The organism is Camelimonas sp. FR25 (assembly GCF_059740505.1).
In genome coordinates this window covers 1-56,763 of sequence record NZ_JCAWFG010000101.1, presented here as the reverse complement: position 1 = coordinate 56,763, position 56,763 = coordinate 1, and the positions used below count along the sequence as shown (strand labels likewise).

The following is a 56,763-nucleotide window of genomic DNA, read 5'->3' as shown; positions in this document are numbered from 1 at the left end:
CTGACGATGGCACCCGCATGACGCTCAGGGCAGGGCGGTCGAGGTTCACCTTGTCCCTGCTTCCGGCCAGCGACTTCCCGCTTTTCGACGCCGACGAAGGCCAGCGGTTCGATCTCATGGCCGTTGAAGTCGATATTATGCTCAAGGGCATCGATGTTGCGATTTCAACGGAAGAGACGCGCTACTACCTCAATGGCGTGTACCTGCACACGCCGACGGGCAGCCCTGACACCCTCCGGGGCGTGGCGACCGACGGTCACCGTATGGCGCTACTCGACATTGGCCCAGTTGAAGGCCTGTCCGGCATGCCAGGCGTCATCGTGCCGCGCAAGGCCTGTGCGGAGCTGCGCAAGCTTGCCTCCAGCCGCCCGGCCTCGCAGATGAACGTGATCCTGTCGAAGCGCAGGCTGTCGATCACCTGTGGCGATATCAGCCTCACCACCAAGCTCATCGAGGGCACATATCCGGATTACATGAGGGTAGTCCCGCAAGGGAACCCGAACGTGGCCACGCTGTTCCGGGAGGCCTTGCTGAAGGCCGTGGAGCGCGTGGCGACGGTGATCGAAGGGCGCGGCAAGGCGGTCAAGTTCAGTTTTGCGGGCGGTGGCCTCACCCTATCGGTCGCCAATCCTGACGCCGGCGCGGCGGAAGAGATCGTCGACTGCGAACTGGTGGGCGACCCGGTCGAGATCGGATTCAACGCCGCCTATGTCCGAGACCTCCTGAACGTCGTCGACGCAGACCGCATCGCGATCGAACTCAACGATGGCGGGTCGCCCGCGCTTATCCGTGGCCTGAGCACCGAAGCCGAGGGGCATACCCTTGTGCTGATGCCGATGAGGGTTTGAAATGTCGGTCACCACCCCGGAAGAGATCGTTGAACGCCGCCGCTCGGCCGCTCGCCGGTATACCCAATCCGAAAAGGGCAAGTTGAGCCGAGCGCGGGCTGCAAAACGAGAGTGCCCGGAAGCTCGACGAAAGCGCGATAAGCGCCGCCGCGAAGCCATTGCTGAGAGGCGAAAGGCTGATCCGGAGTTTGACGCCGCATATCGCGCGAAAGAGCGCGAGCGCGACCGCCGCTACAGGGCGACGGAAAACGGCAAAGAGCGAGATCGTCGCTATGCAGAGGCGCATCGCGATCAGATAAACGAGCGGAATAGGCTCTATCATGCCGGGCACGGTCGGGACGTGTCCACCCGCGCGAAGGCGGCGTACAGCAAGACGCCCAATGGCATGCGGATCACACGAGAAGCTGTGAGGCGGCGATACTTGCGCAATCACATGACGCGCGCCAAGGCGGACGAGCTATGGCGTGTCGCCAGTAAAGCCGCGCCGGCATATCTGCCGCCTGACACCCGGGACGACATTATTGGCGACCTGATCACTGAGGTGATGTCTGGCAAAATCCTGATCACCGAGATCGCAAAGAAGGCGGCCGCAATAATCTCTGCCAACCGCAAACACAACAGCAAGTGGGGTCCACAGTCACTCGACGCCGAACGATGGGACGGCAGCGGACAAACCCTGCATGACACGATCAGCGAGGGGCTTTGGCAATGACCAGAAGCGCGGCTTCCGAGAAAACTGTGCCATCGCGCCATCTTGCCCTGCCTCCTACACTGGCCCCACGTGGCCTCGCTCGCGAGGAGGCGGCCGCATACATCGGCGTCTCGCCCCGGATGTTCGACGAAATGGTGCGCGACGGCCGCATGCCGAAGGCCAAGCGGATCAACGCCCGGTCCGTTTGGGACCGGCGATCAATAGACGCGGCGTTTGACGATCTGCCGGGCGCCGGTGAGACTGCCCCAGTGGATGGCTGGGATAACGTCGACTGATATTGGAGCGACACCATGGTGCGCCGCCTTCCAAAATACTGCGTCGAGGACACTGATCGCCACGGCAACATCCGGGTCTATTTCCGGAAGGCTGGTCAGCCCAAGGTGCGCTTGTCCGGAATGCCATGGACTGAAGAGTTCATGGAGCAGTACCGCGAGGCTCTGGCGCTTGGCGGGCCCAAGCCGGAAGTCACAGATCCGTCGAAGGGTGCGCCTCAGCCGGGCACGTGGCGCTGGCTGTGTGTCGAGTATTTCCGCCGGTGCTCAACTTATCTACGGATGGACGAAACGACCCGCGACGCCTACCGCCGCATTCTGGAGGGAACCTTCGAGGAGCCCATCAGCACCCAAGGCAATGCGGGCGGGCTCAACTTCGCAGGGCTGCCCATCGCGCGCATGACCGTGAAGCATGTCCGTGCCCTGCGTGACCGCAAGATCGCTACGCCGGAGGCCGCGAACAGCCGCGTCAAAACGGCGAGGGCGGTGTTCAAATGGGCGATGGAGGATGAGCTCGTGCCGACGAATCCGGCCGCCGGCGTGACATACTTCAAGACGCGCAGCAGCGGCCATCACACATGGACAGTGGAAGAGGTGCGCCAGTTCGAGGCCACACACCCGATCGGCACGAATGCGCGCCTCGCAATGGCGCTGATGCTCTACGCGGGTGTGCGGAGATCGGACGCGGTGAAGCTTGGTCGCCAGCACATGGCCGATGGCTGGCTGCGATTCACCGCGCACAAGAACCGCAACCGGTCGCCCGTAGCCATTGAGTTGCCAATCCTGCCGGAGCTCCAGCGTGTGATTGATGGCAGCAAGACTGGTAACCTGACATTCCTCATCACGCACCAGCACAGGCCCTATACGGCGAAGGGCTTCTCAGGGCAGTTTCGAAAGTGGTGTGACGATGCGGGGTTGAAGCACTGCTCAGCCCATGGCGTCCGGAAGGCGGGGGCGACGATCGCAGCCGAGAACGGCGCGACCGAAAAACAGCTGATGGCGATCTTCGGATGGACTGAAGCCAAGATGGCGGCACTTTACACCCAGAAAGCGCAGCGCCGAAAACTTGCCGGCGCTGCAATAGGTCTCATTCAGGTGAGGTAATGAGGCTTACGCCGCCTTGTAGGCCACGTTTGCGCAGCGACGGGACCTGCCGTTGCGCCATGTCGCGGGCTCCACGACAGGTCCCGCCTCAACCGCCCGTGAAATGGAAAATCACAACCGTCAGGTCGAACGCAGGGCGGGATAAATGATGGGGGCAACGTCACTGCACTTGGCCGACGGGCCGCGAAACGGATTTCCATCACACGGGAGTGCGCTAGCCCCCTTTGGCGGGGGCAACATCGCGATGCCATGGGTGGTTTCAGCTGCTGAACATCTCCTGCGCCACAGCGCACCCCCGTGCCTCGCGGCACGGCTCACGCGTTCCCGGGCCGATGTTGATCCGTTGTCTCATCCGGTGTTTGCCGCTGCAGGATTCCAGCGACCGCTTCGTCTATTACGGCCAATACCATTGGGTCAGCGTGTCCGCCTCCGAGCAGGAGATCCTTCGCGCCAAGCAAGATGCCAACCCAGACCTGGTCATTGAGAGGTTGCTGGGCCTCGCGCTCTTGCCGGAAACGCTCCAGTGCGGCCCATATGTCGCTGACCCGCTCTTCGGGGCGTCGATGCTGTTCCGCTGCCAAGCGTTGAGCTTCGGCAATAAGGTGCTGCGCGGTGAGCTTTGGCAAGGCGACTCTTCCGTTCGAAAACCACATCCGTCTATGCGTCTATCACCCTTTATTATCCATTCTCCAGTTGCATAACGCATTTGTGGGAAACATTCCGGTGGCCTAAACACTTGCTCACTAAGAGGGCAATGGGTAACTGCATGGCTAGACGGATCATCACGGCAACGGGCTTGGCGGCTGCACTCGCGGTTGTCGCGGGAATGTGCGGATATTTCCTTGTTGCTGTGGACGCGGCTGAACAAACCATAGTCCCCTTTGCGTCGCTGGTTGGATTTGGCGTCGGCTTGATCATTGGCGCGGTCGCCAAGCAAGTGCGTCAAGGCGTAGCGTTAGGGCTGGGTATTAGCGGGCTGGCCTTCCTACTCTTGCCGATTTCGACCAAGGCCCCTTTCAGCGCCTTGCTGCCGGCCCCTCTCCTCGAGGCTGGTACAAGTCCGAGACTGGCGCAGGCGGTGGAGGCCGTGATTGACGGCCCAATAGGCTACGTGGGCGGCGCCATCCTTCTGCTAATGGGATGGGTGTTGTGGGGTCTGCCAGACAAGGTTGCGACACAAGATGGGCAACGATGGTCGGATCGGGACGATGATCCGCTGACGAGCTGATCGGCGAACGGCTTCTCCATCCAGTTCTGGGAGTAGGGCGACTACGCGGTCCCGACAGCGCTCTCGGTGTGCGCCACGTGGGGATAACGATCCCGCAGATAGCGGTTTAACAGCGAAGCGGCAAATGGCGATCTTCGGGCGTTCGGCGGCCGACAGGGCAGCGCACTGCACGAAGAAGGCGATGCGTCGCACTCTAGCTAGGGCGGCCACAGGTTCCATATCGTTCGGCGAATGCGCCCCTTGGAACCGACAGTGCATAAGGGCGTGCAGTTGGCCGCGCCCTGATTTGGACTTTGCCTGTCTCGGCGCCAAGCACTCGAGATAATTCTGGCGACGTGCTATTGACAGGGCGGAGGTGCCTATGAGTCGCTTGAAAGTTTGCAGTCTGTTCTCGGGTATCGGCGGATTCGAGCTTGCCGCAAGCGACGGCTATCAGTTGGTGCATCTGTGTGATGTGGATCCTGCGGCTCAGTCAGTGCTTACAGCTCATTTCCCCGGCGTTCCGCTGTCAGAGGATGTAAAACATCTCCGCAATCTGCCCACGTGTGACGTTTTGGTGGCCGGTTGGCCGTGTCAGGATTTGAGCCAGGCCGGACGTATGGCGGGGCTTGCAGGCGAGCGTTCAGGGCTGATCAGTGAGGTCTTCAGGCTGCTTGAGACAGCCAAGGACCGGCCAAATTTTGTCATTTTGGAGAATGTAGCGTTTGCCCTCCATTTGGACCGAGGTCGCGCGGTCCAGTATGTAACGTCAGAGCTTGAGAGGCTAGGCTACAAATGGGCTTATCGAATCTTAAATACACGGCTGTTCGGCCTCCCTCAGCGCAGGCGGCGGTTATACTTTGTTGCCTGTATCGAAGGCGATCCGGCCTCAATATTGTTGGATCAAGGTCTCATCGATCTGAAGCCGCTCCCAGAGCGTCTCTTCGGCTTTTATTGGACGGAAGGAAACACGGGCATCGGGTGGTCCGGGGAGGCCACTCCTCCGCTAAAGGGCGGCTCAAGTCTCTCTATCCCTTCTCCGCCCGCGATTTGGAATCGTGAGACCGGCCTCTTCTTCTGCCCAAGCATAGAGGATGCAGAGAGGCTGCAGGGCTTCCCTGCAGGATGGACGCTCCCTGTTTTACAAGCTGGATGCTCGAATCGTGTGCGCTGGCGACTAATCGGCAACGCCGTTAGTGTCCCCGTGGCGGGTTGGCTTCTGTCGCGCGTCGCGGCTTCACGTCACTTTCCCTTCCAGGGCGAGCCTGAATTGCCCTCCGCTCAAGGGCAAACTCATAATTTTGCAGTTGGTGGTCAAGGCCGCACCACCAAGTACAATGTCCAGCACGAGGGGCCAAGCCAGCCGCGTCTGGCTCAGCTATCACATTTCGAGTTGATCGGTCAGCCACTGTCACTTCGGGCTGCAAGAGGGTTCCGAAAGCGGCTGCTGAAGAGTTCTCTACGCGTCGAACGCAAGTTCCTGCTTGATCTTGCTATTTATTGCGATGACCCTGTTGAGTTAGAAAAAGTTGCTTAGTTCTATACCTCGAAAAGAATCGAATTAATGCAATCATGAACTTGCGAACGCGATCAAGTTTTTCGATCAAGTCGTTAGTGGTATATTCAGCGCCCACGTTCTCAAATGTCTCGTCCCCATGCGCCAAGTCGTTGCGCAACCGTCTTATTAAGTCGATATCAGAACCACCAAGGGTGGCATTCGGGGCTTTCCAAGTGTGACCTAGCGACTCTGTCAGCCGAAATATTTCCTTATTGCTAACATTTCCGGCGAATGGGAGGCGGTGTGTGTTCTCCTTAGAAACCCAATCAATGCGCCCAGGGATGAAAGACAGAAAATCATCCAGTATTTTGTCATGGCTAGTGCCAGACCGCAGTCGGTCGGCGAAATGTGTTCGGATTAGTTCTCGTCGCCAATGGTTAGATATATCAGTGAAGCCGAAGCTGCCGGATTGAATGTCAAGCCGGATCGAAGCTACCGCCTCTCTGATTGCAAACTCGATACAATTGTAGATCATAATGAATGCACAAGCCCGAGAGGCAGTGATAGCTGCGTTGGCCCGGTAAAATCGGCGTCCCGGCAGGCTGCTACGCTCCTCAAGGTCTTCTAGCGAGCGGAGGTAGGCACGCACTTCCTTCGCTCGCCGTCGAAATTCAACTTCGATCTCCATGTCAGCCGCCTGAGAGCAGGTGATCACGGACGAACTCAATGCGATCTCTCAACTTGGGTGCGCTGTTGCTCGCATCTGTTCTGACGTGACGGTCAAAGTCTTTTGACCGGAGCCAGCCGAGATCGGAAGGAGGACTGTCTAGGCCATCCCGAAGAGCCAAGGCTGTGCCAACGGCAACGGCCTCGAAACGGACGCGGGGAACCAACTTCCCTGTGTCCGTTCGATAAAACCCCCTCGGGTAGTGGCGCTGGATGAAGCGCATTGTTGCGTCAAAATGGCTCCGCAAATCATCCAGGTGGGCTATGTCTAAGCTCGCATTCAGGGCCGCCATTTTCGTATCGAGAAATCGACGAACATCGTGTTTGAATTCCTTATAGTAATCCATATAAATATAGAAGCGCGTGACAAGTTCCTGGCGTTCGCTATCAGCATCTGTCCCTTTCCCCATATCTGGCGTCACTGCCACAAATTGTGGGGAACTGGCTGAGCTAATTACCAGATCAAGGAATGGTCCCTTAAATACACCTTTTCGGATCTCTGCATCTTGGAGTTTCTTGCCCGTGGTATTCAAGCGCCGAAACAAATCGATGCGGGTCACTTCATCTGTGCCGTGGTCCAGCACAAATGATCGCAGTGGAGTATTATGTAAGCGGCGCTGAACAGACGGGGGCAAATCGTCGAAAGTTAGCTTGTTGAGAATGGAAAGTCGTTCCAGGTCCTCAAGGCGCAGCCTTCCACCCAAGAAGTCAACAATGCTTCGCAGGCGTTGGGATCCGTCCACAATTTCCAGTCTGCCATCTACGTCATAGAAAAATACCGGGGGTACTGGTATTCTAATTAACAGGCTTTCGATGAAGTATGACTGCTGTTTCTTGGTCCAAGCGAGGTTCCGCTGATACTCTGGGATGTATATGTCCCCTTCCTTCGGGTTGTCCTCTTTGAATTTGCTGGCCATAAGCTCAACAGAGAAATCGGTTACAACGTAACGTACTTCTCGGCGGGTTATTTCGATTGCCTGCTCAATCTCGGCCATCGTGGCATGCTTATGCGCCATGTCGATTCTTTCGCCCACCGTATGGTTATGGTACCGTTGGTAACCTTGGCCATCTGCTTATCATTTATCAAGGGCCTAGCGCGAGGATGCCTCACGACGCCGCCGCTAAAGACACTCTAGATGGCGACCTGAGGCGGTAAATCAAAAATTTGACTAGCGGCCTCAATAGCGTCGGGGAAAACCCGCTGTCTCACTTGATATCGCTTCATGAAATGCACTAGAAAGGGTCCCACTCACCATCGGATTACCCTCCGGTGGGACAATTCGGGCGAAAAGGTAATCCTTTTCAATGCCGAATTTCGCGGGCGTAGTTCAGTGGTAGAACGACAGCTTCCCAAGCTGTATGTCGAGGGTTCGATTCCCTTCGCCCGCTCCAAAAAAATCCGGTTAAATCAAATGGTTATAGCAATTTGACCAGCTTGGCCTGGGCAGGGTCAGACTATGCAACGCAAGCGGCGATTCATGAGACGCGTGTCCCGTTCAAGCGGCGCATATTTGCTTCACGCTGCAGGGGGAACTGGGGGGCAAAATGTCCCGTTTGGCGGCTTGTGCGCGACCCTGGGGCTGCGGCGATAGACAGATCGGGGCGCTCGCGCGCCCGTGGGTGGCGAGCGGTCATCGCTCGTGGTGCGTTTAGGTGCGGCTAAAGGGCCTGGCGGGCGAGGGCTGCTTCTGGCTGGCAGGACGTGCTGTTAAACCAACGGAGAAGGGCCGCGGCATCCGCGCTCTCGAGCCGGTCGCGGCCCAATCCTGCGTCACATATGATCCACTGGAGATGTTTCACGCCGTGCGCCGGGTCCAGCGCCCTGCTGAGCAGGCGGCCCAGAGTGTCGTAGTGGGCCACGGATTTTCCTGCCTTGTATACAAAGTCAGCCTCAACCATGGCGCCAGCGTGCGCCTCGTAGAATATTTTCGGATCGAAATTTCCAGCCATAAAAAGTCTTTCAGCGTGAGTTCAATTGGGACGCCACCGAGCTCGCTGGCGAAGGGAGTAGCGCCGCCCGTCGCCGGTTGCTTCTCTGCAATCTGGATCTGATCGAAACGCTCGTGGGCACAGGGGCGGCGACAAGATGCAGGCGAATTTCGCAGATCGTCGCGTGTGCCGCGGTAACGTGGGCTTTGATCAGCCCTTGCCCGGCTTGCCGTTGAAGAAATGCGTCGTCGGGCTGAAATAGCTGCTTCCGTGCACATCGTGCGGGGCTCGCGCCACCTTCTTGTCGCTGTGATGCGGAAGGGGGGGGACCGACTGCCGATCGCTTTGCTGATCAGCCTGTTTGCGAAATTCCTGATAATTGTCGTTGGCGTGGGCCATGTTTCCCTCCTGGGAACAGGCTGCCGGACCGCAGCAAAAGGATAGGGCTGCACGGCCTGGGTGGCGGCGACGCGTCACCCCCTATCCCTAGTCCACCATTGTGGCTCAACTAAGCTGGCGCTGCGTCAGTCAGCGCGAGGCTGCCGTGCCGGTACTGGGCGTAAGCAGACCGAGCCCGGAGCGTCTTCGCACTGCTTCTGGGTGTGACCGTGAGATGCGCGTGGGGCCGCGGAAACCGGTGCAGTTAGCCGGGCCAACGTTGCGCGATGTTAAATTTCGAGCCACAAAAATTGACGGTATGAAAATATTTCTTGATAAAATTCGGAATGGCTGTATATTGCAACAATCGATATTGCTTATGAACTTTGTTTTTGCGCACTGCGTAGCGGCGACTTTCCTTTTCAATTCGAACTAAAGCGCGCTTGGCATTTTATGCTTGGCGGGAAAATCTATGTGAATTCTGAAGGGATTCGTCATGAATATCGGCACGGTTAAGTTCTTCAATGCGGTTAAGGGCTTTGGTTTCATTACGCCGGAAAACGGTGGCGCTGACATTTTTGTCCACATTTCGGCAGTCGAGCGTTCGGGTATGTCCTCCCTCTTTGAGGGTCAGACGATTTCGTTTGATGAAGTGATGGATCAGCGCAAGGGCAAGTCAGCCGCAGAGAACCTCAAGGCTGCCTGATTTATTGGTAGTTTGAGTATGTAAAGTAGGGTCCCGTTCGGGGCCCTATTGTTTTTGATTAGGATGCATTTTGATTACTGGTACAGTTCAGTTTTTTAACCCGCTCAAGGGGTGCGGTTATATTCTACCTGACGATGGGACAAGCGCTGTTTTCTTGAGTGCTTCGGATATATCGCAGTCCGGCCTCAGCGCCGTGTACGTGGGGATGCGCGTCAGGTTTAAACTCCATCCCGCCGGGCAAGCATCGCACTAGGCGGTTTATGCCAGGGTCAGGTAAGCGGATCCAGCGCTGAAACGGACGCGGTATGAACCGCAATGGTTCTGCCACGGCTGACGCCTGCCTGTCCTCGGCAGCCTGGCCGGTCGCGCCTGAGCCCCCCATCATCGCTTCGGTTCGCGTCCGGCTAACCAAACCCACTACGGGTGGGGCGATGGCGACCGTGAGTGTTCGGGCCCATCGGGTGGCGGCATGCGTCGCACCCGCATTGGCGGCCGACGCCATTGCATCGCGGCGCTTCCCAGCCGCCCGACGAAATCGCGCCCGGACCGTGGGTTGAGGGCGCCAAATTCGACCAGCGTTTGCAATTGTTTATCAGAGATTCCCAAGCTGTATGTCGAGGGTTCGATTCCCTTCGCCCGCTCCAGTTTTCTTCAAACCGGCAACGCTAGCCAATTCGTCCACTGATCGCAGGCGCCCCGAGGTCGCGGGCTGTGGTCAGGCTGGCTGGCGGCTGTGGCGGGTGGGTTCGCCGGCCTGGCGGGAGGCGGCGGTGGGGATGTCGTTGGCCTGGGCGTCGGTGGGGGCGGCGCGCCATCGGGTGGCGGCGTCGCGGGCCGCGGCGAGCGCGGCGCTGGACAGGCTGGCGGCTACTTCGTCGCGGCGGGCGGCGGCTTCGGCATCGCCAGCGCGGGCCGCGATGTCGAACCAGCGCCATGCTTCAGCTGGATTGGCCGCGCCGCCCAGCCCGCGCGCCAGCAGCACGCCCAGATTGTACTGGCTGTCGCCCAGGCCGCGGTCAGCGGCCGCACGGAACCAGCGGAGGGCAGAGGCGTAGTCGGGCTGGCCCATCGCGCCATCGGCGAACATCACCGCCAGATTGTGCATGGCGCGCACATTGCCGCGCTCGGCAGCGCGGGCGTACCATTGTTGGGCCTTCTGCGCGTCCTGCTCAACGCCGGCGCCCTTTTCATACAGGCGGGCGAGGCGATATTGCGCCGGGGCCTGGCCACGCTCGGCCGCCTTTTCCAGCAGGCTCGACACCAGCCTGGGTGAGCCGATATTGGCGCCTTCCGCCAGCCGGTCCGCAAGGGCATGCAGCGCCGCCGGATCATTGATGATCGAGCCGGGACGACCCGGCTCGTTGGCGAGCTGGCTGCCAATTTTGGCCGGCGCCGCCTGGGCTGGACTGACGCCCATATCGGCGGATGGCAGCATGGCGTCCGGCACCGCGCGCAGCACCGGCGCCAGCAGCGGGGCCGCGCCGCCGGCGACCACAGCTGCCGCGATCCACAGCAGGCCCTTGCCGCGAAGCCAGCCGGTCACCGCCGCACGGGGCGAGCGGCCGCCAGCCGCAGGGCGGCGTGCGCCTGATGCAGGCGTGCGGGGATTGTCGACACGATTGCCGCCAGCGCGCCTGGCGGAGGCGATGAAACGTGACCGGACCTCGGCGGTCGAGGGCGCCGCGCCCGCTGGCCTGTCGCCAAGCTGGGCGGCGCGCGGCATGGCCAACCCTGCAGAGGCTGCGGCCTGCCTCGCTGTCCCGTCGTCTTGCGTCGATGTCTCCGCCACAGGCGTGGCGACCACGGACATGGCGCGGGCATGGGCAAGGCGATCCGCTTCCTCTGCGGCCTCCCGGTCGGCGCGCAATTGTTCGGTGAGGGCGGCGACGCTGTCTTGCAGGGCGCTCAGACGGGTTTCGACCCGTGCGATATTGCGGCTTTGGCCGGCGGCGGCATCAGCGAGTTCGCTGCGTAACGCCTCAGCGGCCCGGGCCTGGGCCTGGGCTTGCTCATTGACCTGCATTTGGGCCTGCATCTGGGCCTGAGTTTGCGCTTCGCTGGCGTCCGGCGTTGGCCCCGTGGTGGGCGCGGTGGCCAGGCTGACGAGGCCGGCGATGCGCTCGGCCGCATCGTTGATCGCATCCAGCACCGGGCGGGTCACAAGCGCGCCGACATCAGGCTGGGGCTGCGCAGTGGGCTGCGGCATGGCCGCCATGGCTTCCTGCAGCAGGGCGCGGATATGGTCGCTGCTGATGCGATCGCTGGCCACGTTATTCAGCGTTTCGGTGAGCGCGCCAAGGCGGGCGTCCATGCGGCCAAAGCCATCGTCCAAATTCCAGGCCGGGTGGGAGGCAAGGGTGCGCGTCAGATCGCTGAGGTGATCGTCTACGGCGTCGAGCCGCGCGTCGATCTGCTCCTTCAACTCCGTCGCGACCGCAGCAGGCATCCCCTCAAGGGCGGCGACCAGGTCCGGGCGCTCGCGCAAGCGCGCGCCTGCGCTCTCGCCAGCCAGCGCCTGGTGAACGGCTGCGGCGACCAGGCCACCGATGTGCGTCCGCAGTTCATGCGTTAAGGCGCCGTCGGCAGGGGGCGTTGCAATACGCCGGGGCAGGGCCTGTTCGGTGTGCGCTGATTCTGCACTGCGGCGCGCTGCGCTATCAGGCGTCCGGGATGGGGCCGACGTCCCCGAGGGGGAAGATGCCCTGGAAGGGGCAGCCGCCCTGGCGTGTCCTCGCGGCTGCGATATCCGCGTTGGTCCAATCTGGGACAGGTCTGCGCTCTGGCCTGCGCCGTGGGCTGCGTATCGGGCGATCCGGGCCGCAATGCGCGGGTCAGTTGGCGCAACGGCGCCATCAACGGCTTGCGACCGCCCATGCAACGGCTCCACCGCCGCAATGACAGCGCGGTCGTCAGGCATGGCGTCGAGGGCTGCGACATCTGGCCGCATTCCGACGTCGAGGGCGGCGGTAAACCGGGCGTTCTGGGTCATCTGGTCGCCATCTGGCTGTCCCCCGCCATGCCGAACCGAAACAGTTGTAACTATAGGCAGCGCCTTAAAGTCGCGTCGCAATGCCGGGCCAGGCGAGGGCGGTTTGTACGCCCGGGGACTATCGTCGCAACATGGTAAAGGACTGGTTAACGGGGTGTCGCGGCGGCCGGGCCTGCAGGCCTTACGGTAATGTTGGCGCCTAAGTTGTTGCGGGTCACAAAAATTTGAGTAACGTAAACATCCGCATCCATTCCTTGGGGGGGGGGGATATGACTGTTCAGAACATCGCGAAGGTTCGCGACAATACCACTCACGGCATCGCTGGCCTGGATCTCAAATCTGGCCACGATCACGATCAACAGCCGGAGCACTATCTCATCGGCGATCTTGCGCGGGACTTCGGCGTGACGCTGCGCGCCCTGCGCTTCTACGAAGACAAGGGGCTGCTGAAGCCAACGCGTCGGGGCGCCGTGCGTCGTTACACTGCTCGCGATCGCGAACGGCTGGCCATCATTCTCAAGGGCAAGCAACTCGGCTTCACCCTCGGCGAGATCGCAGGGATGATCGAGCGTAACGACGGCGACTTTGCGTCATCGGCGGAAGGGCTGACCCTGCGTCTGTCGGTCGACCAGATCAGCGAGCAGATTCGCCACCTTGAAGCGCAGAAGCGCGATATCGAGGCGGCGATTGCGGAACTGGAAGAGAGCCGCGACCAGGCTGCGCGTCGCGCTGGCTGAGCCTTCCGGGTCACCAGGCCCGTGACATGACAATCCCGTGCACGGCCGATCAAGCGGACCAGGTCCGCCAGGCTGTGCACGGGTTTTTGCATTTTGCGACAGATGATGCGCGTGGCGCGCCACGCATTTGCCGGTCATTGCACCAACTGTGTCGCACGTGTCCGCCAATAGACCGGCCCCAATGCTTCCGTGCTCCGGTCTCTGGAAGGTTTTTCCAATCGGCGCGCCTGGTATGCGGCAGCCTTGTGCTCAGCAGCCACGCGGCCGCCTGGCGGCATCGCGCACCTTCCTCGGCGATGTCACGGGCTGACGATGCGGCGTGCGACCTGGCTTTGTGATCATCGCCACTACTTTCCGGGTGTGTGTCGGCGCAAGCCATGACGAGAGCGTCGTTATCTGGGTCGGGCGTCGGCGCCTGTCGGTATAAGTTTGGGTTTCTACGACGAAAGTCAGGGGCGCGTCCGGTGGGTGGGCGGACCAGGATTTATGGCGGTGTTTCAACGCGTTATCGCGATGGCGTCCCGGAGACGCTGTCTGCTCGGGCCGTGATTGCGCCGCAGCGCCCTTTAAGCAGGCGCACAATTGGTTTATATGTAAACTATCTGGCGTCGCCGTGAGGGCGTATGCCGCATTTTGCCTTGCGTGGGCAGGGGAGCCCGCTGGCTCACGTGCTGCCGCAAGTGGCTGGCCAGTCGCGAACATCGCGCCTTGCGCCGTATCTCATGTCTCCCGTCCGGGAGCTTCGACACACTGCCTGGCGACGAAGGTTCGCCGTGAGGAGTAGCCCATGCCGACCTATAAGGCGCCCGTTGAAGACGTCATGTTCCTGCTGCGCGACGTCCTCAATATTGAGCAATACGCTGATCTGCCCGGCTTTGCTGACGCGACGCCCGACATGATTGAGGCGATTCTTGGCGAGGGCGCCAAGGTTTGCGAGCAGGTGCTGCATCCGCTCAACGCCAGCGGCGATCTCGAGGGCTGTACGCGCTCCGATGATGGCGCGGTGACCACGCCGAAGGGTTTCCGCGAGGCCTATGACGCCTTCGCTGAGGGCGGCTGGATGGGGCTGGCGTCGAGCCCGGAATTCGGTGGCCAGGGTCTGCCCTATACGGTCGCCGCAGCGATGAACGAGTTCTCATCTTCGGCCAATATGGCGTTCTCCATGTATCCGGGGCTGACCATGGGCGCCGCTGCGGCGATCCATGTGCATGGCTCCGAGGCCATCAAGCAGACCTATCTGCCCAACATGCTGTCGGGCAAATGGTCGGGCACCATGAACCTGACCGAGCCGCATTGCGGCACAGACCTTGGTCTGCTCAAGACCAAAGCGGTGCGCAACGCCGATGGTTCGTTCGCCATTTCAGGCACGAAGATCTTCATCTCGGCGGGCGAGCACGACCTCACCGAGAACATCATTCATCTGGTGCTGGCCCGCATTGAAGGCGCGCCTGAGGGCGTCAAGGGCATCTCGCTGTTCGTCGTGCCAAAGTATATGGTCAATGCCGACGGCTCGAACGGCGCCCGCAACGCTGTCAGCTGCGGCTCCATCGAACACAAGATGGGCATCCACGCCAACGCCACCTGCGTCATGAATTATGATGGGGCGACCGGCTGGCTGGTCGGCGAGGAGAACCGCGGCCTCAACGCCATGTTCGTGATGATGAATGAGGCCCGGCTCGGCGTCGCCATCCAGGGGCTCGCCCAGTCCGAGATCGCCTATCAGAACGCCGCTTTGTACGCGAAGGAGCGTCTGCAGGGCCGGGCGCTCACCGGCGTCGCCGAGGCGGACAAGCCGGCCGACCCGATCATCGTCCACCCGGACGTACGCCGCACCCTGATGACCATTCGCGCCTTCAACGAAGGCGCTCGCGCCTTCGTGTTGTGGAACGCGCTGAAGAGCGACATCGCCCATCGCTCGCCTGACAAGGCCGCCGCCGAGGCTGCTGATGAGGTGCTCGGGCTGATGACGCCGGTGCTCAAGGGCGTGCTCACGGACGTTGGCTTCGACAACGCCGTACGCGCCCAGCAAATGTTCGGCGGCCATGGCTTTATTGTCGAGACCGGCGTCGAGCAGTTCGTCCGCGATGCGCGCATCGCCATGATCTATGAGGGCGCCAACGGCATTCAGGCGCTTGACCTGGTCGGGCGCAAGCTGCCGCGCAACGGCGGTCGCGCCGCCATGACGTTCTTCGGCGAGCTTCAGGGCTTCATCAGCGAGAATGAGGGCGACGCGGCGCTGGCGCCTTATCTGCAGGCGCTGGGCAAGGCGGCGGGCCGGCTGCAACAGGCGACCATGTGGTTCATGCAGAACGGGCTGAAGAACCCCAACAACGCCGGCGCTGGCAGCTACGATTTCATGCACATGGTGGGTCTGGTGGCCATTGGCTACATGTGGGCGAAGATCCTCAAGGCGCTGCACGCCAAAAAGGCAGCGGGCGAGACGCTGTCGCCGGCGCTTGAGGCCAAATTCGCCCTCGCCGATTTCTACGCCCAGCGCATGCTGCCGGAAACCTCGGCCCAGCTGGCGCGCATCTCCGCCGGCGCCGACGCCGTGATGGCCATGCCCGCCGACGCGTTCTGAGACAAAGCAAGGCGCCGCCCCGCTGGCGGCGCCTTTTTCATGGGGCACCGCGCCGATTCACGACGCGTCCCTGATACCAGGATGCGAAGATGCGAACGCATCCGCATCCTGAAATGCTCAGGCGCCGCACGGGCTTGACCAAAGTGCGATGAGTCGTGCTCACCGCACTTTGGTATGACGCACCCAGGCCGCGCCGCCGCCGCCTGCTCGCCATTTCTGGAGGCCAATCATGGCTGAAGCCTTTATTTATGACGCTGTCCGTACGCCGCGTGGTCGCGGCAAGAAGGATGGCGCGCTGCATGAATGTTCGACGCTGAAGCTGGCCAGCACGGTGCTCAGCGCCATTCGCGATCGCAATGGCCTCGACACCCGGCAGATCGATGACGTGGTGCTCGGCTGTGTCGATCCGGTGGGGGAGGCGGGCAGCGACATTGCCCGCGCCGCCGCGCTGGCCTCGGGCTTCAGCCACGAGGTCCCCGGCGTGCAGATCAACCGTTTCTGCGCCTCTGGCCTTGATTCCGTGAATTTCGCCGCCGCACACGTGATGAGCGGCCAGCATGACATGGCGATCGGCGGCGGCGTTGAATCCATGAGCCGCGTCGGCATGGGCGCGTCGGGCGGCGCCTGGCCGATGGATCCGGCGGTGGCCATTCCGGCCTATTTCATGCCCCAGGGCGTCTCGGCTGATCTGATCGCCACCAAATATGGCTTCAGCCGCGACGACGTCGACGCTTATGCGGTGCAGAGCCAGCACCGCGCCGCCATGGCGTGGAGCGAGGGGCGCTTCGCCCGCTCGATCGTGCCGGTGCGCGACATCAATGGCGTCACCATCCTCGACCGCGACGAGCACATGCGGCCCAACGCCGACATGCAGTCGCTGGGCCAATTGCAGCCATCCTTCGCCCAGGTGGCGGGCATGGCCGGCTTCGACCAGGTGGCGATCCAGGCTTACCCCGAGGTCGAGAAGCTTACTTATGTGCATCATGCCGGTAATTCCTCCGGCATCGTCGACGGCGCCGCCGCCGTGCTGGTGGGTAACCGCGAGGCCGGGGAACGCGCTGGCCTCAAGCCGCGCGCCCGCATCCGCGCCTTCGCCAATATCGGCTCCGAGCCCGCCATCATGCTGACGGGCCCGGTTGATGTGACGAAGAAATTGCTGGCCCGCGCCGGCATGCAAATCAGCGATATCGACCTGTTCGAGCTCAATGAGGCCTTCGCCTCGGTGGTGCTGCGCTATCTGCAGGCCTTCGACATCGACCCCGCGATCATGAACCCGAATGGCGGCGCCATCGCCATGGGCCACCCGCTGGGCGCAACTGGCGCCATGATCCTCGGCACGGCGCTGGATGAGCTGGAGCGCAGCGGCAAGCAGACCGCGCTCATCACTCTGTGCATCGGCGCCGGCATGGGCACCGCCACCATCATCGAGCGGGTCTGAGCCGCTGACGTTGCATCCGCTCCCGTCGCAGCCAGCCGCAAGGCCGTGGCTCCGGGGGCAGGAACGGGAGAACACCCCATGAGCTTCACGCAGTTTCATATCGATGTGGACGTCGACGGCGTCGCTGTCGTCAGCTGGGATCAGCCTGGCGCGCCGATGAATGTCATCAATGTCGCCATGATGGATGAGCTTGGCGCGGTCATCGATCGCATCGCGTCGGACGACGCCATCAAGGGCGCGGTCATCACCTCGGGCAAGGACAATTTCTCGGCCGGCGCCGATCTCAACATGTTGCAGGGCGCGCGCATTGAATATGAGCAGCGCGCCGCCCAAGGCGATACTGGCGAGGCCGCCGCCTTCTTCCTCGCCGAAACCCGCCGGCTGTCGCAGCTGTACCGGCGGCTGGAGACCTGCGGCAAGCCGGTGGCGGCGGCCATTCGCGGCCTGGCGCTCGGCGGCGGCTTTGAGCTGGCGCTGGCCTGCCACTATCGCGTGATCGCCAATGACAGCGCCAGCAAGGTGGGCCTGCCGGAGATCCAGGTCGGCCTGTTCCCCGGCGGCGGCGGCACCCAGCGCATCGCCCGCCTGCTGGCGACGCCTGATGCGCTGCAATTCCTGTTCAAGGGGCAGCAGATCAAGCCAGCGATGGCCCGGACCATGGGGCTGGTGCATGATGTGGTCGCCCCGGACGAGGTGGTGAACGCCGCCAAGGCCTGGATCACTGGCGGCGGCAAGGGCGTCGCGCCATGGGACGTCAAGGGCTTCAAGGCGCCGTCGGGCAAGGTGTTCTCGCCCATCGGCATGCAGGTGTTCCCGGCGGCCAACGCCATCCTGCGCAAGGAGACCTACGACAATTACCCGGCGGCCAAGGCGATCCTCGCCTCGGTGTATGAGGGGCTGCAGCTGCCGTTCGATCTGGCCTTGCAGGTCGAGAGCCGTTACTTCGCCCACATCCTGCGCACGCCGGAAGCGGCGGCGATGATCCGCTCGCTGTTCATCTCAATGGGCGAACTGAACAAGGGCGCCCGCCGGCCGCAGGGCGCGCCCAGGTCGAAGCTGCGCAAGCTCGGCGTTGTCGGCGCAGGGTTCATGGGGGCGGGTATCGCTTATGTCAGCGCCTTGGCCGGCATGGAGGTGGCGTTGCTCGACCGTGACCAGGCCGCCGCCGACAAGGGCAAGGCCTATTCGGAAAAGCTGATGGATGGCCAGGTGCGCAAGGGCCGCGCTACCCCGGACGCGCGCGACGCCCTGCTGGCCCGCATTACGCCGACCGCCGATTACGCCGCGCTGAGGGACTGCGATCTGGTGATTGAGGCGGTGTTCGAGGACCCGAAGATCAAGGCTGAGGTCATTGCCCAGGTTGAGGCGGTGATCGGCGCCGACGTGATCTTCGCCTCCAACACCTCGACGCTGCCGATCACTGGCCTCGCCGCAGCCTCAGCGCGCCCGGCCAATTTCATCGGCATCCATTTCTTCTCGCCGGTGGAGAAAATGCTGCTGGTCGAGCTGATCGTCGGCAAGCAGACTGGCGAGCAGGCGCTGGCGGTGGCCATGGATTATGTCCGCGCCATTCGCAAGACGCCGATCGTCGTCAATGATGCACGCGGCTTCTTCGCCAATCGCTGCGTCGGCGCCTATGTCCAGGAAGGCCATCTGATGCTGCTGGAGGGCGTGCCGCCAGCGATGATCGAGAATGTCGGTCGCATGGCGGGCATGCCGGTGGGGCCGCTGTCGCTGAATGATGAGGTGGCGATCGATCTGGCGCTGCGCATCGCCCGCGCCACGCGGGCGGAGGCTGGCGAGGCCGCCGTCAATCCGGATCAGCTGGCGTTGCTGGAGACCATGGTCGAGACCGAAGGCCGCCATGGCCGCAAGAACGGCAAGGGCTTCTACGACTATCTGGACGGCGGCGACAAGCAGCTGTGGCCGGGGCTGGCGAAGCTGCAGAAGGTGAAGCTCGACCCCGATACGCTCGATGTCACCGAACTGAAGCAGCGCATGCTCGTGGTGCAGGCGCTGGAGGCGGCGCGCAGCTTCGAGGAGGGCATCGTCACCGATCCGCGTGAGGCCGACGTCGGCTCGATCATCGGCTTCGGCTTCGCCCCGTTCACCGGCGGGGTGCTCAGCTATATCGACGGCATGGGCGCGGCGCGCTTCGTGGCGCTGTGCGAGAAGCTGGAAGCCAAATATGGCCCGCGCTTCCGGCCGAACGCGCAATTGTTGCAGATGGCCAAGGATGGCGGCAGCTATTATCCCCGGCCATCGCTCACGCAAGCGGCCTGAGCCGATACGGATCCATCACAAGGCCTGTGGTGGATCCGTCGTCCGCCCTGGCAGGGGCTGCTCCGGCTTGATGTGGGACCGTGGACTGCGATCCCCTTGCATGCACCCGCGCAAGGGGCCAGTCACGGAGCGCCGCGCGTCAGCTCAGGGCGCGGCCTGTAACAACTCGATGGCGATATAAGCGCCGTCGCGCTCGCCGCAGCGCACATTGATCTCCTGCCATTCCTGTCCTGGCGCGCTGGCGGCGCGCAGCCGCGCAGTCGCCGGTATGACGGTGACAGCGGCCACCGTGCGGGGATCGCTGGCGCTGAACGGCGCCATGGCGCGGCTGGTGCGCGCCGCCGCCAGATTGGCTCTGGTGAAACCGATGCGATCCCATTTGCTGGTTTTGGCGAATACATGGGCGTAAGCGGCGCATGTCGCGATGGTGCGCGGCGCCTTGCTGTCATGCATCAGCGTCTTGAGGTTGCCTGAAAATGCGCGCCCGGCTTCGGGTAGTGGCTCCGCCCGTGCGGCGCCGCCGAGTACTGCAGCGCCAAGCATGATGGCGACCAGAGCTGTGCGCATGGCTTTGACCTTTCCGGTTATGGCGCGCGCTGACAAGGGCGACGCCTGGCTATGGCATTGTCGGCCGGACGCAGCCGGGGCGCCAGCGCATGTTCGGGTCAATCAGAACGGGAGCAGGCACGCAGAACGCGGGTCTTGCGTGATAGGGCTCGCCGCTTGGCCATAGGGGGCGCCGCGCGCCGCGTCCGGACGCGACTTGCCTGCAGGCGGGAGGTTCTGCGCCTCCCGGTCTGGTCTCCGGTGAACTTTCTCCGACGCCGCGAACCACGCACGCCCCGGACAGCGCCGGGGTGAGGCGCCTTGCGGCAGTCCCGGCGGCGGCAAAACCGGCTACATAGCAGTGGCGGACGCCCGTCCTGCCAGCTCTGCGCGCCGCGCCAGCGGACGTGTGCAGGCGGTTGCGACCCCGTCGGGCGGCATCTGGTGGTCAATGTGCCAGCGCAGGCGAACGGGCGCTGTCGCCAGATGGCGACCTGGGGGGCAGGGCGCCTGTGGGAATCAGTCTGGCGGCGCTTCGCCCCGGCAGGCGGCGGGTGCTAAGCATGGTGCGGTCAATCAATGCCGGCTCATGCTCTGACGCTGATGGTTGCGGAAGATCCGACAGGCGCTGCCGTCTGACGGAACGGCGCGCCAGCACGTGGGCCGGAAGGGAAACGGATGAAGGTCAATATCGACATGGGCGCTGCGGCTCGCGGCGTCGTGGCGGCCCTGGATCTGGAAGAACTGCTGGCGACCCGCCTGCTGGTGCAGGGCAATTCCGGGTCCGGCAAGTCGCATCTGTTGCGCCGCCTGCTGGAGCAGAGCGCCCCCTGGGTGCAGCAATGCATCATTGATCCCGAAGGCGACTTCGTCACGCTCGCCGACAAATTCGGTCATCAGGTCGTCGACGCCGCCCGCACCGAGACCGAGCTCACCCGCATCGCTGGCCGGGTGCGCCAGCATCGCGTCTCGGTGGTGCTCAATCTCGAGGGGCTCGACGTCGAGCAGCAGATGCGCGCCGCAGCGGCATTCCTTGGCGGCATGTTCGACGCCGACCGCGACCATTGGTATCCGGTGCTGGTGGTGGTGGATGAGGCGCAATTGTTCGCCCCGGCCGTTGGCGGCGAGGTCTCGGATGAGGCGCGCAAGCTGTCGCTGGGCGCCATGACCAATCTGATGTGCCGTGGCCGCAAGCGCGGCCTCGCCGGCGTCATCGCCACCCAGCGCCTCGCCAAGCTGGCCAAGAATGTGGCGGCGGAAGCCTCGAACTTCCTGATGGGCCGCACCTTCCTCGACATCGACATGGCCCGCGCCGCCGATCTGCTCGGGATGGAACGGCGCCAGGCCGAGATGTTCCGCGATCTGCAGCGCGGCAATTTCATCGCGCTGGGTCCGGCGCTGTCACGGCGGCCGCTGCCGATCACCATTGGCAAGGTCGAGACCTCGGCGCGTTCCTCCAGCCCGAAACTGATGCCGCTGCCTGAAGCGAGCGAGGACACGCGGGATCTGATCTTCACGCCAGGTCCGGAGGAGGCGACGCAGATCATGCGCCGGCCGCCGCCGCCGCGGCCGGTGCCCACCGCCGACATTCTGGCGCAGCTGTCACAGCCCAAACCCGCGCCGGAGCCGCCGGTCCAGCCAGTGTTCGCCATTATCGATGAGGCGGAGCGAGCGGCAGGCATCGAGCTGGTGCTGCGCGAAATTCTGGAAGACCCCGACGCGGCCTTCCGCTCCGACGCCGTGCTGTATCAGGACTTCCTGGTGCGCTCGCGCATCCGCCGCGTGCCCGGCGAGCCGCTTACCCTGCCGGCCTTCCGCCGCCAGTTGGCGGTGGCGCGGGCGGGCGTCGATGAGAAGGCTGGCGGCGAGGGCTGGGATGTGGCGCTCAGCCTGTCGGCCAGCCTGCCGGATGATTTGCAGGGCATGTTCCTGCTGTTGGCCCGCGCCGCGCTCAATCGCGCTCCGTGCCCATCCGACGCCACGCTCGCGCGCGCCTATGGCAGCCATTCGCCACGCCGGGTGCGCCGCCTGCTGACATATTTCGAAGAGCGCGGCCTTTTGGTGACGCGCATCGACTTTCACGGCAAGCGGGTGCTGGCCTTCCCGGACATGGGCTGCGAGACCGCGCCCGGTGACCCGGATGGGCCCGAAGAGGTGCAGCGCGACGCAGCGGAATAATCAGAGGGCGGCGGGCGCGCATGCCCGGCGCTCCGCGTGTCGCGCCGCGTGATTGATACCAGAACCCGATGAGTATAACTCATCGGGTTCTGGTTAAGCCCCTGCGGCGCCTGAGTATTTCAGGATGCGGATGCGTCAGCATCTTCGCATCCTGGTATGACGGCGCCGATAGAAAGCGCCGCCGCTGCGCCCCGCTTGCAGCGACCGCCAAGCGCCGCGCGATGTGAAAACGCACCCCGGCGATCGCTTGCGGTAGTGGGCGAACGGGCGCCTTTTTTCCCAAATTTTTGCGCACTATGAACGTATTAATTCGCTAGCAACGAGGCACTATACGTATTGATCGGCGTAAAGCGTCCAGAAATAGTGCGCTTTTCCGCATTCGTATTCATGAATTGTCATTTATATTCAGTATTTCTGCAACGATATTCATCGACAGGAGCTGTGTTCACATGGATCATGTCGGGCAAAAGGATGATGTCATGGGCAAAGTAGCCCTTGGACTTGCTGTGGCGCTTGCGTGGGTTGTTCCAATCCTGGCTGGGGCGCCTGCTCACGCTCATGCACATGCGCAATTGGTTTCCGCCCAGGGCCCCAGGCAGGAGCTGGCGTTGGCGGACAAACATGAAGATGACTGTGCGGAGGCGCGGGCAATGATCCGCTACGCCTGTGGCAGCGGTGATCCATGGGCCTGTATTGGCGCGCATCTTGGCTCGCTGGCCGGCGGCTGCGGCTGGCAGTAAACGCCTTCGGGCTTGCGCCTTGAGGCAGTTGAAGCCGTTGCAGCCGATGCAGTCCTTGAAAGGATTGACGTCCGTGGGGCGCCTGAAACGCTTGGCAGGCCTGGCGCCCTTGGTGCCTCTTGCCGCATAGACGTCGGACCAGGCAAAAAAGGGCGGGCCCATCGCGGCCCGCCCTTGTGATTGATCTTGCGCCAGAAGGTCGCCGCGTCGCCTCAGGCCAGGGCGCGTTTCGGCTTGCCCTTGTCCTTGCCCGCGCCAGCCTTGGCCTTCGCCGCCGGCTTTCCGGCAGGGCCAGCCAGTTTGCGGTCAGCTGCCTTCGCCTTGCCCCAGGGCTTCACGCCGTGCGGAGCCTCGAACATCGCCGGATCGCGCGGGGCGCGGTCATCGACCATCACGTGCTCGGCGCTGTCGCGGAATTTGCCGGCGCGCGGCCGAGACGCTGCGTCCGCCGCAGGGTCCCAATTGGCGTTGCGCTCGTGCGGGCGCGACGGGGCCGGGCGCGGCGTGTTGAAGGCGCCGCCCTCACGGGGGCCACGCTCTTCACGATGGGCGCGACCATGCGGAGCGCGCTCGCCAGCGAAGTGGCGCGGGCCGCGCTGCGGCGCATGGCCCGGGGCGCCGCCAGCCGGCGGGCCTGCCATCGGCACAATCTGGATGCCTTCCGGGTCCGGGCGGCGGGCCGATTTGCGGAAACGCTCCAGCGCCGCCGGGGCGACCTCAAAGGCGGTTTCCTCATCGGAGATGCGGATGGCGCCAATGTCGCGGCGGGTGACATTGCCCCTGCGGCAAATCATCGGCAGCAGCCATTTCGGATCGGCGTTCTGGCGACGGCCGACATTGAGGCGGAACCAGGCGCCGCCTTCGGTCGGGCCATCCTCAAAGCTGCGCGGCGCGCGCTCACGCGTCGGGCGCTCGCCAGGATCGGTGACCTCTTCCGGCGCTGGCAGGCCGGCGCGGTGCATGCGCACCAGGGCGGCGGCCAGATGCTCGGCCGAATGGATGGCCAGCAGGCTCAGGCCCGCCGCCATGTCTTCCTCATTTGCCGGCTCGACAATTGCCGGGCTCTGCAACATGCGCTCGTCATCGAGGCGGCGGACCTCCTCGGCTGTCGGCGCGCCCGACCAGATCGGCTCGACGCCCATGCCGCGCAGCTGGTCCTCGGTGCGACGCCGGCGGAACGGCGGAACCAGCAGGACGCTGACGCCCTTGCGGCCAGCGCGGCCGGTGCGTCCCGAACGGTGCTGCAGGCTCTCGGCGTCCTTGGGCAGCTCGGCATGGATCACCAGGCCGAGGTTGGGCAGATCAATGCCGCGCGCCGCCACATCGGTGGCGACGCAGACCTTGGCCCGGCCATCGCGCAGGGCCTGCAGGGCGTTGTTGCGCTCGTTCTGGGTGAGCTCGCCCGACAGCGACACCACCGAGAACTGACGCTCCTGCAGCATGGCCTGGACGCGGCGCACCGCCTCGCGGGTATTGCAGAAGACGATGGCGGTGGGCGTCTCGTAATAGCGCAGCACATTGACGACGGCGTTGTCGACGTCCTTGGGCGTCACGCGCATGGCGCGATATTCGATATCGGCGTGGCCGCCTTCGGGCGTCGCCACTTCGATACGCAGGGCGTCGCGCTGGTAGCGTTTGGCCAGCATGGTGATGCCACGCGGCATGGTGGCCGAGAACAGCAGGCTCTGACGCTCCGGCGCGGTGGCGTCGAGGATGAATTCGAGGTCTTCGCGGAAGCCGAGATTGAGCATCTCATCCGCCTCATCGAGCACGGCGACCTTCAGCTGGGACAGGTCGAGGCGGCGGCGTTCGATGTGATCGCGGAGACGGCCGGGGGTGCCGACGACGATATGGGCGCCGGCCTCCAGCTGGCGCTGCTCCTGGCGCGGATCCATGCCGCCGACGCAGGAGACGACGCGGGCGCCGGTCTCGCCATACAGCCAGCCAAACTCACGCTGCACCTGCAGCGCCAGCTCGCGGGTCGGGGCCACCACCAGCGCCAGCGGCGCGCCAGCCGGGGCGAAGCGCTCTTCGGCGCCGAGCAGGGTCTCGGCCATGGCGAGGCCAAAGGCTACGGTCTTGCCAGAGCCGGTCTGGGCGGAGACCAATTGGTCGCGGCCACGGGCCTCCGGCGCCAGCACGGCTTCCTGCACCGGGGTCGGCTTGTCGTAATTGCGGGCGGCGAGGGCGCGGGCAAGCGCCGGGTTCGACGTCATAAAGGACACGGAATCTGAACCTGTCTGTCAGTCGCAACGTCCAGGCGCGGGCCATGCCCGCAGCCAGTCTGGACCTGCGTTTCATAAGGGATGGACGCGGCGGCGTGGTCGTTGGGCATCCAGCGGGACAACCCGGGACGAGCCCATGACCTGCGCGGCGACCTGACGCCGGGGCTTGTTGCGGCTAATGCGCCGCGTCCCCTGCATCGTCTGGTTGTGCCCTGACGTCGTCCGGCGCCCCCTGCGGGCCTGGACCTGTGATGGCGCTGTCCATTGCACGCGGCGACGCCACGCGCAGGCCAGCTCCAGCGTCGGAGCGGTTAGCAATAAAATGATCAGGCTCGCTGGATGCTTGCGCATCAGCGGGCGCTTTCCCATCGGTTGGCGGAGGAAACAGGCCTCCGTTGTCACCAACCCTCGGGGGCCGGACCGGATGGTCTGGCCTGAAAGCGCCCGTTCAACCGGCGCTGCGCCGGAACCTCTTGGGGAGCCATGTAAGAATTGGTTGGCCGTCTTTAACCTGTTCCGACGCGGAAGGCCACAGGGGCGATCAAGGTTTCGGCGGCCATTGCGTCGCAGGCGCGGCAAGTCGCTTGCCTAGCAAGTCACTTGCCTTGCAAGACGCTTGCCTGGGCTGACGCCGTCATCGCCGGCGCCGGCGCCGGGGCCTGCGCCGTGGCGTCAGCCATCCTCGTCGGGCAGGATCGGCTGCCGGCCCTCCACCGCCATAATGCGCGCCCGCCATTGGGTGAGCAGCGCCCGCAGCGCCGCCGGTTTCAGCGGCTTGTGCAGCACATGGGCGTTCTTCTCCTGGGCCTCGGCGCGCACTTCGGGCGAGCGGTCGGCGGTCAGCAGGATGGCGTAAAGCTCGGGACCCAGCCGCCAGCGCATGCGGGCGATGGCGTCCAGCCCATCGCCTTCGTCGAGGTGGTAATCGGCGATGACGATGTCGGGGATGAAGCGGCGGGCGCCGAGGGCGCGATTGGCCTCCTCCAGCGAGCCGCCGGTGGCGACGTCGCAGCCCCAGCCCTCAAGCAGCATCTGCATGCCTGCCAGAATCGCCGGCTCATTGTCGATGGCCAGCACGCGCAAGCCGGTCAGCGGCGTCACGGGCGCCGCCTTGGCCTGCGGCGCGGCGCTCTGCGGCAGCGGATCACGCACCGACACCATCACCGAAAACAGCGAGCCGCGCCCTGGCGTCGAAGTCAGCGACACCTTGTGGTGCAGCACATGGGCGATGCGTTCGACGATCGACAGGCCGAGGCCGAGGCCGCGCGCCTCGCGCATGCCCTGGTCGAGGCGCTGGAACTCACGGAAAATCAGCTGCTGCTTCGACAGCGGAATGCCGAGGCCTGTGTCGGCCACCTCGATGCGCAGCCGGTCGCCACGTCGGCGGCAACCCACCACCACCTTGCCAGAGGGCGTGTATTTGATGGCGTTGGAGATCAGGTTCTGCAGCAGGCGGCGCAGCAGCCGCCGGTCGGAGCGCACGTGCAACGACGATGGCAGCACCCGCAATTGCAGCCCCTTTTGTTTGGCCACCGGCGCGAACTCGCGCTGCAATTGCTCCAGCAGGGGCCCAATCGGGAAGATGCTGAACTCGGCCCGCATCTGCCCGGCGTCGAGCCGCGAAATATCGAGCAGCGCCGTGAGGATTTCCTCCACCGCGTCGAGCGAGCTGACAATATTGTCGATCATTGGCCCGGCGTCGCCGGCGCTCTCGGGGCGCTCGGTCAGGGCGGCGGCGTAGAGGCGGGCGGCGTTCAGCGGCTGCAGAATGTCGTGACTGGCGGCGGCGAGAAAGCGGGTCTTCGACTGGTTGGCCTCGTCGGCTTCGGATTTGGCCCGGGTCAGCGCCACATTCAGCCGCATCAGTTCCTGGGTGCGCTCCTCCACCCGCCGTTCCAGCGTGGCGTAGGCCGCCTCCAGCGCTTCTTCCGCCTCCACCTCCTTGGTGACCTCGGTATAGGTGGTGACGAAACCGCCGCCGGGCAGCTTGTTGGAGCGGATCTCGATGACGCTCTTGCCGGGATAGAGCTTGACCCGCTGCGGCGGGCCGTCGCTGAGCAGGCTGGCGAGGCGGTCGGCGACCAGATCATCGACATGCCCAGGGCCATAGGCGCCGCGATTGGCGTTGAAGGTGACCACGGCGTCGAGGCCGACGCCGACGCGCACAAAGTCCGGCGGCAGGTCATACAGATCCACAAAGGCCTGGTTCCACGCCAGAATCCGCATGTCGTGGTCGAGAATGGTGATGCCCTGCTGCGCATGGTCGAGGGCGTTCTGCAAGACGTCGCGGTTGTACTGGATGGCGGCGGAGGCGTCGTCGAGCAGCGCCATGGCGGTGCTGGACGACAGCTTCTCGCTGGAATTGAGCAGCGACAGCATCAGCCGCGACGACGCCGCCCCGATCACCGAAGTCAGCAGATGCTCGGCGAAGCGGATGGTCTGGATGTCGGCGGGGGCGGGCCCGCGCGCCGGCTCCTGGCGAGAGGTGTTGAAATTGGCGAATTCGGCGCGCGCGCGGTCCTCGCCGAGATAGCGCACCACCGCATCATACAGGTCATCGAAGGTGGCGACGCCGCGCACCGGCATGGGGCTCTGGCTCATGCGCGGCTCGGTGGCGTGGAAGGCGTGCGCCTGCAGCCGTTCAATGGCGCTGGCGGGACGAAGCAGGGAACAGGTGACATAGCTGACAATATTGAGGCCGAGGCTCCACAGGACGCCTGGCGTGATGTTCTCGGGCCCGGCGCCGGTGATCACCGCCGGATTGATGATGTTGAGGCCGAATGGCCCGGACAGGAACGACGCGTCAAGGCTTTGTGGATCAGCGAGCGCCGGCAGCAACAACATCCATGCCCAGGCCAGCCAGCCGACGGCGAGGCCTGACACCGCCCCGAGCGCCGTGCCCCGGCGCCAGATCAGCCCGCCGAGGAAGGCGGGAGCGATCTGGGCGATGGCGGCGAAGGACAGCAGGCCAGTGGCCACCAGCGCGGCGCTGCCGGCGTGGGCGTTGTAGAAATAGGCCAGCGTCACCACCAGCACGATGGCGCAGCGCCGGCTGCCCAGCACAAACGGCCCCATGTCGGCGCGGATGCGCACGCCGCGCGCCGCGCGGGCCGAGCGCCAGCGCAGCACCACCGGCATCACCAGATCGTTGGAGATCATGATGGCCAGCGCCACCGAATCGACGATGACCATGGCGGTCGCCGCCGACAGGCCGCCGATGAAGGCGATTAGCGCCACCCAGCCCGCCCCGGCGTGCAGCGGCAATTGCAGCAGCGTCATGTCGCGGTCGGCCATGTCGGGAAACATGGCGATGCCGGCGAGCGCGATGGGGATGACGAACAGATTGATCAGCGCCAGATAGCCGGCGAACATCCACGCCATGCGCGGCGCGTCGGCAGGCCGGCGGTTCTCGACCACGATCATGTGGAACTGGCGCGGCAGCAGCAGCGCTGCGCAGCCCGACAGCAGCACCAGCGTCGCCAGCGACAGCGGCGAGGAGGTGCGGTCGATGAAATGTGAGCCGGTGGCGGCGTCGGCCTGGGCGACGATGTCGGCGACGCCGCCAAACATGACGTAAGTGACGAACAGGCCGACCGCCAGAAACGCCGCCAGCTTGACCACGGATTCCACCGCAATCGCCGCGACCAGCCCTTCCTGGTGTTCGGTGGCGTCGACCCGCCGGGCGCCGAAGGCCACGGCGAAGATGGCGAGCACGGCGGCGGCCATCACCGAGATCCACGTCATCCACGGGGCGTCGGCGCCGCCGACGGCGCGCAGGAAGGTGGTGAGCGACACCGACACCGCCTTGAGCTGCAACGCGATATAGGGCACGGCGCCGGTGACGGCGATCAGCGCCACCACGGCGGCCACGCGCTGGCTCTTGCCGTAACGGGCGGCGACGAAATCGGCCACCGAGGTGATGTTCTGCGCCCGCGACAGTGCGATGATGCGGACGATCAGCGGCGCGCCGAGGATCAGCGCCAACGCCGGTCCGATGTAGATCATCAGAAAATCGAGGCCCGACCGGGCGGCGAAGCCGACCGAGCCATAAAACGTCCAGGAGGTGCAATAGACCGCCACCGTCAGCGGATAAATGAACATCCGCGCCCGGCCATTGAGCCAGCTGCGGCTGCGCCGGTCGCAAAACCAGGCGATGCCGAACAGGGCGCAGAGATAGAGCAGCGCCGCTGCGATGACTGTCCAGCTATCTGGCATGGCCCCACCCTGCGCTGACCAGATCCCGCCGCCACCCTGAAGGCGGCGGCGCCTGCGCCCCGGGGCTGTCATGCCCCAGGTGCGCCCGTCGCGGGCGCTGCGGTCGCCGCGCCAGCGACCATGCGTCTGACAAATAGCATATAGCAAAAGCGCGGTTACAAGGGGCGCGGGGCCGGCGGCTGGGGACAGCTGGCGCCCGGCCCGGCCACGCCGACGCTCTGCCGGTGAGGGGGCAGTCGGAGCGGCGAGCGGCAGGTCGCGACGATCGCGGGGGCCAGCGCCATGCTGCGCCCGGTGCATCAGCCTGTCATCGCGTCAGTGGGCCTGTCAGTCGCTCTGGCCGAAGCGGCATATCCGGCGCCGCCAGGCGCTGCTACCGCAGTTTTCAGACCGGGGAGGCGGTTCTTTTTCGTCAGAAGCGACCGGTGGCGCCGGACAAGCGTCAGCGTGGCTGCAAAAACCGTCGACAATTCTTGTTACTGCCCGCCGTAACGCGCAGTTGTGTAGCGAACAGCGCTCAATCCTGCGTTATGTACGACAACAGACCGTCACAGCCGTGCGCTACAGGGCAGACAGGCGCCGGGCGCTGCGGTGACGTTTGAGGTTTCTCACCCCCCCCCGGGAGCAGTTCATGTTCAGTGAATTCAAAAAATTCGCCATGCGCGGCAATGTCGTCGATCTGGCCATCGGCGTGATCATCGGCGCGGCCTTTGGCGGCATCGTCACCTCGCTGGTGTCTGACATCTTCATGCCGATCATCGGCTGGGTGACGGGCGGTCTGGACTTCTCGAACTATTTCGTTGCGCTGGGCAAGGACGTCACCGCACTGTCCTATGAGGAAGCCAAGAAGCAGGGCGCTGTCATTGGCTATGGCCGCTTCATCACGCTGGCCGTCAATTTCATCATCATCGCCTGGGTGTTGTTCCTGGTCGTCCGCGGCATCAACAAGCTGCGCGCCAAGGAGGAGAAGGCCGAGGAAACCCCGGCCGACGTCAAGCTGCTGGCCGAAATTCGCGACCTTCTGGCCGAGAAGAAGCAGGCGGTCTGATCCTGCTGTCGCCAGCCTGAGGGCGGCGACGACCGGGCACAACCGGTCGCCTGATACAAGAACCGAGCGTCACTCATCGGGTTCTGGCCAAGCCCGTGCGGCGCCTGAGCATTTCAGGATGCGGATGCGTCAGCATCTTCGCATCCTGGTATGACGCCCTCCATGAAGCGCCAATTGCAACGCCACATCGCTGCCCCCGGCGATGTGGCGTTGTTGCGTGCGGCGGTGGCCTCTATGGCGCCCCGCGCCAGCGCATTGCTCAAGCTTTGCTGTCAGGTGCAGCGTTAACCAACAGTAGAATTGCCTGTTCCTCGGCGCGTTTGCGCGCCTTTCCGCCCAGGCATGTTCGCATTTGCGCCAAAAAGCGATGGCGCAATGCAACTATTGTGGTGGACGCGCGTTGTCCCCTCACGAAGCCCCGGCGAGACGCTGCGTCATGACGCGTGGCGTGTTGCAGGGTGGTTCGTCCGAGCATTTCCGTTGGGCGTGCTGGCGCAGAGGCAGGGTGCTGCACTGCCGCCACACGCCCCGGCCTTGCGCCGTTGCCTGCGCGATGTCCCACCAGCCAGAGCTGATGGACCACAGAGCGCGCGGCAAAACTGACAGGTGTGCGCGTCGCTTGTGTGCAGGCGGCGCACGCAGTTAAGGGCCGCCGCCGGTCTGGCGGCGCGTTTCAGGAGACTGATATGAAATTCGTGACGATGGGCATTGGCGCGTTCGGCGCCATGGCGGGCGTGATGATGCTGGCTTCCGCTGCAGTGGCGGCGCCGGCCGGAGCGGGCGCTGCTGGCCTCGCCCAGGGCGCCGATCCGCTGGTCACCCAGGTGGCGCAGGGTTGTGGCCGTGGCTGGCACCGTGGCCCGGGCGGCCGCTGCTATCGCAACGCCCCGCCGCCGCGTTACCGCGCTCCGCCGCCGCGCTACCGCGCCGCCCCGCCGCGTGGCCCGCGTTGCGTGATCACCAATACTCCGCGCGGCCCGGTGCGCGTCTGCCGCTAACAGGCATCGCCTGACGCGCCGTTGCGTTGGTCAGGCGCTGGGTCTGGTGAACGACAAACGTGGCATGGTCCGCCGCCACAGGCGGGCCATGGGGTTACGGCGCATGCGCTTCCCGCTTACATCAGACGCACGTTGCGCCATGGCGCAGATCACAACGGCTCCTTCGGGGGCCGTTTTTTTGTGGGGCGCCATGCGGCTGATGGCGTCAGCCTCGGCGCGGCATGGCGTCAGGCATGCAAGCTCAGTTTTGTCGCTGGGTCATTGGGTGACTGGCCCCGCTTCGCAGGCGCTGCTCCACGGCTTGTTGATCTTGGTGATGCGACCGCATTTGTCGCAGGCGCTGAGGCTAAGGGCGACGCCAAGCAGCAGCCCAAGGCGCACTGTCGCCATGGCGACGCGGCGGGCCGGCCGTTGGGGCCGGGTCGATTCATGTTGCATGATGCTCTCCTGCGCCATCGTCATGGTCTGTCAGCTGCGGGTCGCAGGCTGACGCCTGTTGCAAAGGGGCGCTCCGCGCCGACGCGACCATCCTGCCACAGGTTGTTGACGTAGCGTTACCTTGCGCGGCGCTGCGCCTGGATTGGCGACGCCATATCCGCCCGATTGTGCCGCGCCCGCGTGAATAAATGCTTGCGCGCGCCCCCCATGGCCAGAGCGCTCAGCGCGCCCTCGCGCCCGCGCGTTGGGGTGGCGTCGCCGGTTCGGCGTCGTCTTCGAAATTTGGCGTCGCGGCGCGGCCCTGTGGCAGGGGAACGGGCAGGGTAGCGGCGACGCTGGAGCCGAGCACCTGGAATTGATCGCCGAGGCCTTCGCGGGTGCGCGGATCGATAATGGCGATGGGCGTCGAGACGGCGATGCTGGCCGCCGCGCCGACGGTGGAGGCGGCGCCCACGGCGATGCGCCCCAGCCGGTCGCCGAGCCCGGCCCCGGAATCCGTCAGCGTCTGGCCAGCGACCAGCCGCTGGCCGATCAATTGCACCACCAGCGGCGACTGGGCGAATTTGCCGTGATTGACCGAGTCGTGTGACTGCACCTTGGTCAGGTCGAGCACGGTGATGCGATCGCGCTCCAGCACCGAGCGATAGGGCTCGGTTTCGGCGTTGATGGCGCCAAGCCGCGGCTCGCCCCAGACCCGGCGCGAAAAGGCCAGCGCCTCATCATCCTGCGAGGTGAAGATGGTGAAGGGGGGGCGCTTTGGGCCGATGGCGGCGATCTGGCGACGGAACACGTCGAAGTCGACATCCGGGGCGGCGAGCATCACCGAATTGATCTTGGGCGCCACCTGGCCATTGCGAATGGCCATCTGGCGCAACGCCTCCAGCGTCACCCAATTGCCCATGGAATGGGCGAGAATGGCGATTTCCTTCACATTGGGATCGCGGTTGAGCGCGGTCAGCAATTGCTCCAGCGCATCGCGGGAATAATTTCCGCTCTCATGGTCATAGCCATAGGACAGCAATTTGGCGCGCGACGGCCAGGTGAACAGCACTGACGTCGCCGGCGCCTTTGAATCGTGGACGATCTGCGCGAAGCGATACACTGCCTCTTCGAAGCTGGTGTTGTAGCCGTGCACAAACACCATCACCCGCCGCTCGCCGGTGCGCTTGATGCGCTTGTCGAAGGCGGCGATGGCCTGCTTCTGGTCGAGCACGTCGGCGGAGACGGTGACAAAATCCGTCGCCGGATTGGCCGGCAGCTTCTTCGGCCACTGGATGTCGCCAATCTTGCGGCTGGCGTCGGGCGGCACCGAGATGGTGATGTCGGCGAAGCTCAGCCGGCCGCCGCGCTCGCCGGTGAACAATTGCCCAGGCGCTGCATTGCGGGCGCTGCGCGTGGTGGCGACCAGCATGCTCACCTGGGTGACGCCCTGGGGGGCGGCCAGGGCCTGATCCGGCAACAGCACGTTCTTCGGCCGGCCAGCGCAACCAGCGAGCAACGCTGCGGCGACAAGGGTCATGGCCAGGATGAGATGGCGGCGCATGGTCTCAACGTACTCCGGGCGTGGCGACGCCGCGGTAGGCGCCATGCAACAGTCTGGGTTTTCGGGGGCGGCGCCGGGACTGGCGCATGCAGCAGCGCCAGCGCAAGGCGTGCCTTGCGCGCAGACGCCGGCATCTTAGCCGCACGGCGACGGCTTCGCCAGCGTTCGGGTCAGGGCGAGAGCGGTTGCGACCACAGGGTGTGGCGTCGCGGAGACAATTGGCGCAGGCGCAGGGTTAGCCTGGCGCGGGCTGCGGCTCCGGCTCGGCGGAGGTAGCCGCGCCCGGCCTGGTGGCGACCGGCGTGGGCGCCGGCGTTTTGCGCACCAGCACGATGGCGCAGGCGCTGACCACCAGCGCGAGGCCGACCCAGTCGGTGAGGGAAGGCGTTTCGCCGAGCATCAGCATGGCGCCGACCACGCCGACGCCTGGGGTCATCAGCGTGCCGATGGCGGCCACCGAGGCTGGGGAACGGATCAGCACGCCGAACCAGATCCAGGTGCCAAGCGCCTGGGCGATAATGATGTTGTAGAACAGGCCGCCGAGGCCGGGCGAAAACCCGTTCCATGGCACATGCAGGCCTTCAAACAGCAGCATGCCGAGGGTCAGGAAGGCGGCGGCGCAGCCCATCTGCCAGGTGGCCGAGGTCAGCGGCGGCGCGTCGACCGGGAAGCGCTTCATGAAAATGGCGCCGCAGGCCCAGGACAGCGCCGAGGCCAGCGCCAGCAGCACGCCCGCCGACAGGCCGCCAGCTGACAGGGTGGGCCACGCCAGCGCAACGAGGCCTGCGCCGCCCAGCGCCAGGCTGAGCGATTTGCGGCCATCCATTTTCTCGCCGAGGAACAGCACGGCCATGGCCGTCGCCCACACCGGCATGGAGAAAGCGATGATGGCGGCGCGGCCGGTCTCCATCACCATCTGGGCGTAAGCATTGAGGATATTGACGAAGGCCATGCCGACCATGGCCGGGATCGCCACCCGCCACCATTGTCGCGCCGGTATGCGCAGGCTGTCGCGGCGCGCCATGGCGAACAGCGCCAGGCAGACGGTGGCGCCAGTGAGGCTGAGCGCCCGTGTCGTCCACGGCCCATATTCGACAATGGCGAATTTCACGATCGGCCAGTTCAGCCCCCAGATCAGACCGAGCAGGGTGACCAGGGCCAGATTGGCGCGTGAGGAGTGGGATGACATCAACGCTACGCCTGTCTCACGGCAGGCCAGACCGTCGCCATGCGACGCCGGTCGTCCCTCCCGTCTGCACGCCATTGTGAGGCGCGGATGGGCGGCGCCGCTGCGCCGCCGTCCACGCCGTCGCGCTTCACCGCTGCCGCTGGGGCGGCGGACGGGGCGCTGTCGCTGGCGCAGCGACCGGGAGAGTTGTGCATGGCCGCAGGCGTGATCACAAATGCGCGGTGATCGGGCGGCGGGCTGGCGCAATGCGTCTGCGGCATGGCTGCGCCAGCACAGCAGCCATGCAAGCACGGCTTACGGCTATGGTCGACCTTGCCGGGCCAGCGTTTTCAGTGAACTCTGCCAGTCAAATGCGCCCCATCATAATAATCAGGAGGCGCAGTAACTGGAGGAGCGCCCGGTGGCCGTACGCTATTACGACTGGATCGCGCATCACGCCATGCGCACGCCAGATCGCCTCGCCATTGTCGAGCTGGCGAGCCTGCGCGAGATGACCTACGCGCAGATGGATGACCGCATTGGCCGCGCCGCAGCGCATCTGGCGACGCTTGGCGTCGTGGCGGGCGACCGGGTGGCGGTGCTGGCGCACAACACCCCCGAGACGCTGGAGCTGCAGTTCGCCTGCGGCCGGCTGGGCGCCATCTTCGTGCCGCTGAACACCCGGCTCACCGTGCCGGAGCTGAGCTATATCGTCGGCGACTGCGCGCCGCGCGTGCTGGCCCATGACTCCGACCTCGCCGCCACGGCGGGCGAGGTCGCCAGCAATTGCCAGACGCAGTCGCTGCTGCTGTTTGGGGCCGGCGAGAGCTATGAGGCGGGCGTGGCCGCTTCTGCGCCGCTGCCGCGCGGCAACTGGGCCGTGGTCACGCACGACGACGTCTCCACCATCATGTACACCTCGGGCACCACCGGGCGGCCCAAGGGCGCCATGATCACCCATGGCATGACCTTCTTTAACTGCGTCAATCTCGGGGCCATCGCCGGGGTCAATAACGCGACGGTGCAATTGCTGGTGCTGCCGCTGTTCCACACGGGCGGGCTGAATTGTTACGTCAATCCGGTGCTGCACGCCGGCGGCCTGGTGCTGTGCATGCGCACCTTTGAGCCTGGCGCTGCGCTGCGGCTGATCAATGACAAGGCGTGGGGTCTGAACCTGTTCTTCGGCGTGCCGTCGATCTACCAGTTCCTGTGCCAGCATCCCGATTTCGACAGCACTGACCTCAGCGGCCTGCGCATTGGCGGGGTCGGCGGCGCGCCCATGCCGGTGCCGCTGCTGAAGATCTGGGAGGCGCGCGGCGTCGCCCTGCAGCAGGGCTATGGCATGACCGAGACCAGCCCGGCGGTGCTGGCCCTCGACCAGCAGGACGCGGCGCGCAAGGCGGGCTCCGCCGGCAAGCCGGTGCTGCACACGGAAGTGCGTGTGGTGCGCGAAGATGGGGCCGAGGCGGCGCCTGGCGAGATCGGCGAATTGTGGGTGCGCGGCCCCAATGTGACGCCTGGCTACTGGAACCGGCCGGACGCCAACGCCTCCTCATTCACCGACGGCTGGCTGCACACGGGCGACGCCACCCGCGTCGATGAACACGGGTTTTTCTACATCGTCGACCGCTGGAAGGACATGTACATTTCCGGCGGCGAGAACGTCTATCCGGCTGAGGTTGAGGACGTGCTCTACCAGATGCCGCAGATCGCCGAGGCGGCGATCATCGGCGTGCCGGATGAACGCTGGGGCGAGACTGGCCTTGCGGTGGTGGTGGTCAAGCCCGGCATGGAACTGACCGCGGAGCAGGTGCAGGCCCATTGCCGCGAGCGGCTCGCCCGGTTCAAATGCCCGCGCGACGTCAGCTTTGTGGCGGCGTTGCCGCGCAACGCCACCGGCAAGGTGCACAAGCCGACCCTGCGCGGCCAGTTTGTGCCGGAGAACGCCGCAGGCTGATGGGCGGCGCACAGTTTCGCTCCCGCGTCTGGCCTGAGCTGGCCGACGCGCGGGGGCGCCAGCATGGATGGCGGGACGGGTCAGGCCCGCCGCAGAGCAAGAGCGGTAGCGTGGACGACGTATTTGATGAGGTGCGCGCCCAGATGGGGCGGGTGTTCGCCGGCTTTGAACGGCTGGCGGAGGACACGGCCCATGGCGGTCTGAAGCGGGCGGCGGTGGCGCTGGTGGTGGTGGAGTATCCGGCGGGGAGCGGCGAACTGGCGTTTGTCCTCACCCGGCGCGCCCGCACATTGCGTTCGCATGGCGGGCAATGGGCGCTGCCTGGCGGGCGCTGCGACGCGGGCGAGACCCTGGTTGAGGCGGCGCTGCGCGAGGTGTCCGAGGAAATCGGTCTCGTGCTCGGCGAAGACGCGGTGCTTGGCGTGCTCGACGACTATCCCACCCGCTCCGGCTATCTGATGACGCCGGTGGTGGTGTGGGCGGGCGATCCCGCCGCCATCGTCGCCAATCCGGCTGAGGTGGCCTCGGTGCATTTCATCCCGCTCGCCCATGTGCTGCGTGAGGAGATCGTCAGCTTCGTCACCATCCCCGAGAGCCCGCGCCAGGTGGTGCGGCTGTGGATCGAGGATGATCACATCCACGCGCCGACGGCGGCGGTGATCTATCAGTTCCGGGAGGTGCTGGCCGGCCGCGCCACCCGCGTGCATGAGCTGGAGCAGCCGGTGTTCGCCTGGAAGTAGCGCGACGCAAGACACGACGCTCGCATCCGGGCGCGTGACAGTTTCCGCAGGCCTCGCGCCATGGGGCGAGGCGGGCGGCAGGGCAATCGGGCATGATCCGTCGAAGTTGATGGACGTGCGGACACAACGCGGCGCAGGGCAGGGCGTCATCGCCTGTTGCGCCGCCAAGGAGCGTGCATGAGCAGTCTTCCCACCATCCGGCCCGAGGAAGCCGGCTTCTCCATCGAGCGGCTGGCCCGCCTTGACGCGGCGTTCCGCGACCATGTGGAACGCGGGCGCATCGCCGGCGCCGTGGTGATGCTGTCGCGCTTCGGCAAGGTGGCGCATTTTGAGGCCATCGGCCTGCGCGACGCCGCCAGTGGCGACGCCATGCAGACCGACGCCCTGTTCCGCTGCTATTCGATGACCAAGCCGATCGTGTCGACGCTGATCATGATGCTGGTCGAGAGCGGCCAGTTGCTGATCTCCGATCCGGTGTCGAAGTTCATCCCCGCCTATGCCGATGTGAAGGTCGGCGTGTGGCAAGACGGCGTGCTGACGCTCGAGACGCCGCGCCGGGCGATGACGGTGCAGGATTTGCTGCGCCACACCTCGGGCCTGAGCTATGAATTCCTCGCCGTGCCGGAGCTGCAGAAGCTCTACACCGAGGCGAAGATGTTCCGCCGCAACTGGAGCAATCTGGAGCACGCCGAGGCGCTGGCCAAATTGCCGCTGAACAGCCATCCGGGCACGCAATGGGACTATGGCCGCTCGACCGACGTGCTTGGCGCTATCATCGAGGTGGTGACGGGCGCGACCCTCGGCGACGCGCTGCGCGAGCATATCTTCGATCCGCTCGACATGCATGACACCGGCTTCTTCGTGCCGGAGAACGCCCTCGGCCGCATCGCCGAGCCGCTCGCCAAAGATCCCGACACCGGCGCGCCGATCCGGCTGCTCGACGTGACCAAGCCCTATCCGTTCGAATCCGGCGGCGGTGGTCTGGTCTCGACCGCTGGCGATTACGCACGCTTCATCCAGATGATCCAGAACGGCGGCGTGCTCGGCGCGCACCGGCTGCTCAGCCGCAAGACCGTGCAGTTCATGACCTCGGATCATCTTGAGCCAGGCACGCGCATCGGCTCCGACCTGCTGCCGCCAGGCCATGGCTTTGGTCTTGGCTTCGCCGTGCGCACGGCGGACGGCCTGTCGCCGACGCCTGGGACCTGCGGGCAGTTTTTCTGGAGCGGCATCGCCGGCACCACCTTCTGGATCGACCCGGAGGAGGAGTTCTTTGCGCTGCTGATGATCCAGGTCCCGCCGGAACAGCGCGAGGAATATCGCCACCTGTTCCGCAATCTGGCCTACGCCGCTTTCGGCGACTGAGCTGGGCCAGGGCGAAGGTGCGTGGCGGGCCTGCCTTGCAGGCCTGTCGCACATGCAACGATTGTGGCGCAAAAGCTCCTCACGCAGAGATGTTGCGCTGCGCGCCGTCTGGAATTTGCGCCAGTGGCGCGGGAGAGCTAAAGCAGCCCCGTCCGGCTTCCGCCGGGGCAGGGCGGCGGCAATGCAGGGGCTGGCTTCCAGGGCGTTGGCGACAATGTCTGGCCAGCGCCCGCCACGAACGGATGCGGCATGAGCGCTTATTGGCCTGAAATCGTAGCGGTGTTCCAGATCATCTGGATCGACCTCGTGCTGTCTGGCGACAACGCCGTGGTGATCGCCCTTGCCTGTCGCGGCCTGCCGCCGGAACAGCGCAAATGGGGCATTGCGCTCGGCGCCGCCGCCGCCATCATCCTGCGCGTCATCTTCGCCCTGCTGATTATCCAGCTGCTGGCGGTGCCGTTCCTCAAGATCATCGGCGCGGTGCTGTTGCTGCGCATCGCCGTCGGTCTGACCAAGGGCGAAGCCGAGGACCACAATGAAATCCGCGAGTCGGGCAAATTGTGGGGCGCGGTGTGGACCATCGTCGTCGCTGATGCGGTGATGAGCCTCGACAATGTCATCGCCATCGCCGCCGTCGCTCAGGATCACGTCGGCATGCTGGTGTTCGGCCTCGCCCTGTCGATCCCGCTGATCATCTTCGGCGCCAATATTCTGGTGAAGGCCATCGACCGGCTGCCGATCCTGGTGTGGTTCGGCGCGGCTCTGCTCGGCTGGGTGGCCGGCGGCATGGTGATCACTGACCCATGGACAGTGCGGCACATCGGGGCCGAGGGCGTGGGGACGTGGAAAATCCCGGCGGAGATCATCGGCGTGCTGCTGGTGCTGGGCATTGGCTATCTCTGGCGGCTGTACCGGCAGCGCAAGCGGGCCCAGCTGGCCGTCGACGATCGCGGCGGCGGCATCTGAGGCCTGGACGGGGCGGCGGCTGAGGCTGATGCAGCGGCGCGCGCCGCGCGGATGTCACGCCTGATCGCGAAACCGCTTGATGATGCGCTTGTGCAGATGGTCGCGGACGCCGCGATAGGCGTCGAGCATCTGCTCGCGGGAGCCCTGGATGGCGGTGGCGTCGGGGGTTGGCCAGTATTCGACCTCGACCGCATTAGTGCGGGTCAGCTCCAGCGCCGCGTGGTGCGCCTCCGGCGACAGGGTGATGAGCAGGTCGAAATTCAGGCCTTCATATTCTTCGAGCTCTTCAAGCGTGCGGGCGCGGTGGCGGCTGGCGTCGATGCCCATCTCGCTGAGCGCCGCAACGGCGAAGGGGTCGAGCGCATCCTTGCGCACCCCCGCCGACTGCACATAGATGCTCTTGCCGAAATAATGCCGGGCCAGCGCCTCGGCCATGGGCGAACGCACGGCGTTGAGGGCGCAGACAAACAGCACCGCCTGGACGCGCGGTTTCGCGGCGGCGGCGCCGGGGTCAACCGGGGCAGCGGAGGCGGGCGGCGCCAAGCGGCTCAGCCCTTCCAGTGCAAGGCGAAGATGAGGGTGAACAGGCGGCGCGCGGTGTCGAAGTCCACCGTCAGCTTGCCCGCCAGCCGCTCGCGCAGCAGTTCCGCCGCCTCATTGTGCAGACCGCGCCGGCCCATGTCGATGGCCTCGATCTGCTGTGGCGAGGCGGTGCGCACCGCCTCGAAATAGCTGTTACAGATCAGGTCATAGTCCTTGATCACCCGCCGGAATGGCGTCAGCGACAAATAATGTGCGACGACCATTTCGCCAGGATTGGGGTCGTCCGCCGACGACTGCCGCACCGTGAAGGCCAGGCGCTTCTCCACCATCGCCAGGTGCAAGGCGTAGGGGCCGAGATCGACATCGGGGATGGCGAAGCTGTTGCTTTCCAGAATGTCCCAGATGGCGGCGTTGCGCTCATGCTCCTGCTCGGGCGCGCCACGGCCAATGGACTGCTCATCAAGCGTCAGCGCCCGCAGCACGTTGCGCTGGCGGGCATCATTGGCGGCGGTCGGCGGGCCCTCTGGGGTCATGGCGGTCTCACATCCTTGCCAGGCGGGCGCGACCTGCGCGCGGCTGCAGCGCCATCTCCGTCAGGAAATTGCCGCCGCGCGCCGGTTGGTCGCGTCGCGCCGTCACAGGTTCAGGCGGATCGCCACCGATCGCGCGTGCCCCTCAAGCCCTTCGGAGCGCGCGAGGCTGACGGCGGCGGGGCCGAGCTCGCGCAACGCCTCAGGCGTGCATGACAATATCGAGGTGCGCTTCATGAAGTCCAGCACGCCGAGCCCCGACGAGAAGCGGGCCGAGCGCGCTGTCGGCAGCACATGGTTGGGGCCGCCGACATAATCGCCGATGGCTTCCGGCGTGTGCGCGCCGAGGAAGATCGCGCCGGCGTTGCGCACCTGCGCCGCCAGCTCATGGGCGTTGGCCGTCTCGATCTCCAGATGCTCGGCGGCGATGGCGTTGGCCAGCGGCACGGCGTCCTGAAGCGTCCTCACCAGGATGATGGCGCCATTGTCCTGCCACGAGGCGCGGGCGATGTCGGCGCGCGGCAGGGTGGTGAGGTGACGCTGCACCGCAGCCTCCACCGCATCGGCGAGGGCGGGGCTGTCGGTGATCAGGATGCACTGGGCGGCGACGTCGTGCTCGGCCTGGGCCAGCAGGTCGGCGGCCAGCCAGTCAGGATTGGCGTCATCGTCAGCGATCACCAGCACTTCCGAGGGGCCGGCGATCATGTCGATGCCCACCGTACCGAACACCCGGCGCTTGGCCGCCGCCACCCAGGCGTTGCCGGGGCCGACGATCTTGGCCACCGGGGCGATGGTCTGCGTGCCATAGGCGAGGGCGCCGACCGCCTGGGCGCCGCCAATGCGATAGACCTCGTCGACGCCGGCCAGGTCGGCCGCCGCCAGCACCAGCGGATTGACGGCGCCGTCAGGCGTCGGCGCCACCATGACGATGCGCGGCACGCCGGCGACGCGCGCCGGCACGGCGTTCATCAGCACCGACGACGGATAGCTGGCGGTGCCGCCTGGCACATACAGTCCGACGGCGTCCACCGCCGTCCAGCGCCAGCCCATGGTGACGCCGAGCGCGTCGGTGAAGCTCTCGTCATGCGGCTTCTGACGGGCGTGGTAGGCCTCGATGCGGTCGCGGGCGACAGCGAGGGCGGCGAGCTCCTCCGGCTTGCAGGCGGCTTTCGCCGCTGCAATTTCGTCAGCGCCGACGCGCATGCGGCCGCCGGAAATGTCGAGGCGATCATATTTGGCGGTGAGCTCGATGACCGCCGCATCGCCGCGGCTCGCCACATCGGCGAGGATCTTGCGCACGCCTTCGTCGACGTCCACCGAGGTCTCGCGCTTCAGCCCGAGCAGGCGGCGGAACGCCTCTGCGAAGTCGGGGGCGCTGGCGTCCAGACGCAACGCCGGGCCGCTTGTCTCGCCTGCAGCCATGATCAGAGCTCCCCGTCCGCTGTGTGCGCCGGTCGCCGTGCGGCTTTCCAGACCGGCCCCAGATCCTTGAGTTGCGCCTCGATGCATTCCACCTCGGCGCGCAGCGCGCCGCCGCCGGAAAAGTCGAAGCGGAGCGCGCCAGAGGGGGCTTCGCCTGGTTCGAAAGAAATTGCCAGAAGATTCAGCGCCTCCGCCCGCATGTCGATGTCCTTGTGGACGACGCGGGAGACGCGGTTGAAGTGCACCGCCGTGAGACGGCGCTGCGGTTTGCTGGCTGGCGCGGTCCAGTCAAAGCGCCGCAGCTCCAGCGCCAGACGCCGCTCATTGGGGCGCCAGACGATGTCGCCGGGACGCAGCACCGCATCCTGCAGATGCGCCGACAGCACCGCCAGATCTTCGCTGTCGAGCGCCAGGAGGCTGAGGGGCTTCATGTCTTCGGCTTTCATACGGCGGAACATGGCGACTTCCGTAAGGCGGGCTACCGGCTGCGCAGGCAAACGGCGGCGGGGTGAACAGGGCATGACGGCCAGCTACCTTGACCGGCCATAGGTAGATGGACAGTCCGAGGGCGCAGGCAAGGCCACGAAGAGCAACCGGCGCGCTGGCCATGGCGCCATACAGGATGCGACGATGCTGACGCATCCGCATCCTGACGTGCTCAGGCGCCGCGCGGGCCTAACCAGACCCCGATCTGTCCTGCTTGTCGGGGTCTTGTACAAGGTTTCATCCCGCGCCCTGACGCGCCGGAATGTTGGACTTGCTATCCTGGCAGGGGAATGCGGCGACCAGCAAGCGGCGGCGCGGCGCTGGCCGGCGTGCGCTCGCGGCGCCCGTAGCTGAATACATGCGCATGTGTGCAAATGGGCAGGCGGTAACTAATTGTCTATAACTGAGGCGCAATGCAATGGCGGCCACGCCAACTATTGTGATCAGGCTCGAGCTTTGCAACAACTGTTGATGGGGCGCCATTTGTTTCATGGCCTTGTGGTGCGTCAGGCGCTCCTGACGGCAAGGCAGGAGATTTTCCATGCTGGTCCGTAGTTTACGGGGTCTGCTGGCGATCGGCGTGATGGCGGCGTCCATGCCGCTGTCGGCCATGGCGCAGCCTTATGACCCTTACCGCCAGGCGCCGCCGCCCGGCTATGGTCGCCCCCCGCCGCCGCCACCCGGCTATGGCCGCCCGCCGCCGCCGCCACCGCCCGGCTACGGTCGCCCGCCGCCGCCACCCGGCTATGGCCGCCCGCCGCCGCCACCGCCGCCGCCTGGTTATGGTCGTCCGCCGCCACCGCCCGGTTATGGCCAGCCTGGTCCGCGTGGCAGCGTCTGCGTCACCTCTCGCGGCAGCTGCCCGACCGGCTATATGCTGCCGCGTAACGCGCCGTGCCAGTGCAATATCCCGGGCTTTGGCGTGAAGCGCGGCGCTGTGGGCTACTGACGCCCGCGCGCCGGTACAAGCGAACAGACAAAAGGCGGAGCCGCTGGCCCCGCCTTTTTTGATGTCTACATGGCGCGCTGGCGCCGCGACCGGCGGGGCGCGTCGCAGTTTCGGCGCGCCAGGCGTAATCGCGGCTTTGGGCGGCGATCGATCAGTCGCCGGAGATGCGCTCGACCTGGGCGCCGCAGCGGCTGAGCTTGGCTTCCAGCGCTTCAAAGCCGCGGTCGAGGTGGTAGACGCGGTTGACCATGGTTTCGCCATTGGCCGCGAGGGCGGCGATCACCAGCGACACCGAAGCGCGCAGGTCAGTGGCCATCACCGGCGCGCCCGTCAGCCGGTCGACGCCGTCGATCCACGCCACATCGCCATCGAGGCGGATTTTCGAGCCGAGCCGCGCCAGCTCCTGAACATGCATGAAGCGGTTCTCGAAGATGGTCTCGCGAATGCGGCTGGTGCCCTTGGCCCGGGTCAGCAGCGCCATCAGCTGGGCCTGCAGATCGGTGGGGAAGCCCGGGAACGGCTCGGTGGTGACGTCGACCGGCTGCAGCGCATGGCCATTGCGACGCACGCGAATGCCCTCATTGGTCGTCGTGATCTCGGCGCCGATCTGCGCCAGCACGTCCAGCGCCGCCTGCAGCAGCTCGGGACGGGCGCCTTCGAGCAGCACGTCGCCGCCAGTCATCGCCACGGCCATGGCGTAGGTGCCGGCCTCGATGCGGTCTGGCACCACCGAATGGCTGGCCCCGCCGAGACTGCCGACGCCCTCGATCACGATGCGCGACTGGCCTGCGCCAGTGATTTTGGCGCCCATGGCGTTGAGGCATTCGGCGAGGTCAACCACCTCTGGCTCACGCGCCGCATTGTCGATGACGGTTTCGCCCCCGGCCAGAACGGCGGCCATCAGCGCCGTATGGGTGCCGCCGACGGTGACCTTGGGGAAATCGATGTGGCCGCCCTTGAGGCCGCCGGTCGGCGCCGAGGCGACGACGTAGCCGCCTTCGATCTCGACCTTCGCGCCAAGCCGCTCCATGGCCATCAGCAGCAGATCGACGGGGCGCGTGCCGATGGCGCAGCCGCCTGGCAGCGATACGCGGGCTTGGCCCATGCGGGCGACCAGCGGCGCCAGCACCCAGAAGCTGGCGCGCATGCGCGACACCAGCTCGTAGGGCGCGGTGGTGTCGATCACCGAGGCGGCCTTCAGGCGGATGCTCTGACCGGTCTCCTGGGTCTGGCCCGGACGCTTGCCGGCGATGGTGGTGTCGACGCCGTGATTGGACAGGATGCGGAGCAATTGCTGCACGTCGGCGAGGCGCGGCACATTGTGCAGCTCAAGTGTTTCCGACGTCAGCAGGCTGGCGATCATCAGGGGCAAGGCGGCGTTCTTGGCGCCGGAAATCGGAATGACGCCGTTGAGCGGCGCTCCGCCCGTGATCCGGATACGATCCATACAAATGCTCCAGGCGAATGCTCGCCTCTGGTGATCGCAACAGGCCGACCCCGTGCTGCTGACGGGCAGGCGGCCTGCAGGTGAAAGACTCTCGTGGCCCTGACGCGAGGCCACGCTACGCGGGCAAGCGCCGCGCGCCCTTACGGGAGCGCCGGGGCGCCGGCGTCACGCAAATTGTGCTGTTTCCTCCGCCTTGCCTGTGCGCCCTCGCGCTTCGTGCGGCAGGGGCGCAGCGTGCATGGGCGCAGCGCACATGGGCGCGGCGCACATCGGCGCGGCATGCAGGACCAGACCAGGCAGGACCACACGATGCCCAGGCAAGGCGCGCGCCTGGCGCCGCGGTAGCCTCGCTTCGCCAGGCTGAGCGCATTCGCTGGCCCGGGGCGCCGTTTCGGCTGGCTTTTGGCGGATTGTCGCTGTTGATTCTTGCGTAAGGCGGGATTTTGGCAGAGCACATGGGTCGTTACAAGCGCTTCAATGCCACAGGCTGTCCTGCGCACCCGGCGCTGATCAGGCGTCAGCGCGCGCCGGGGGCGCAGGTTCCCCTGGCGGGGTCGCGGCGTCTTCGCCTTCCACGCCATCGTCTGCAGCGTCGGGCGCCGGCCGCGGGCCCTGGGCGCGTTCGCGCGTCTGGGTCTTGCGCTTACGCAGATTGGCCCGCAGCGCCTCCGCCAGCCGCTTCTGTCGGTCCGCCGCTGTTTCGCCGCTCAATGTCGCCTCCTGTCCCGGCCCGGTTCATCGCTTGCGCCAGATTGCGACGCGTCAGGCGTGATGCGTCGGAATATCGCGCGCACGCCATACCATAATTCCTGGCGGCGGGGCGACGCGATTGTGACAGGGCCGGGGTTGTCGCCACACTTGCGTCATGACGGTTTCGCGACCAGCACATCTGCCGCAGCGCAAGCAAACGACGGCTTGCAATGCCTGGTCGCCGCCGCCTGCGGCGATTGTTACAGCCCTTGCTTCACACTTTTGTCTGGAATGTTTCCAGGCCAGAACGCATATTGCCGCCATAAAGCCTGCGGCGGCCATGGCCGTCGCCCTGACCGAATGCAGCGCATCGGCGGCGCGAGGCGACGCAACCGGCGCTAACCACAGGGTTGCGCCGGGCAGCGCGGAACGGGACCGTGATGAATTACGATCAATATTTCGAGGACGCTCTGACGGCGCTCAGGAATGAGCGTCGTTACCGGGTGTTCGTGACCATTGAGCATGACGTGGCGCGGTTTCCGCGTGCGATCTGGCATGGTCCTGACGGCGCGCGCGACGTCACCGTGTGGTGCACCAATGACTATCTCGGCATGGGCCGCCACAAGGTGGTGACCGAGGCGATGGCCGAGTGCGCCCGCACCCTTGGCGTTGGCGCCGGCGGCACCCGCAATATCGCCGGCACCTCGAAACCGATCGTTGACCTTGAAGCCTCGCTGGCTGACCTGCACGGCAAGCAGGCGGCGCTGGTGTTCACCTCGGGCTATGTTTCCAATGAGACCGGCATCTCGACCCTGTCGAAGCTGCTGCCCAACCCGCTGCTCATCTCCGATGAGATGAACCATAATTCGATGATCGAGGGCGTGCGCCGCTCCGGCGCCGAGAAGCGGATCTTCCGCCACAACGACCTCGTGCATCTGGAAGAGATCCTGAAGGCGGCGGGTCCTGATCGCGCCAAGGTCATCATCTTCGAGAGCGTCTATTCGATGGACGGCGACGTCTCGCCGATCCACGCCATCTGCGACCTCGCCGAACGCTACAACGCCATGACCTATCTCGATGAGGTGCATGCGGTGGGGCTCTATGGCGCCCGTGGCGGCGGCTATGCCGAGGAAGTCGGGGCCATGCACCGCATCGACATTGTCGAGGCGACGCTGGCCAAGGGCTTTGGCTGCCTCGGCGGCTATCTGACCGGCAAGGAAGCGGTGATCGACGCCATCCGCTCGCATGCGCCGGGCTTCATCTTCACCACGGCGCTGCCGCCGCCGGTAGCCGCCGCCGCCCGCGCCGCCATTGAGCATCTCAAGGTCAGCGGCGTCGAGCGGGCCCAGCAGCGCGCCCAGGTGGCGAAGACCAAGGCGCGGCTTGAGGCCGCCGGCCTGCCGGTGATGGCCAATAACACCCATATCGTGCCGGTGATGGTTGGCGACGCCCAATTGGCCAAAGCGGCGAGCGATCTGCTGATCGAAAAGCACGGCATCTATGTGCAGCCGATCAACTACCCCACGGTGCCGCGCGGCACGGAGCGGCTGCGCATCACGCCGACGCCCTACCACAATGACGCGCTGATCGAGCATCTGGCTGACGCGCTGGTCGCCACCTGGGCCGAACTCGGCCTGACGCTAAGCGAACGCCGCGCCGCCTGATCGGCTCGAGTTGTTGACGTGACGCAAAGGCCGCCGGGGCTCCCGGCGGTCTTTTTGTTTGGCGTGTGGGAGCGGCGTGCGCAGGGGGCTTGAGGGGGGCGCGGCGTCGGCGTTGGCGGGGCGCGGCGTCGGCGCGTTGGCGGATGGTCGGCGCGGAGCGAAGACGTGGATGCCCGTGACGAGCACGGGCATGACGCGGGGAGGGGCGGGGCCCAGGGGGCTGGCCGAGGGGCGGGGTCAAGGCGCGAGGCCAAGGGGCGGGAAACGGGTGGGGAGCGGGCGGCGTACGGGATGTTGTGCAGGGGCGTCTGTCTCTCCGTCATGCCCGTGCTTGTCACGGGCATCCACGCGTTATCGCAACGCCGCCCGCGCTCAGGACGATACCGCATTGATGGAGGCGCCAGTGTGCACGCCCGTGTCGGGCAAGGCGGGACGGCCCCGTCGCCCCGGTGAGCATCGCGAGCGCGCAGCCATAGCGCCAGCGTTGCGGGTCTTGCCGTCCCCGCAAAGGCCTGGCGTTCACGATGGCGTCATGCACAGCCCCGACAGCCCGTTTTGTGGAAAAGCGCGAAATCGTCGCATTCCACAAACAATCGTCACTCCGCGCTTGCGCACCGTCAGGGGCTGTGGCAATTGAGCGGCCATCGAGGGACGCGGTCGCGCCGGACGCGACGCTCCTGAGGAAAGCCGCAGTAGCTCAGTGGTAGAGCACACCATTGGTAATGGTGAGGTCGGGAGTTCAATCCTCCCCTGCGGCACCATTCTCCCCCGATCTTCCCTATCGCCAGTGACCTGACGCGCCGCCATGATCTGGCCGCATGCTTGTTGCGCCCGCGACGCGGCGCAGCGGCTGTATCTGCGCGGCGATTGGCCTTATGACTTTGCTCAAGACAATTCAGAACGCCGCTCCGCCCAAAGCGGAGGCGCGGCGCTGTTCGGCTCGCCCCTCGCGCCAGGCTCGCCTGACGCGAGGACGCCGCAGCGGCGACGCGCGCAGGCGCAGGGCAGGAAACACATGACTTCAGCCAGCGCGATTGATCCAACCACGCCGATCCTTGTCGGCTGTGGCGATGTCACCGATCTGACCACCCCGGCCACCGACGCGCGCTCGCCGCTCGATCTGATCGCCCAGGCTGGCCGTAAGGCGCTCGATGACGCCGGCGCCCCTGGCCTTTCCGGCATCATCGACGCCGTGGCCATGCTGCGCATGTTCGCCGACGCCGCGCCGCGTTTCAGCACCAGCTTCGGCCGCTCGACCAATCCGCCGAAGAGCATCGCCAATCGCCTTGGCCTCGACCCCGCCCGCTGCATCTACACGTGGAATGGCGGCAACATGCCCCAATACCTCGTCAACATGTTCGCCGAGCAGATCACGGCGGGCGAGGTGCGGGCGGCGCTGCTGGTGGGCGGCGAGGCGCTGCGCACCCAGCACGGCGCCACGCGCTCAGACGTCAAGGCCAATTGGGCGGAAGATCCGGGCGGCGCGCCGGAAGAGATCGGCGATCCGCGGCGTGGCTGGAGCGACTATGAAGAGCGGCATTTGATGCGCGCCGCCATCGCCATGTATCCGCTGATCGAAAACGCCATACGCGGCAAGCGTGGCCGCGACGTCGCCAGCCATCTGGTCGAGATGGGCAGACTGTTTGCGGGCTTTGCTGCGGTGGCGAAAGACAACCCCTACGCCACGCGGCGCGAAGGCTATAGCGCGGAGCAATTGTCGACCATCACGCCGGAAAACCGCTGGATCGGCTTTCCCTATCCGCGCCTGATGAACGCCAATGCCTATATTGATCAGGCGGCGGCGGTGGTGATGACCTCGGTGGGCCACGCCCGCGTTTTGGGCATTCCCGAAAGTAAATGGGTGTTTCTGCATGGTTGCGCCGACGGGCACGACCACTGGTTCCTGTCGGAGCGTGAGGTGATCGCTGGCTCGGCCGCCATCCGCAATGGCGCAAGGCTGGCGCTGGACATGGCGGGCAAGAGCGTCGCCGACATGGACTTCCTCGACCTGTACAGCTGCTTCCCCTCGGCGGTGGAGATCGCCTGCCAGGAAATCGGCGTCGCTGAGGATGATCCGCGCGGTCTCACCGTCACCGGCGGTCTGCCGTTCTTCGGTGGCCCGGGCAACAGCTACGTCATGCACTCGATATCCGAGATGATGCGGCGGGTGCGTGGCCGGCCAGGCAGCTTCGGCCTCGTTACCGCCAACGGCAATTACATCACCAAGCATTCCTTTGGCGTTTATTCGACGACGCCGACCGAGGGGCGCTGGACCCGGCAGGATCCGGCCGTGCTGCAGCGGCAGCTCGACGCCTTGCCCAAGGCGCCGCTGGTGGAGGCGGCCAATGGCCCTGCGACCATCGAGACCTATGACATTATGTATGGCAAATCCGAGCCGGATTTCGGCATCGTCATGGGCCGGCTCACCAGCACCGGCGAGCGCTTCCTCGCCAATACGCCGCGGGACGTCGCGCTGCTGCAGGATCTGCAGTCCAAAGAAGGGCTCGGTCGCCCGGGCGTCGTGCGGCACGAGGAGGGGCGCAACATCTTCACCCCAGCCTGAACGGCTGCTGGTCGCCGGCGCGCCCTGGCGGCCAGAAGGCGCCCGCTTCAAACTTCCGTGACAGGCCACGGACCCGGCCTCGGCGCCGCCTTGCCATGGAGATGTGGGAGCCGTTGCCAGTAAAGGCTTTTGCCAATTGTCGTTATGGACAAGCTCGCGTCTGATCTCCTTTAGGTCATGCACCCCACGGGAGATTGCCGCGACGGACATCAGGCGCCAGACTCACGCTGACACCATGGGCCAATACCATGGGAAGACCTGCCCACCGTTACGTCGTGACAGTCATGGCAGGTCGCTTCAGGGAGTTTGGCGGAATGAAACGATACCTGATCTGTCTGGCGATGCTGCTCGGGTTGGGACTGGCCACGGCGGTGGCGACGCCGCCTGCACAGGCGGCGGCTGGCGCGGGCCTTGCGCCCGTGGCCGAGGCGGCGAACGGCGGGCTGCTTGAACGCGCCCAGCTGTATTGCGGGCCCTATGGCTGCGCCTATCGTCCGCGCCGCTATTATCGACCCTATTACTATGCGCCACGTCGCTACTATCGGCCGCGCTATTATGCGCCCCGCTATTACGCGCCGCGCCGCTATTACGCCCCGCGCTATTATTATCGCCGCTGGTGAACTGACGCACCGCATGGCCGCATGGCGCGCCGTGGCGCCGTGCGGCCATCGTGCGCCAGAGGCCGGGGTGATTGTCTGGCGGCTGGTCACGCAGCGCGTCCGTGACGCAGCGTCAAAAAATCGAAGGCGTCAACAGCACAGGCGCTGGCCCATTGGCCAGCGCCTGTGCTGTGCGTCAGCAACTTTGCCGCCAGGTATGATGCTCCCCTTGCGGCCGCGCCGCCGGGCGTGCGTCAGCCGCCGGCGCGGCGGCGGGCCGGCAGCAGGCGCGCTGCGTCAGCCCCAAGGCCAGGGCCTGGCTCTACCGTCACCTGCCTGGGATCGAGCGCCTCGCCGCATTCAGAACAGCACATCACCGCTGAAAAAAGCTTGTCGCAGCAGCGGTGGTGATAGAGCAGCGGACTGCCGTGGCCGTCATCCAGCCACGCGTCGCCCCAGCGGGCCATGGCCATCAGCACCGGATAAAGCTCCAGCCCCTTCTGGGTCAGGACATATTCATGGCGTTCGGGCGCGGTCTGGTAGGGCACGCGGTTGAGAATACCTGCGTCGGTAAAACGCTTCAGCCGGTCGGCGAGGATATGCCGCGACACCCCAAGCCGCCTCTGAAATTCGTCAAAGCGCCGCACCCGCAAGAAGCAGTCGCGCAGCACCAGCAGGCTCCAGCGATCGCCGACGAAGGCGAGGGTGCGGGCGATCGAGCAGGGCTCTTCCTCCAGCGACTTCCATTTCATCTGCCGTCTCCCCCAAGGTTATCAGGCCTGCCCCATAGCCTTGCGGCGCAACCCGTCGCGTCAGCGCGCTGTTTGCGCCAGGCAGCACGATATCGCGCATCTGCGACCTGCAAGGCGCAAGCGACGCCTGGCCTTGAACGCCGCCCATAGCTTCTTGCCGACGGCTTTCGCCATCAGTCGGATGTGGCCAGCACACCCGCGCTTGACAGCGGCTGCGGAGCGCATAGGCTGACGTTAGTTCCTTTTTGGAACTTTGTCATGTCTGGCGCAGGTCGCTGCGCCATGAGCGTATCCGGATGCGGGGCGGCAAGACCCGGCGACGGCAAAGGGAGAGGGGCATGGTTGCGGCTGAGTTCATGTTTGATTTTGGCAGCCCCAATGCGTGGCTGGCGCATCTGGCGCTGCCGGGGGTCGAGGCGCGCACCGGCATTAGCTTCCGTTACACGCCGGTGTTGCTGGGCGGGGTGTTCCGCCTCACCGGCAACCGGTCGCCGATGGAGGCGTTTGCCGGTATTCGCAACAAGCCCGAATATGAAATGCGCGAGATGCAGCGCTTCATCGCGCGTCATGGCGTCACCCGCTTCCAGATGAACCCGCATTTCCCGGTGAATACGCTGCAACTGATGCGCGGCGCCGTCGCGGCCCGGCGGGAAGATGTGTTCCGGCCTTACCTTGAGGCGGTGTTCAGCGCCATGTGGGAGCATCCGCGCAAGATGGATGACGCGGCGGTGTTCCATGCAACCCTTGCGGAAGCAGGCCTGCCGGCGGACCGGCTGATCGCCCGGGCCGCTGATCAGGATGTCAAAGATGAATTGCTGGCCAACACCGCCCAGGCGGTTGAGCGCGGCGTCTTCGGCATCCCCAGTTTCTTCGTCGGCGATGAGCTGTTCTTCGGCAAGGACCGTCTGCGCGAGGTGGAAGAAGAGATCATGACGGCGCGCCAGGGCCGTTGACGGCGCTCTTCATCCAGGCGCCAGCGCGGCGCGTGGGCGCCGCAGATGCACGGGATAGCGCCGACGTCCGGATCGTCCGCCGCCGATCCGGCTCGCTTTGCGCACGGCAGGCGGTCACGCGCAGTGCTTTGCGCCATATACGGAGAACGCCATGACGCAGCAGGCAAAGGGCCAGGGGGGCGCCACCGCATCGGTCGCCGTGATCGGCGCTGGCGATTACATCGGCGCTGCCATATGCCGGAAATTCGCCGCCGAGGGCTTCGCCGTCCATGCCGGGCGGCGCGACGGGGCGAAGCTTGAGGGGCTCATCAACGACATCCGCGCCTCTGGCGGCATGGCGGGCGGCCGCGCGCTCGACGCGCGCAATGAGGCGGATGTGACGGCGTTTCTCGCCGAGGCTGACGCCGTGGCGCCGCTGGAGGTGTGCATCTTCAATGTCGGGGCCAATGTCAATTTCCCCTTGCTGGACACGAGTGAACGTGTGTTCCGCAAGGTTTGGGAGATGGCCTGCTACGGCGGCTTTCTCGCCACGCGCGAGGCGGCGCGGATCATGCTTGGCCATGGCCGCGGCAAGATCTTCCTGACCGGCGCCACCGCGGGCATGCGCGGCGGCAAGGGCTACGCCGCCTTCGCCAGCGCCAAATTCGGCCTGCGCGCCGTGGCCCAGTCGGCGGCGCGCGAGCTGGGGCCGCAGAACATACATGTGGCGCATCTGGTGATCGATTCTGGCGTCGACACGGCCTGGGTGCGTGAGCGCATCGCGGCGCGCGGCGGCCCGCAGGCCCTGGACGCGCTTGGTGAAGACCAGCTGATGCAGCCAGAATCGGTTGCGCGCGCCTATTGGGCGCTCTATCAGCAGCCCAGAGACGCATGGACGCATGAGCTGGACCTGCGCCCCTGGGCGGAGCCGTGGTGACGGATGGCGCAGGGGCAGGTCTGCCAGCGCCATGGGTCACGCCTCATCCGCGCTGGCCAATCGCGGCAAGTAGCGCGGCAAAAAGATTTGTACAACGCATGTCGCAGGCAACGCCTGCCAATGCGACTATCCGGGAAGGAATGAGACACCAATGAAGACGCGCATTACTGAGCTGTTCGGCATCAAGCACCCGATCATTCAGGGCGGCATGCACTATGTGGGCATGGCCGAGCTGGCCGCCGCCGTCTCCAACGCTGGCGGCCTCGGCATCATCACCGCGCTGACCCAGCCGACCGCTGCAGACCTCGCCCGCGAGATCGAGAAGGCGCAGAAGCTGACCGACAAGCCGCTTGGCGTGAACCTGACCTTCCTGCCAGTCGTCAATGCTCCGGACTATCCGGGCTATGTGAAGGCCATCATCGACAGCGGCATCAAGGCGGTTGAGACCGCCGGCAACAACCCGGGCAAATGGGTTGAGATGCTGAAGGCCGCTGACATCAAGGTCATTCACAAGTGCACCACCATCCGTCACTCGCTGAAGGCCCAGGGCATCGGCGTCGACGCGCTGTCGGTGGACGGCTTCGAGTGCGGCGGTCACCCGGGCGAAGACGACATTCCGAACTTCATCCTGCTGGCCCGCGCCCAGGAAGAGCTGAAGGTGCCGTTCGTGGCCTCGGGCGGCATGGCCGATGGCCGCAGCCTCGTCGCCGCGCTGGCGCTGGGCGCCGAGGGCATCAACATGGGCACCCGCTTCATCGCCACCAAGGAAGCGCCGGTGCACGAGAACGTCAAGCAGGCCATCCTGGCCGCCTCTGAGGTCGACACCCGCCTCGTGATGCGCCCGCTGCGCAACACCGAGCGCGTGCTGCGCAACCCTGCTGTGGACCGTATCCTCGAGAAGGAAAAGGCCCTGGGCGCCAACATCAAGTTCGAGGACATCGCCGCTGAAGTGGCGGGCGTTTATCCGCGCATCATGAAGAATGGCGAGATGGACATCGGCGCATGGTCGTGCGGCATGGTCGCTGGCCTGATCAACGACATCCCGACCTGCCAGGAGCTGATCGACCGGATCATGAGCCAGGCTGACGAGCTGATCAACAAGCGTCTGGCTGGCTACGCCAACAGCTGAGGCGGGGAGCCAGGGCGCCTTATTCGCCCTTCAACGCGATGAAAGACGGCCAGGCCTTGCGCCTGGCCGTTGTTGTTTGCGCAAGGCGCAGTTGTCGAACCGCTGCAATCGCGGCGCAGCGCCCTTTCGTGCGTGCGACAGAGGCTGCGGGCGACCGAGACTGCCGGCGACCGAGACTGCGGGCAACCGGGATTGCGGACTCCCGGGCCTGTGGGCGCCTGGGCCTGACCCAGCGGGTTCTTGTGCAAGCTGCAGGCCTTGCATTTGGCCAGGCCTTGTCTTTGGGCCAGGCCTTGCATTTGGCCAGGTCTTGTCTTTGAGCCAGGTCTTGTCCTTGAGCCAGCTCTTGCCCTTGGTCAGGGCTTGTGCCTGCTCTGGACTTGCCCTGGTCGGGGCTTGGCCAAGGACATGCGCCGCCCGCCTTCGGCCCGGCGCCGGACGCCTCGCGCAGGCGGTTGCGAAGATAAATTAAGTCAAGATGCGCATACTTGGTCTATGCCGTTAGGGCAGTGACGCGGCATGTGGGCCGCGACGTCCGGGCAGGCGCCTGCGAGCAACCGACCGCGGTTTTATTGGGCGACGTTGAATGGGACGTGACGACCAGAGCGTTTAACTTCAGGCTGCCGTGGCGTTCATCTCGCGTCGCACCACAAGGGCCAGCGCCTCGCGCATGGCGCTGTGGGCCGCGCCCTGCGCCTCAAGCAAGTCGATGGCCGACAGCAGGACGCCGCGCCATTGCTGCTCGCTCAGGGCGCCCTCGCTTGCTTCGCGCTCCCTGCGAAAGTCAGCCAACACCTGCGTCACCATCTGCGCACAGACGACTGGATCGGCGACGTCAGCGTGAGACAGGCGCTCGAGCAGGCGACTAATCGTGGCGGCAGGCATGGCGACTTCCACTTCTCTGACGGTCCTGGCGATCCGTTGGCCATCGTTGGGATGACGCCGGATCACGCCAGCTGACTCTAGCGGCCATTCGCCCTGAGCGCGAGCCCGGCCCTGGTCGTTGCGTCGCTGCGCACGTGTAGTTGATCGCCGCCCTGGGGGCGCTGCGAATCGTCAGACGTCGCGACCGGCGCCCCCATAGGGACGCGGCGGGATGGGCCGCCGGAGGCGCCTCCGGAAGTAGCTGCGACGTATTAACGCAATTTTGATCTGGCGTGGCGGCGCGTGGCGCGCGCAGTTCGGGGGCGGCGAAAGGTACTGATGCGTACAAAATCAGTTACACATACATCTTTTGTGGGAATCATCAGCGGAAGGGGGCGTAACGCCTTGAAAACAGCCAAAAAACGCCGAAAGCAATCGGGCTGGCGGCCGTCTGTACGGCTTTGGCTGCGCCGTAACAGCCCTGCGTCAGGCAGGTGGGTGACGTGATATTCCACCAGCTGATCAGATGATAAACACGTCATAGTGCAGCAAATCTATATTGAAAAAGTTGGAAAACGTTGTTGTTTTCGAGTTAGGGCATGCCATATACGGAAGCGACGCTTCTCGGTAAGCATAGCGATCGCCTAGGCCAAAGGCGGGGCGTGTCGATGATTGGCAAGTACCTTGTCACGCTGCGTACCCGCGGTCAGTCGCCTGACGCTCGACTGCCCGTCCAGTAACGCTGTCCGCAGGTTGTCATCGGGCATGAGCATCAGTTCGTGTCGTTGACGATATGCAGGCGGTTTGACTTGCGGGTTCGCTGGATTGCCGGGGCCACTATTTTGTTATCTGGAATTAACTATTGCTTTCTGCTGGGCGCGCGTTAATTTTCAGATGGATTTGAGGGACGATTCCATGGCTGATTCAGTGCAGACGCAAAATCTCATCGAGCTCACCGCTGACATTGTCGCGGCTTATGTCGCCAATAATCAGCTGGACGGTGTTCAGCTCGGCGATTTGATCAGTTCTGTTCACGATTCACTGGTCAAGCTGACGACGGGCGCCTCGGAGCCTGTGGCCGAACCGCAGCAGCCGGCCGTGCCGGTCAAGCGTTCGGTGACGCCGGATTACATTATCTGCCTCGAAGACGGTAAGAAGTTTAAGTCGCTGAAGCGCCACCTGCGCACGTCTTACGACCTGACCCCTGAACAGTACCGCGCCAAGTGGGGGCTGCCGTCCGACTACCCGATGGTTGCTCCGAACTACGCTGCGTCGCGTTCGGCTCTCGCCAAGTCGATGGGTCTGGGTCAGCAGCGTCGTCGTCGTGGCGCCGCCAATGACGGTGCGCGCGCCGCCAGCGCCGCCAAGTCTGCGGCAACCAGCACCCGGAAGCGTGGCCCGGCCAAGGGCGCCGAATAATCAGGCGCTCAACGCCTGGCCGGTCGCGGTTGACGCGTTGCGGTTGAACTGGCGCATCGACCAGCCCATGCGTCGCTCGACGGATGTATCCGGGTAGTGGGCGGCTTGGGTGTCGCCGCCAGGGCGCTTCGCCACCGGTGGCGGCTGGGCCTGGCGCAATGCCCCTGGCGTCGGAAAGAAGTCCGGCGCCGTATATCTGCCAGAGTTGAATAGTCCCAGCGCGACCCTGATCCGGGGTCGCGTTTTTCGTTTTGGCGCGCGCAGCGGCGCCAGGCGCCCTGCAGCTTGTCCTGTCCCAAGTA

The 56,763-nt window shown here is 65.3% G+C and carries 48 protein-coding genes and 2 tRNA genes (1 of these 50 only partly in view); 30 read left to right on the top strand and 20 right to left on the bottom strand.

The window, feature by feature from the left end; genetic code table 11:
• From dnaN to AC6A67_RS14580, 7 genes are all read left to right on the top strand, one after another.
• Positions 1-848, top strand: the 3' portion of a protein-coding gene (dnaN, locus tag AC6A67_RS14610; RefSeq protein ID WP_498037286.1) for a DNA polymerase III subunit beta. The gene continues 268 nt to the left of window position 1, outside the view; only the last 848 of its 1,116 coding nucleotides appear in the window; the start codon falls outside the window, past its left edge; the stop codon is at positions 846-848.
• Between the two features lies 1 nt (position 849).
• Positions 850-1,560 carry a hypothetical protein gene (locus tag AC6A67_RS14605; RefSeq protein WP_498037285.1) on the top strand — a complete coding sequence of 237 codons (711 nt, stop codon included), beginning with the start codon at positions 850-852 and terminating at the stop codon, positions 1,558-1,560.
• Entirely contained in the window at positions 1,557-1,835 is a 279-nt protein-coding gene (locus AC6A67_RS14600) for a helix-turn-helix transcriptional regulator (RefSeq protein ID WP_498037284.1), read from the top strand. The genes AC6A67_RS14605 and AC6A67_RS14600 overlap by 4 nt, the downstream gene beginning before the upstream one ends.
• 15 nt (positions 1,836-1,850) lie before the next feature.
• The gene (locus AC6A67_RS14595; RefSeq protein WP_498037283.1) at positions 1,851-2,936 is read left to right on the top strand and encodes a tyrosine-type recombinase/integrase; all 1,086 of its coding nucleotides are present in this window, start codon (positions 1,851-1,853) and stop codon (positions 2,934-2,936) included.
• A gap of 359 nt (positions 2,937-3,295) precedes the next feature.
• Positions 3,296-3,637 (top strand): hypothetical protein, encoded by a 342-nt coding sequence (locus tag AC6A67_RS14590; protein ID WP_498037282.1) that lies wholly within the window; start codon positions 3,296-3,298, stop codon positions 3,635-3,637.
• A 65-nt stretch (positions 3,638-3,702) separates the two neighbouring features.
• Positions 3,703-4,164 carry a hypothetical protein gene (locus AC6A67_RS14585; RefSeq protein WP_498037281.1) on the top strand — a complete coding sequence of 154 codons (462 nt, stop codon included), beginning with the start codon at positions 3,703-3,705 and terminating at the stop codon, positions 4,162-4,164.
• A 361-nt stretch (positions 4,165-4,525) separates the two neighbouring features.
• Positions 4,526-5,680 (top strand): DNA cytosine methyltransferase, encoded by a 1,155-nt coding sequence (locus AC6A67_RS14580; protein ID WP_498037280.1) that lies wholly within the window; start codon positions 4,526-4,528, stop codon positions 5,678-5,680.
• Here AC6A67_RS14580 and AC6A67_RS14575 read toward each other — a convergent pair.
• Positions 5,637-6,329 carry an MAE_28990/MAE_18760 family HEPN-like nuclease gene (locus tag AC6A67_RS14575; protein WP_498037279.1) on the bottom strand — a complete coding sequence of 231 codons (693 nt, stop codon included), beginning with the start codon at positions 6,327-6,329 and terminating at the stop codon, positions 5,637-5,639. The genes AC6A67_RS14580 and AC6A67_RS14575 overlap by 44 nt on opposite strands.
• A gap of 1 nt (position 6,330) precedes the next feature.
• Positions 6,331-7,362, bottom strand: a complete 1,032-nt coding sequence (locus AC6A67_RS14570) for a DUF262 domain-containing protein (RefSeq protein ID WP_498037278.1) — start codon at positions 7,360-7,362, stop codon at positions 6,331-6,333.
• 322 nt (positions 7,363-7,684) lie between these two features.
• Here AC6A67_RS14570 and AC6A67_RS14565 point away from each other — a divergent pair.
• Positions 7,685-7,759: transfer RNA gene (locus tag AC6A67_RS14565), tRNA-Gly, on the top strand.
• 747 nt (positions 7,760-8,506) lie between these two features.
• Here the strand turns inward: AC6A67_RS14565 and AC6A67_RS14560 are convergent.
• Complete coding sequence (locus AC6A67_RS14560; protein ID WP_498037277.1) at positions 8,507-8,695, bottom strand: hypothetical protein; 189 nt, start codon at positions 8,693-8,695, stop codon at positions 8,507-8,509.
• A gap of 475 nt (positions 8,696-9,170) precedes the next feature.
• Between AC6A67_RS14560 and AC6A67_RS14555 the strand changes: the two genes are divergently transcribed.
• Together AC6A67_RS14555 and AC6A67_RS14550 are read left to right on the top strand one after the other, a co-directional pair.
• Positions 9,171-9,380 (top strand): cold-shock protein, encoded by a 210-nt coding sequence (locus AC6A67_RS14555; RefSeq protein ID WP_498037276.1) that lies wholly within the window; start codon positions 9,171-9,173, stop codon positions 9,378-9,380.
• 70 nt (positions 9,381-9,450) lie between these two features.
• A complete protein-coding gene (locus AC6A67_RS14550) occupies positions 9,451-9,633 on the top strand; it encodes a cold-shock protein (protein WP_498037275.1) in 183 nt (60 codons plus the stop codon).
• 462 nt (positions 9,634-10,095) lie between these two features.
• Here AC6A67_RS14550 and AC6A67_RS14545 read toward each other — a convergent pair whose 3' ends face one another.
• Positions 10,096-11,865: a tetratricopeptide repeat protein gene (locus tag AC6A67_RS14545; protein WP_498037274.1), complete on the bottom strand. Its 1,770-nt coding sequence runs from the start codon at positions 11,863-11,865 to the stop codon at positions 10,096-10,098.
• A gap of 773 nt (positions 11,866-12,638) precedes the next feature.
• Between AC6A67_RS14545 and AC6A67_RS14540 the strand changes: the two genes are divergently transcribed.
• From AC6A67_RS14540 to AC6A67_RS14525, 4 genes are all read left to right on the top strand, one after another.
• Positions 12,639-13,106: a MerR family transcriptional regulator gene (locus tag AC6A67_RS14540; protein ID WP_498037273.1), complete on the top strand. Its 468-nt coding sequence runs from the start codon at positions 12,639-12,641 to the stop codon at positions 13,104-13,106.
• Positions 13,107-13,893: 787 nt separating this feature from the next.
• Complete coding sequence (locus AC6A67_RS14535; RefSeq protein ID WP_498037272.1) at positions 13,894-15,687, top strand: acyl-CoA dehydrogenase C-terminal domain-containing protein; 1,794 nt, start codon at positions 13,894-13,896, stop codon at positions 15,685-15,687.
• 229 nt (positions 15,688-15,916) lie between these two features.
• Positions 15,917-17,125 (top strand): acetyl-CoA C-acetyltransferase, encoded by a 1,209-nt coding sequence (locus tag AC6A67_RS14530; protein ID WP_498037271.1) that lies wholly within the window; start codon positions 15,917-15,919, stop codon positions 17,123-17,125.
• A 78-nt stretch (positions 17,126-17,203) separates the two neighbouring features.
• Positions 17,204-19,408, top strand: a complete 2,205-nt coding sequence (locus AC6A67_RS14525; protein ID WP_498037270.1) for a 3-hydroxyacyl-CoA dehydrogenase NAD-binding domain-containing protein — start codon at positions 17,204-17,206, stop codon at positions 19,406-19,408.
• Positions 19,409-19,552: 144 nt separating this feature from the next.
• Here the strand turns inward: AC6A67_RS14525 and AC6A67_RS14520 are convergent, their stop codons facing one another.
• Entirely contained in the window at positions 19,553-19,975 is a 423-nt protein-coding gene (locus AC6A67_RS14520) for a BspC domain-containing protein (protein WP_498037269.1), read from the bottom strand.
• A 657-nt stretch (positions 19,976-20,632) separates the two neighbouring features.
• On the opposite strand from AC6A67_RS14520, the gene AC6A67_RS14515 reads away from it, so the two are divergent.
• Positions 20,633-22,132: a helicase HerA domain-containing protein gene (locus AC6A67_RS14515; RefSeq protein WP_498037268.1), complete on the top strand. Its 1,500-nt coding sequence runs from the start codon at positions 20,633-20,635 to the stop codon at positions 22,130-22,132.
• Positions 22,133-22,527: 395 nt separating this feature from the next.
• On the opposite strand, the gene AC6A67_RS14510 is transcribed toward AC6A67_RS14515, so the two are convergent.
• From AC6A67_RS14510 to AC6A67_RS14500, 3 genes are all read right to left on the bottom strand, one after another.
• Positions 22,528-23,034: a hypothetical protein gene (locus AC6A67_RS14510; protein ID WP_498037267.1), complete on the bottom strand. Its 507-nt coding sequence runs from the start codon at positions 23,032-23,034 to the stop codon at positions 22,528-22,530.
• A 50-nt stretch (positions 23,035-23,084) separates the two neighbouring features.
• Positions 23,085-25,097: a DEAD/DEAH box helicase gene (locus AC6A67_RS14505; RefSeq protein ID WP_498037266.1), complete on the bottom strand. Its 2,013-nt coding sequence runs from the start codon at positions 25,095-25,097 to the stop codon at positions 23,085-23,087.
• A 672-nt stretch (positions 25,098-25,769) separates the two neighbouring features.
• Entirely contained in the window at positions 25,770-29,312 is a 3,543-nt protein-coding gene (locus AC6A67_RS14500; protein ID WP_498037265.1) for a hybrid sensor histidine kinase/response regulator, read from the bottom strand.
• 631 nt (positions 29,313-29,943) lie between these two features.
• Between AC6A67_RS14500 and mscL the strand changes: the two genes are divergently transcribed.
• Both mscL and AC6A67_RS14490 read left to right on the top strand, forming a co-directional pair.
• Positions 29,944-30,360: a large conductance mechanosensitive channel protein MscL gene (gene mscL, locus AC6A67_RS14495; RefSeq protein ID WP_498037264.1), complete on the top strand. Its 417-nt coding sequence runs from the start codon at positions 29,944-29,946 to the stop codon at positions 30,358-30,360.
• 686 nt (positions 30,361-31,046) lie between these two features.
• Positions 31,047-31,358, top strand: coding sequence for a GCG_CRPN prefix-to-repeats domain-containing protein (locus AC6A67_RS14490; RefSeq protein ID WP_498037263.1), 312 nt, complete (start codon positions 31,047-31,049; stop codon positions 31,356-31,358).
• A gap of 258 nt (positions 31,359-31,616) precedes the next feature.
• Here AC6A67_RS14490 and AC6A67_RS14485 read toward each other — a convergent pair whose 3' ends face one another.
• The 3 genes from AC6A67_RS14485 to AC6A67_RS14475 all read right to left on the bottom strand — a co-directional run bounded on the left by AC6A67_RS14485 (position 31,617) and on the right by AC6A67_RS14475 (position 34,528).
• Positions 31,617-31,796 carry a hypothetical protein gene (locus AC6A67_RS14485; protein WP_498037262.1) on the bottom strand — a complete coding sequence of 60 codons (180 nt, stop codon included), beginning with the start codon at positions 31,794-31,796 and terminating at the stop codon, positions 31,617-31,619.
• A gap of 220 nt (positions 31,797-32,016) precedes the next feature.
• A complete protein-coding gene (locus AC6A67_RS14480; protein ID WP_498037261.1) occupies positions 32,017-33,339 on the bottom strand; it encodes an alpha/beta hydrolase in 1,323 nt (440 codons plus the stop codon).
• 235 nt (positions 33,340-33,574) lie between these two features.
• Positions 33,575-34,528, bottom strand: a complete 954-nt coding sequence (locus tag AC6A67_RS14475; RefSeq protein WP_498037260.1) for a DMT family transporter — start codon at positions 34,526-34,528, stop codon at positions 33,575-33,577.
• Positions 34,529-34,928: 400 nt separating this feature from the next.
• Here AC6A67_RS14475 and AC6A67_RS14470 point away from each other — a divergent pair, with 400 nt between their 5' ends.
• The 4 genes from AC6A67_RS14470 to AC6A67_RS14455 all read left to right on the top strand — a co-directional run bounded on the left by AC6A67_RS14470 (position 34,929) and on the right by AC6A67_RS14455 (position 39,535).
• Positions 34,929-36,464: an acyl-CoA synthetase gene (locus AC6A67_RS14470; protein ID WP_498037259.1), complete on the top strand. Its 1,536-nt coding sequence runs from the start codon at positions 34,929-34,931 to the stop codon at positions 36,462-36,464.
• A gap of 143 nt (positions 36,465-36,607) precedes the next feature.
• The gene (locus AC6A67_RS14465; RefSeq protein WP_498037348.1) at positions 36,608-37,204 is read left to right on the top strand and encodes an NUDIX hydrolase; all 597 of its coding nucleotides are present in this window, start codon (positions 36,608-36,610) and stop codon (positions 37,202-37,204) included.
• 177 nt (positions 37,205-37,381) lie between these two features.
• Positions 37,382-38,569 carry a serine hydrolase domain-containing protein gene (locus AC6A67_RS14460; protein ID WP_498037258.1) on the top strand — a complete coding sequence of 396 codons (1,188 nt, stop codon included), beginning with the start codon at positions 37,382-37,384 and terminating at the stop codon, positions 38,567-38,569.
• Between the two features lie 249 nt (positions 38,570-38,818).
• On the top strand, positions 38,819-39,535 hold the full coding sequence (locus AC6A67_RS14455) for a TerC family protein (RefSeq protein WP_498037257.1): 717 nt from the start codon (positions 38,819-38,821) through the stop codon (positions 39,533-39,535).
• 54 nt (positions 39,536-39,589) lie between these two features.
• On the opposite strand, the gene AC6A67_RS14450 is transcribed toward AC6A67_RS14455, so the two are convergent.
• The 5 genes from AC6A67_RS14450 to AC6A67_RS14430 form a co-directional block, all read right to left on the bottom strand.
• Positions 39,590-40,078, bottom strand: coding sequence for an arsenate-mycothiol transferase ArsC (locus AC6A67_RS14450; protein WP_498037256.1), 489 nt, complete (start codon positions 40,076-40,078; stop codon positions 39,590-39,592).
• Positions 40,079-40,083: 5 nt separating this feature from the next.
• Positions 40,084-40,611, bottom strand: a complete 528-nt coding sequence (locus AC6A67_RS14445) for a UPF0262 family protein (RefSeq protein ID WP_498037255.1) — start codon at positions 40,609-40,611, stop codon at positions 40,084-40,086.
• Positions 40,612-40,713: 102 nt separating this feature from the next.
• Positions 40,714-42,030 carry a histidinol dehydrogenase gene (gene hisD / locus AC6A67_RS14440; protein WP_498037254.1) on the bottom strand — a complete coding sequence of 439 codons (1,317 nt, stop codon included), beginning with the start codon at positions 42,028-42,030 and terminating at the stop codon, positions 40,714-40,716.
• A 2-nt stretch (positions 42,031-42,032) separates the two neighbouring features.
• Entirely contained in the window at positions 42,033-42,461 is a 429-nt protein-coding gene (locus AC6A67_RS14435) for a DUF2948 family protein (RefSeq protein WP_498037347.1), read from the bottom strand.
• A gap of 292 nt (positions 42,462-42,753) precedes the next feature.
• Positions 42,754-43,059 (bottom strand): hypothetical protein, encoded by a 306-nt coding sequence (locus AC6A67_RS14430; RefSeq protein ID WP_498037253.1) that lies wholly within the window; start codon positions 43,057-43,059, stop codon positions 42,754-42,756.
• Between AC6A67_RS14430 and AC6A67_RS14425 the strand changes: the two genes are divergently transcribed.
• On the top strand, positions 43,058-43,465 hold the full coding sequence (locus tag AC6A67_RS14425; protein WP_498037252.1) for a hypothetical protein: 408 nt from the start codon (positions 43,058-43,060) through the stop codon (positions 43,463-43,465). The two genes, AC6A67_RS14430 and AC6A67_RS14425, sit on opposite strands and share 2 nt — an antisense overlap.
• A gap of 151 nt (positions 43,466-43,616) precedes the next feature.
• Here the strand turns inward: AC6A67_RS14425 and murA are convergent, their stop codons facing one another.
• Positions 43,617-44,912, bottom strand: a complete 1,296-nt coding sequence (murA, locus tag AC6A67_RS14420; protein WP_498037251.1) for a UDP-N-acetylglucosamine 1-carboxyvinyltransferase — start codon at positions 44,910-44,912, stop codon at positions 43,617-43,619.
• A gap of 510 nt (positions 44,913-45,422) precedes the next feature.
• Positions 45,423-45,623 (bottom strand): hypothetical protein, encoded by a 201-nt coding sequence (locus tag AC6A67_RS14415; RefSeq protein WP_498037250.1) that lies wholly within the window; start codon positions 45,621-45,623, stop codon positions 45,423-45,425.
• Positions 45,624-46,042: 419 nt separating this feature from the next.
• Between AC6A67_RS14415 and hemA the strand changes: the two genes are divergently transcribed.
• The 4 genes from hemA (at position 46,043) to AC6A67_RS14395 (ending at position 50,449) form a co-directional block, all read left to right on the top strand.
• Entirely contained in the window at positions 46,043-47,266 is a 1,224-nt protein-coding gene (gene hemA, locus AC6A67_RS14410; protein ID WP_498037249.1) for a 5-aminolevulinate synthase, read from the top strand.
• Between the two features lie 686 nt (positions 47,267-47,952).
• Positions 47,953-48,027, top strand: a tRNA-Thr gene (locus tag AC6A67_RS14405).
• 254 nt (positions 48,028-48,281) lie between these two features.
• Positions 48,282-49,829 (top strand): acetyl-CoA acetyltransferase, encoded by a 1,548-nt coding sequence (locus AC6A67_RS14400; RefSeq protein WP_498037248.1) that lies wholly within the window; start codon positions 48,282-48,284, stop codon positions 49,827-49,829.
• 314 nt (positions 49,830-50,143) lie between these two features.
• A complete protein-coding gene (locus tag AC6A67_RS14395; RefSeq protein WP_498037247.1) occupies positions 50,144-50,449 on the top strand; it encodes a hypothetical protein in 306 nt (101 codons plus the stop codon).
• Between the two features lie 233 nt (positions 50,450-50,682).
• Here AC6A67_RS14395 and AC6A67_RS14390 read toward each other — a convergent pair whose 3' ends face one another.
• Positions 50,683-51,180 (bottom strand): winged helix-turn-helix transcriptional regulator, encoded by a 498-nt coding sequence (locus tag AC6A67_RS14390; protein WP_498037246.1) that lies wholly within the window; start codon positions 51,178-51,180, stop codon positions 50,683-50,685.
• 338 nt (positions 51,181-51,518) lie between these two features.
• Between AC6A67_RS14390 and AC6A67_RS14385 the strand changes: the two genes are divergently transcribed.
• From AC6A67_RS14385 to AC6A67_RS14375, 3 genes are all read left to right on the top strand, one after another.
• On the top strand, positions 51,519-52,133 hold the full coding sequence (locus AC6A67_RS14385) for a 2-hydroxychromene-2-carboxylate isomerase (protein ID WP_498037245.1): 615 nt from the start codon (positions 51,519-51,521) through the stop codon (positions 52,131-52,133).
• A gap of 151 nt (positions 52,134-52,284) precedes the next feature.
• A complete protein-coding gene (locus AC6A67_RS14380; RefSeq protein WP_498037244.1) occupies positions 52,285-53,049 on the top strand; it encodes an SDR family NAD(P)-dependent oxidoreductase in 765 nt (254 codons plus the stop codon).
• Positions 53,050-53,200: 151 nt separating this feature from the next.
• Complete coding sequence (locus AC6A67_RS14375) at positions 53,201-54,178, top strand: NAD(P)H-dependent flavin oxidoreductase (RefSeq protein WP_498037243.1); 978 nt, start codon at positions 53,201-53,203, stop codon at positions 54,176-54,178.
• Positions 54,179-54,793: 615 nt separating this feature from the next.
• Here the strand turns inward: AC6A67_RS14375 and AC6A67_RS14370 are convergent.
• Positions 54,794-55,063 carry a hypothetical protein gene (locus AC6A67_RS14370; RefSeq protein ID WP_498037242.1) on the bottom strand — a complete coding sequence of 90 codons (270 nt, stop codon included), beginning with the start codon at positions 55,061-55,063 and terminating at the stop codon, positions 54,794-54,796.
• A gap of 894 nt (positions 55,064-55,957) precedes the next feature.
• On the opposite strand from AC6A67_RS14370, the gene AC6A67_RS14365 reads away from it, so the two are divergent.
• The gene (locus tag AC6A67_RS14365; protein ID WP_498037241.1) at positions 55,958-56,461 is read left to right on the top strand and encodes a Ros/MucR family transcriptional regulator; all 504 of its coding nucleotides are present in this window, start codon (positions 55,958-55,960) and stop codon (positions 56,459-56,461) included.
• The last annotated feature ends 302 nt before the right edge of the window (positions 56,462-56,763 follow it).

What these genes read in the sequence shown, in the direction of transcription:
- AC6A67_RS14605 (WP_498037285.1), top strand. Translation starts at nt 850, where the DNA reads ATGTCGGTCACCACCCCGGAAGAGATCGTTGAACGCCGCCGCTCGGCC.
- AC6A67_RS14600 (WP_498037284.1), top strand. Translation starts at nt 1,557, where the DNA reads ATGACCAGAAGCGCGGCTTCCGAGAAAACTGTGCCATCGCGCCATCTT.
- AC6A67_RS14595 (WP_498037283.1), top strand. Translation starts at nt 1,851, where the DNA reads ATGGTGCGCCGCCTTCCAAAATACTGCGTCGAGGACACTGATCGCCAC.
- AC6A67_RS14585 (WP_498037281.1), top strand. Translation starts at nt 3,703, where the DNA reads ATGGCTAGACGGATCATCACGGCAACGGGCTTGGCGGCTGCACTCGCG.
- AC6A67_RS14580 (WP_498037280.1), top strand. Translation starts at nt 4,526, where the DNA reads ATGAGTCGCTTGAAAGTTTGCAGTCTGTTCTCGGGTATCGGCGGATTC.
- AC6A67_RS14575 (WP_498037279.1), bottom strand. Translation starts at nt 6,329, where the DNA reads ATGGAGATCGAAGTTGAATTTCGACGGCGAGCGAAGGAAGTGCGTGCC.
- AC6A67_RS14570 (WP_498037278.1), bottom strand. Translation starts at nt 7,362, where the DNA reads ATGGCCGAGATTGAGCAGGCAATCGAAATAACCCGCCGAGAAGTACGT.
- AC6A67_RS14560 (WP_498037277.1), bottom strand. Translation starts at nt 8,695, where the DNA reads ATGGCCCACGCCAACGACAATTATCAGGAATTTCGCAAACAGGCTGAT.
- AC6A67_RS14555 (WP_498037276.1), top strand. Translation starts at nt 9,171, where the DNA reads ATGAATATCGGCACGGTTAAGTTCTTCAATGCGGTTAAGGGCTTTGGT.
- AC6A67_RS14540 (WP_498037273.1), top strand. Translation starts at nt 12,639, where the DNA reads ATGACTGTTCAGAACATCGCGAAGGTTCGCGACAATACCACTCACGGC.
- AC6A67_RS14535 (WP_498037272.1), top strand. Translation starts at nt 13,894, where the DNA reads ATGCCGACCTATAAGGCGCCCGTTGAAGACGTCATGTTCCTGCTGCGC.
- AC6A67_RS14530 (WP_498037271.1), top strand. Translation starts at nt 15,917, where the DNA reads ATGGCTGAAGCCTTTATTTATGACGCTGTCCGTACGCCGCGTGGTCGC.
- AC6A67_RS14525 (WP_498037270.1), top strand. Translation starts at nt 17,204, where the DNA reads ATGAGCTTCACGCAGTTTCATATCGATGTGGACGTCGACGGCGTCGCT.
- AC6A67_RS14520 (WP_498037269.1), bottom strand. Translation starts at nt 19,975, where the DNA reads ATGCGCACAGCTCTGGTCGCCATCATGCTTGGCGCTGCAGTACTCGGC.
- AC6A67_RS14515 (WP_498037268.1), top strand. Translation starts at nt 20,633, where the DNA reads ATGAAGGTCAATATCGACATGGGCGCTGCGGCTCGCGGCGTCGTGGCG.
- AC6A67_RS14510 (WP_498037267.1), bottom strand. Translation starts at nt 23,034, where the DNA reads ATGGGCCCGCCCTTTTTTGCCTGGTCCGACGTCTATGCGGCAAGAGGC.
- AC6A67_RS14500 (WP_498037265.1), bottom strand. Translation starts at nt 29,312, where the DNA reads ATGCCAGATAGCTGGACAGTCATCGCAGCGGCGCTGCTCTATCTCTGC.
- mscL (WP_498037264.1), top strand. Translation starts at nt 29,944, where the DNA reads ATGTTCAGTGAATTCAAAAAATTCGCCATGCGCGGCAATGTCGTCGAT.
- AC6A67_RS14490 (WP_498037263.1), top strand. Translation starts at nt 31,047, where the DNA reads ATGAAATTCGTGACGATGGGCATTGGCGCGTTCGGCGCCATGGCGGGC.
- AC6A67_RS14485 (WP_498037262.1), bottom strand. Translation starts at nt 31,796, where the DNA reads ATGCAACATGAATCGACCCGGCCCCAACGGCCGGCCCGCCGCGTCGCC.
- AC6A67_RS14480 (WP_498037261.1), bottom strand. Translation starts at nt 33,339, where the DNA reads ATGCGCCGCCATCTCATCCTGGCCATGACCCTTGTCGCCGCAGCGTTG.
- AC6A67_RS14475 (WP_498037260.1), bottom strand. Translation starts at nt 34,528, where the DNA reads ATGTCATCCCACTCCTCACGCGCCAATCTGGCCCTGGTCACCCTGCTC.
- AC6A67_RS14465 (WP_498037348.1), top strand. Translation starts at nt 36,608, where the DNA reads ATGGGGCGGGTGTTCGCCGGCTTTGAACGGCTGGCGGAGGACACGGCC.
- AC6A67_RS14460 (WP_498037258.1), top strand. Translation starts at nt 37,382, where the DNA reads ATGAGCAGTCTTCCCACCATCCGGCCCGAGGAAGCCGGCTTCTCCATC.
- AC6A67_RS14455 (WP_498037257.1), top strand. Translation starts at nt 38,819, where the DNA reads ATGAGCGCTTATTGGCCTGAAATCGTAGCGGTGTTCCAGATCATCTGG.
- AC6A67_RS14445 (WP_498037255.1), bottom strand. Translation starts at nt 40,611, where the DNA reads ATGACCCCAGAGGGCCCGCCGACCGCCGCCAATGATGCCCGCCAGCGC.
- hisD (WP_498037254.1), bottom strand. Translation starts at nt 42,030, where the DNA reads ATGGCTGCAGGCGAGACAAGCGGCCCGGCGTTGCGTCTGGACGCCAGC.
- AC6A67_RS14435 (WP_498037347.1), bottom strand. Translation starts at nt 42,461, where the DNA reads ATGAAGCCCCTCAGCCTCCTGGCGCTCGACAGCGAAGATCTGGCGGTG.
- AC6A67_RS14425 (WP_498037252.1), top strand. Translation starts at nt 43,058, where the DNA reads ATGCTGGTCCGTAGTTTACGGGGTCTGCTGGCGATCGGCGTGATGGCG.
- AC6A67_RS14430 (WP_498037253.1), bottom strand. Translation starts at nt 43,059, where the DNA reads ATGGAAAATCTCCTGCCTTGCCGTCAGGAGCGCCTGACGCACCACAAG.
- murA (WP_498037251.1), bottom strand. Translation starts at nt 44,912, where the DNA reads ATGGATCGTATCCGGATCACGGGCGGAGCGCCGCTCAACGGCGTCATT.
- hemA (WP_498037249.1), top strand. Translation starts at nt 46,043, where the DNA reads ATGAATTACGATCAATATTTCGAGGACGCTCTGACGGCGCTCAGGAAT.
- AC6A67_RS14400 (WP_498037248.1), top strand. Translation starts at nt 48,282, where the DNA reads ATGACTTCAGCCAGCGCGATTGATCCAACCACGCCGATCCTTGTCGGC.
- AC6A67_RS14395 (WP_498037247.1), top strand. Translation starts at nt 50,144, where the DNA reads ATGAAACGATACCTGATCTGTCTGGCGATGCTGCTCGGGTTGGGACTG.
- AC6A67_RS14390 (WP_498037246.1), bottom strand. Translation starts at nt 51,180, where the DNA reads ATGAAATGGAAGTCGCTGGAGGAAGAGCCCTGCTCGATCGCCCGCACC.
- AC6A67_RS14385 (WP_498037245.1), top strand. Translation starts at nt 51,519, where the DNA reads ATGGTTGCGGCTGAGTTCATGTTTGATTTTGGCAGCCCCAATGCGTGG.
- AC6A67_RS14380 (WP_498037244.1), top strand. Translation starts at nt 52,285, where the DNA reads ATGACGCAGCAGGCAAAGGGCCAGGGGGGCGCCACCGCATCGGTCGCC.
- AC6A67_RS14375 (WP_498037243.1), top strand. Translation starts at nt 53,201, where the DNA reads ATGAAGACGCGCATTACTGAGCTGTTCGGCATCAAGCACCCGATCATT.
- AC6A67_RS14370 (WP_498037242.1), bottom strand. Translation starts at nt 55,063, where the DNA reads ATGCCTGCCGCCACGATTAGTCGCCTGCTCGAGCGCCTGTCTCACGCT.
- AC6A67_RS14365 (WP_498037241.1), top strand. Translation starts at nt 55,958, where the DNA reads ATGGCTGATTCAGTGCAGACGCAAAATCTCATCGAGCTCACCGCTGAC.